This is a genomic window from Streptosporangium amethystogenes (assembly GCF_000721075.1).
GTDB classification, from domain to species: Bacteria; Actinomycetota; Actinomycetes; order Streptosporangiales; family Streptosporangiaceae; genus Streptosporangium; species Streptosporangium amethystogenes.
On sequence record NZ_JOEQ01000024.1, the window covers coordinates 1 to 55,244 of the forward strand.

The following is a 55,244-nucleotide window of genomic DNA, read 5'->3' on the forward strand; positions in this document are numbered from 1 at the left end:
ACCAGGAACGACAAGAGCCGTGTAACGAGAGATTGTTACGCACGGTTCTGTGGGAGCCCCGGGCTGAGACGCCCGGGGCGACCCGACCGGTGGCACCCCTGGATCGCCGTGTGGCGCTCCGTACGGGAAGGCGGCGACACCAAGACCCGGAAGTCACGGAGATCTCTCGCGCTGCCTCGTCGCTGCGTCGAAGCCCTCCGGGAGCACCGGACGCAGCAGGCCAAGGAGCGGGAGACGGCGGGCGCGAGGTGGACGGAGAACGATCTCGTCTTCGCCTCCCTGGTCGGCACTCCCCTGGACTCCCACAACGTACGACGGGCGTTCCGGAAGATCGCGAAAGACGCCGGGCTGCCCGCGAAGGACTGGACGCCTCGGGAGATGCGGCACGGCTTCGTCTCGCTGCTGTCCGACTCCGGCGTACCCCTGGAGGACATCGCGCGGCTCGTCGGCCACAGCGGGACGGCGGTCACGCAGGCGGTCTACCGAAAGCAGATCCGCCCGGTCCTGCCCGGCGACGCGGAGACGATGGACCGGATCTTCACGTGAAGAAAGCGATAGTCACTCAGAATGCAGAAAGGGTGTCTCCCTTTCGGGTGACACCCTTGCCGACCAGCTGAAACCTGGTCGGGACGACAGGATTTGAACCTGCGACCCCTTGACCCCCAGTCAAGTGCGCTACCAAGCTGCGCTACGTCCCGGTTGTGCTGCGCACCTCTCGGGTGCACGTCATAACCTTAGCGCAGATCGGGTGGGCTTCGCACACGGCGACGTCCGTCAGGACAGGCGATCGCGCGAAGGGTGAGGGTGCGTGGGGCGCAAGGCGTTGATCGATCAGGAGGAGCTGCGGCGGCTGGCCGGGCGGGGGCTGTCGAACGCGGAACTGGCGGCGCGGTTCGGGGTGAGCGAGTCCGGGATCTTGCAGGCGAAACGGGCCGCCGGGCTCTCGAAGCCGATGCTCGATCACTCGCGGGCCATCCCCTGGAAGCTGGACCGCGCGCACAGTCAGTCGGGCCCCGCGACGAACCTGCGGAACCTGTCGTCCGTGGCGCAGGGGCGGGCGATCCCCGCCGAGAAGCTCAACACCGCGCTGCGCTGGGCCGGGCGACTGGTCGCCGCCGGGCTGGACATCTCGTACGAGTCCGGCCGGGGATTCACCGAGGTTCCCGCCTCCACCGATGACTGGCTGGCCGCCAGGGTGCTGGCCGAGGCCCGCAGAGCTCTCGATCTCTCCGAGGAGCAGGCCTGACGGGAGTCAGGGCATGCCTGGGCCCTCATCCCCGGCCTGCAAGCCGGGCACCGGCCCGCGCTCCGGGAGCACAGGATCGACCTGGCATCGAGCACCCGTTCGTACTCCGGGAGGCAGGCCCATGGGCCGGGTACCGATTCATGCCCCGGGAGCACAGGCTTGGCCTGAGGGCCGCACCGGTCCCACACCGAGGGGTGCGGATCCGGCCCCCACAGGCCGGTGAATCGGAGGTCCCGGGATTCCTGCCATGGGAATTCATACGCGGCCGCCGAAGCCGGAAACCGCATTCGAAAACGCGGTAAAAGAATATCCAATACCCGACAGGACCTGCTAAAACATCAAAATTAGAAGAAGTGGCGGGGAGGCAATAAATGTCGGCAGTCGGTTTCGAGGCCTGACCCCAGGGCAGCGCACGGGGACAAGCGCCTACACAACCGGAGGCAGACATGTCCACCGTGATCTGGGTGGCCGTCGTCGTGGTCGCGGTGGTGGCGATCGTCGCAGTCGGCTATCTCGTGCTGCAGCAGCAACGCCGGCATCGACTTCGTGACCGCTTCGGCCCCGAATACGAACGTACCCTGCAGGAGCGTGACAGCAGGCGCGACGCCGAGCAGGAGCTCAGAGCCCGCGAGCAGCGCTTCAGCTCCCTCGACATCCGCGCCCTGGACGCTCAGACACGCGAGATCTACGCACGGAAGTGGATGGAGGTCCAGGAACGTTTCGTGGACGCTCCCGGTTTCGCGGTGACCGAGGCCGACCATCTGGTGACCTCCGTGATGGCCGAGCGGGGCTACCCGACCGAGGACTTCGAGCAGCGGCTCTCCGACCTGTCCGTCGCGCACGGCCGCACTCTCGACCACTATCGGCAGGCCCACGAGATCAGTAGCAGGGCCGCCCACAAGGAGGCCTCCACCGAGGAACTCCGGCAGGCCATGGTGCACTACCGCGCCCTGTTCGAGGAACTGCTCGCGGCTCCCGGCAGTGAGGTCAACGGTGAGCGGAGTCCCCAGCACGCCGATCTCGCCGACCGCGACCCCCATCACCATGACCCCAGGCAGACGAATGCCGCCGCCCCCGAGACCACGGACGGCAACGAGCGAGCCTACCGACGCGATCCCCAAGGACGGTGACCCGACGTGAACAGTCGATTCAACCCGGACAACGACCGGCTGGTCCACAAGACCGACAAGGACGACCTGAACGCACCGCGGCACACCGAGGGCGTGGCACCCGAGTTTCAGGAGCCACACCACGGTGACGCCTCGCGCATCACCCCGGACGCCGACATGCGCGATCCCCTGACCGACGACCAGGACGACGTCATCACCGGCGAACCGGTCGGCGACCGGCGCGGCGTGCCGGCCGACCTCGACGACGGCGAGCCTCCCCGTGACCCGGCCGCCACCCCGGGCACACCGGTGACCGGCACCGGCGCACACGACACCGTGCCCGCCACCGGCTCCCCGGTCACCCCCGGTCTCCCCGGAAGCGCCGCGGGCCAGCAGGGCGACGTGCTCGACGAGGACGCGGCCCTCGTCGACGCCGAGCGGACCGACCGGGCGCCCGCCACGGCCGAGACCCTCTTCGGCCATGACTCCGACGATGTGCTGCGGCGCTGGCAGGAGGTCCAGGCCGGGTTCGTGGACGACCCGCGTGACGCGGTTCAGCGGGCCGACTCCCTGCTCGACGAGGTCACGAGCTCCTTCAGGAACGCTCTGGAGGCCCGGGCCACCGAGCTCCAGGGACGCTGGAAGAACACCGAGAGGAACGACACCGAGGATCTGCGGACCGCCCTGCGCGACTACCGCACGACCCTGGAACAGCTCCTGAACATCTCCGCTGGGACGAGGTGACCATGCTCGCCATCGCCGCCGCCGTCGTGTTCGGTCTCGGACTCCTGCTCGACCTGGTCAACACCAGGATCGGCGGGATCAGCGGGACGACCTTCCTGCTCCTCGGACTCCTGCTCCTCGCTCTGCACCAGGCCGGGATCGGCTCGGCCGGCCCTCGGACCACCACCGGGGGCGGAGGCTGGCGCCGCAGGCGCTGACCTCCGGGGTACGACCGCCGGACGGGAAGGGGCCCGTCCATATGGACGGGCCCCTTCCCGTTCGAACCTTGAAGAACGGTTCGGGGCGTCAGCCATCAGGAAGTACATCAAGCATCAGAAAGCGCCCGGACGGCGTCCGGGCGCAGACGGAAAAGCCGTTCCTCCCGGTCCGGAACGGCCGGGAGGAACGGCTAGACGTTGAACGACATGGTGATGAACGTGCCCGCGGCCCCGGTCTCGAACTTGATGTCGGAGCTGACCATCCGGGCCACCCACAGGCCCATGCCGCTGGTCGCGTGCGGCCCGGGGGGCGTCTCCCCAGGGGACGGTCCGGGGTCCCACTGACCCTCGTCGTGGATCTCCACGACGAGGGTCCGGCCGACGGTCCACATCCGCAGCATGGCCTTGGCACTGGTGTGGCCGTGGGTGACCGCGTTGGTGGCCACCTCGTTCAGCGCCACCAGGAAGTCGGCGAGTCCGTCCTGTGACATGCCGCTCCGCACGGCCTGGGCGGCGGCGAAGTCGCGCACGTCGGGAAGGTCGGGAAGGCAGAAGGCAAGTTCGGCCACGGTGGTCCCCGCGGGAGAAACCCGGGAACGGGCGCCACTCGCCGTGAAGCGAGCCGGACGAACACCGTCCTCGTTCACCCGAGATCCGCCTCCCCTGTCCCGGTCCGCTGTCGTCCTCAGCATCCGGGATTCGTTCAAACGCACCTTACGCCACGTCTGTTGTCGCCGACTGGGGTGCCCGGTAACAGACTGTGTATTCAGCATTCGGCGACAAGTTCCGCACGGAGCTGGTCGAGCACCTTTCGCAGGATACGGGAGACATGCATCTGGGAGATCCCGAATTCCGCGGCGATCTCGGCCTGGGTCATGTTTCCGAAGAAGCGCAGCAGCAGGATGTTCTTCTCCCGCGCCGGCAGCTTGTCGATCAACGGCTTGACCGCCTCGCGGTCCACGAGGGTGCCCAGCGCGTCGTCCTCCTCGGGGATGACGTCACCGAGCGCCGCCGCGTCGTCGTCGGCGCCGAGGGGAGCGTCCAGCGAAAGCGCGCTGTAGGCGGCGGAGGCATCGAGGGTGAGCAGGACGTCCTCTTCGGAGATGTGCATCTTCACAGCCAGCTCGGCGACCGTGGGGGCACGGCCGAACTCCTGGCTGAGGTCGGCTACCAGGCGGTTCAGCTCGGCCCTGCGCTCCTGGTAGACGCGGGGGACGCGAATGGCCCAGGTGCGGTCGCGGAAGTGGCGCTTGACCTCACCGGTCATGGTGACCACGGCGTAGCCGCGGAAGGGGTGCCCGAGGGTCGGGTCGAAGCCGTTGATGGCCTTCATCAGCCCCACGTACGCGGCCTGCAGGAGATCCTCCATCGGCTCGCCACGGTAACGGTAGCGGCGGGCGATCTCCATGGCGAGGTGGCGGTGCATCTCGACGATGCGCTCGCGCAGGCGCTCGGCTCGGTGGTCGGAGACCTCGGGCAGGGACATCTCGGCGAGGAGATCCTCAGCGGTCATGTCGGTGATGTCGAGTGCCTGAACAGACATTGCTGCTCCCTGGTATTACTGTCGGGCGAGCCGACCACGGAGCAACGTCCGGGCAGACGGCATCGCCTCGACTGATTTTCGAGGCGAGGCCCTCTGCTGGACCTCTGGTTCCACTATTCCCCTGAATCCTGGAGTATTACTCGCCCGCAGGTAACAGTAAGGTTGCTAATCGAATGGTGCGAGGAGGCTCTGAGTGACGGTGTCGGAGAACGGCGAGAGATCTGCAGCCCTGACTCTCACGTCGGCGCTCGTCAGTGGGATCAACGTGATCCGGGTGACGGGCCTGCTGGACGCGACGACAAGGGACCAGTTCGCCGACTACCTGGCGGCGCAGACGGGCGAGCACGGCCTGGACATGGCACTGGATCTGGGCGGCGTGACCTTCATGGACTCGCGGGCGTTGGGACTGATCGTCCACCACTGGCAGCTCAGCACCACCGCCGGGGCCAAGTTCGCGCTCATCGGAGTGGAGTACGCCAAGACCAAAGTGATGTGGATCACCGGCCTGGCCCAGCGGCTGCCCCTCTACGACACGATCGACGACGCGATCGCCGCCTTCGGCTAAGGCGTTCTCTGTGGATCCTTCCGCCTCACGGGGCCTCCGGCGGGCCGGGCGCCCCGTCTGGTCACCCTGACGGCGTCACCTCGTCGACCAGCCCCCACGACAGGGCGGTCGCAGCATCGATGGGCTCGCCGGTCATGGCCAGGTAGAGGGTGCGCCAGCGGCCGACACGCCGGGGAATGCTGACCGTGCCGCCCGCGCCGGGAATCAGCCCCATGCCGATCTCCGGCAGGCGGAAGGTGGCCCCGGGGTCGGCGATCACGGTTCCGGCGAAGGCGGGCAGCTCGATCCCGGCGCCGACGCAGCTACCGTGCAGGCGCACCTCGACCCGGTCCGCGAGCTCGTGAACGAGCCTTCCCGCGCCGCCGCGGGTGCGCACCAGATGCGCGGTGGTGAGATCAGGAGTGGTGCCGAACTCGTCGAGATCGCCCCCGGAGCAGAAGGACGGCCCGGCACCGTCGATCACCACCCGGGTGACGGTGTCGTCGAGCACCGCGAGGCGCATGGCCTCGACCAGGGCGTCACGGACCTCCCGTCCGTAGGCGTTGCGCCGCTCCGGCCTGTTCAACGTGATCAGCAGGCGGTCGTCGACCCGGTCGATCAGCACCGGCGGTGCCACCGTCGCCGGCACCGCCCGGCGACGGCGGCCATCAAGCCAGTGGCGGAACTCGGGGCCGCCGAGCAGGGTCGAGTAGGCGAGGGATTCGACGTCCAGCGCTGCGATGACCTCCAGCGCCTCCGTAATCCTGAGGAGGGCGCCGAAGACGACGGAGGCCTGCGGATTGCGCCGCGCCGCGCTGTGCACGGCCGTGAGCCGCTCCTCGAGGTCGGGAACGGCGACGCACTCACGTCCGGCCGGCCCGGTCGGCCCGGCAAGGGTCAGATCCAGCGCGTGCGTCAGATCCACCGCCTGTGCGGGCAACGGCTTCCCGGCGATCCCGATCAGCAGCCGGTCGCAGGCACGTGCCCGCGTCACCGCCCGGTCCAGCGTCGCCGCGTCGGCGCCGCCGTCCAGTTCCACCCCCACGATCGGCTCGCACACCCCTTTGGACATGTCGAGCAGGGGGCCGTCGGCGGCACCGTCCGCCAGTTCGGCGACAGAGACACGCAGCAGGTCAGCCACCCACTCCCCCACTCCGTCGACGGATCACCGGCTTCCCTTTTCCCTGTCCCGTGGGCAGCCCCTACAGCCCACCGCCTCAGCCGGTTTTCTCGCCCTGATTGCGCTGGTGCTCGTCGACCAGCAGCCTGGCCAGGTCCGCGACCTTCACCTGGTGGTGCTGGGAGATGCGGCGCAGCTCGTCGAAGGCGGCCTCGGCCGAGCAGCCGCTGGACTTCATGATGATGCCCTTGGCCTGGTCGATGATCGCCCGGCCCGCCAGGGCCTCCTGCATCTGGGCGGCGTCGGTACGGACCTCGTCGTAGTCCCACAGGTTGGCGAGCGCCACCCCTGCCTGCTCGGCGAGCATGTCGGCCAGCGGTGGGATGTTCCTGGCGGCGAAGACACCGGGGCGCACACCGTACAGGCCGAGAACCAGGACGGCGTGCTCGATGGTGATCGGCATCACCAGAACCGAGCGGACGCCGCAGCGGACCGCCATACCGACGTACGCCGGCCAGCGGGACTCGCGCAGGATGTCCTGGACGACCACGTGCTGTCCGGTGGCGCGGGCCTCGGTCGAAGGACCCTCACCTAATTCCTCCTCGCCGTCGAGGAGCACGATGAGCTCGCTGTGAGAGGCTGAGACGACCATGCGTTCCTGGCGCCAGAGTTCGGCGGACCCGCCCGCGCAACCGGGCACACCGCCTGCGAGGGTGGCTGTGAGCCCACGTAGCACGCTCTCGCTCGACGTTTCCTCGCTGACCCTGCCGAGGGCCGCCAGGTCCCGGGCCAGAACGGGAGTGACCATGTCCATCTCGCGACTCCCCTCCCTGTGTCACTAACTTAACCACTATCCGACCACGGATCGATCCGACCTACCGGGGTGGCGTACCGTCTACGACGGGACCAGCCCACTCCGGCCCCTGACGAGGACGAGCATTGACCGACGCCATTGGCCTTCAGAGCCTGGAACAGGCGCTGAGCGCGCTGAGCACCAGGGTCTCCTCCCTACGCGAGGCGAAGTCCGCATACCCCGCCGACCCCCGGTCCACACTTGACGCGGCGCTGGCGGAGCTCGACACCGCCCGCGAGCTGCTGGAAACCTCCATGCGCGAGCTGCGCAAGGCGCCCAGGCGATCAGGCCAGCGGGAGAGCGGATCACAGCGGGAACTCAAGCTGCTGCGGCAGGTGTTCCGCACCTTCCCCGTCCCGGTGGTGGTGCTGGACGCCTCGGGTGTGGTCCGGCGGATCAGCGCCGAGACCTCCCGGATGCTCGGCAGCCCTGCGGGATATCTGATCGGCCGCTCGTTCCCACTGTTCGTCGACGTCTCCCGTCGGGCGGCGTTCCGCTCGCACCTGACGGCGGTCCAGCAGGGCGGTCAGACCGCGACGTTCCAGACACGGTTGGCCCACCAGGGCCGCGCGCACACGGTGCAGCTGGCCGTCACCCGGCTGACGATGCCGGGCGAGCCGCAGGAGATGGTCGCGGTCATGATCCTGCCGCTGGAGGCGCAGGTGGCGGGTCCGCCCCCCGGTCCCGCCGACCGGTCGGACGCCACCCTGGTCATGGCCGCGGCACGCCGGCAGGAACTGCAGGCCAGGATGACCCGCCTGTTGCTCGACGAGGAGAGCCTGCGCCAGCCGGTGACCGTCACCAGGGCCGCGCGGCTGCTGGCCTCGGAGTCGGCCGACTGGGTGATCGCCGACGTGATCCGCGACGGCGTCCCCGCCCGTGCCTGCGTGCTCGGCCCGAGCGACAAGCCGGTGACCCAGCTGGTCCGCCTCGCCGAACAGATGAACCCGCTGACCGCACCGGCCATCGCGCACGTGCTGACCGGCGGCTCGGGCGTGGTGCACGAGATGCTGGAGGACGAGGGGCTGCTCGGCGACGTCCCCGGCGGGCCGCCCCTGCTGCGGGTGATGGGTGCCGCCTCGGTGCTGATCGTGCCGATCGGCGGCGAGGACGGCGTACTGGGCTCCCTGACCCTGGTGCGCCTGCGCGACCGGGAGCCGTTCTCCCTGGCCGATCTGGGGGTGATGGAGGAGATCGGCGTCCATCTGGGGCTCGCTCTGCGCGCCCGGCGCAGCTTCCAGACCCGCTCGCGGGCCGCCGACGCGCTGCGTACCAGCGTGGTGCCCCGGAGCCTGCCGGACATCCCCGGATTCGAGGCCGCCGCCATCTACAATGCGGGCTCCAGCCCGGTCGGCGCCGAGTTCTACGACGTCTTCCCCACCCATGACGGATGGGGTTTCGCCCTCGGGGGCGCCGTCGGCAAAGGCGAGGAGGCCGCGTCGGTCAGCGCCATGGTCCGCAACGGACTGCGCGTGCTCAGCGTCTGGGAATCCGACCCCGGCGAGGTGATGCGCAAGCTGAACCAGGCCCTGATCGCCCAGCACAACGGCATGTTCGTGATGGCCGTGACCGGCTTCATCCGGGCGCGCAAGATCAGGCTGGCCAGCGCGGGACACCACCCCGCCGCGCTGCTGCAGCCCGACGGCGGGGTGCGGTTCACCGCCGGCGGCGGCGTGCCGCTGGGCATCGCCGCCGAGGCCGAGATGTTCACCGAGGAACTCACGCCGGCCTCCGGCCAGACCCTGGTCTTCTACTCCGACGGCCTGGTCGCCTCGCAGAACGAGCTCGGTGAGTCCTATGGCGAGACCAGGCTGGCCGACGTACTGGCACGCTGCGTGACGCGCTCTCCCGCCGAGATCGTCAAGACGGTGGAGGAGGACCGGCACGCGTTCTCCGGTGGGAGAGTTTGGGATGAGATCGTGATACTCGCCCTGCGTGTCGTATGACGTGGTCGGCTCGGTGCGGCCTGCCGGTCTCACCGGGCGACGAGGGACCGCCCCCGGCGGCGCCCGTACCCGGCCAGGTGGGACGAAGAACGAAAGCCCGACGGGCTTTCATGACCTCCGTCCACCAGACCGCGCTCCACGGCTCCGGCCGGCGCTCTCCGCGCCCGGATGACCTGGCCGTACGACACCGGGACCGCCGGTCAGGCGGTGGTCGCCGTCGCGGGCGCCAGGGCCGGGGAGTCACGGCGGAGCAGGAGGTGTAGAAACCCGCGGGTTTGGCTCCGGCTGAGATCGGGGTATGGTTAGGGCAATGCAGACGTGTGCCTAAGACGCAGGCACCCCTGAAGGAATAACAGGCTTTCCATGCCTATCTCCTCCCAGAGGTGTGCCGTGAACATTGCATTCGTCTCCTCCGAGACTCTCTCCTCCACCCAGGACGAGTCCGATCTCGCCTCCCAGCGCGCTCACCTGATGGCCGTCGCCCGCGAACTCGGCCGGGACCACAAGGTCACCATCTACACTCGGAGAAACTCCGATCTCGACAAGCCCAAAGTACGCGTGTCGCAGGGTGTCACGCTTGAGCATCTGACCGCCGGGCCCGCGCGGGACCTTCCGGAAGACGGCGTGCTGCCCTACATTTCCGACCTCGGCGACCAGCTGATGCACCGTTGGGGGCAGGACCGCCCCGACGTCATCCACGCGCACTCCTGGACCGGCGGGCTGGCCGCCATCGCCGGTGCGAACGGTCTGAACGTGCCGTTCACCCAGACGTTCAGCAGCGAGCACCCCCGCGACGCCAAGCGGGTGCGGCTGCAGCGGGCCATCGGGCGCCGAGCCAGTGCGGTGATCGCCGGGTGCGGCGACGAGGAGAGCTCGCTGATCCGGCTGGGCGTGCCGCGCCGCAGCATCTCGGTCATCCCGCGCGGTGTCGACGTCGAGCGGTTCCGCCGTCAGGGTCCGGCCTCCGCCCGCGGTACCCGCCCCCGCCTGCTGCACGTCGGGCCGCTCACCGCGGAAAAGGGCGTGCACACCGCGATCCGCGCCCTGGAGGGCATCCCCGACGCCGAGCTGATCATCGCCGGTGGCCCGGCGACCGCGGACCTGGAGCACGACGCCGACGCGCGCCGCATGATGCTGCTGGCCAAGGAGATCGGCGTCGACGACCGGATCACCGTTCTCGGGCACATCCCGCACTCCGCGGTCGCCAAGCTGATGCGCAGCGCCGACGTGGTCGTCTCCCTGCCCCAGGAGGCTCCGGCCGGCGTCGTCGTGCTGGAGGCCATGGCCTGCGGCGTGCCCGTCATCGCCTCCGCGGTGGGCGCCCACCTCGACTCCGTGGTGGACGGGGTGACCGGCCTGCTGGTGCCCGCCGACCGTCCCGCGCAGACCTCCCGTCTGACCCGCGAGCTCCTCGCCGACCCGACCCGCCGCACCGCGCTCGGCTTCGCCGGCGCCGACCGCGCCCGGTCCCGCTACTCGTGGGAGCGGATCAGCCAGGAACTCGTCCATGTCTACGAGGTCGCCCTCTCCGGTTCCCCCCGCTGACCGCGCCCGCCGCGACGGCCGGGCGCCACCGGCCACCCGTCATATGTGAAGGACCGGGACTCCCGCGGGAGTCCCGGTCCTTCACATATGACGGGTCCGTGCCGGAAGGCGGCCCTACGGCTGGAACGCGCGGCGGTGCAGCACGACCCCGAGGCCGCTCGCAGCCAGCAGGACGGCCCCGGCCAGGACCAGGATCACCGCGCCGTCCACGGCCCCGTCCGTCCAGTCCCAGACGGCCTCGGGAACGGCGAGTGTCAGCCCGGCCACGCCGCTGACGATCAGCACCCAGGTGCGCCGGCGCCCGTACAGCGACAGGCAGGCCAGCGCGATCACCGCGGTCAGCCAGTACCCCCAGGCCTCCCCGTCCCACAGGACGGGCCACTGGCCGCCGAAGAGCGCGATGGCCGCGCCCATGCCCAGCCCCAGATCGTGCGGGACGAGCTGACCGGCGAGGGCGAGCGCCAGGATGAGCACCCCCAGCGCGACATAGGCGAGGCCCCAACCGGCGCCCTCCCCTCCGACGGAGAGATCCAGCAGGCCGGTCACCGTGACCAGGGCGAACCCGCCACAGGCCAGCAGGCCGATCGCGGTGGGCAGCAGCGCGTAGGCCCCCGCCGCGATCGCCAGTCCGGCCGCGCCGCCGATGAGCCCCTCGTAGTGGTCGGCGGCGACCCCGGCGCAGAGGGCGGCGGTACCCGAGCCCAGCGCGGCGAGCGTGGCGGCGACCCTGCCCTGTACGGCGGCCGTCCTGCCGGTCGCGGACCGCGCGGCCCTGCCGAGCCCCACGGCCACCGCCAGCAGCAGGACGGTGACCACGGCGAGAACCGTGATCCTTGTCGGCTGGGTCATCCGCTCCCAGCCCAGGGCGACGAATGCGGCGGCACCGGCCAGGACGAGTCCCCCGCCGACGTACGCGAGGATCTCGCTCCATCTGACCCGATTCCCGGCGTCCCGGTCGCGCAGTGCCTCGTTCACGGCGAGGGTGACCGGCTCCACCTGCTCCGCCTGGAGTTCACCGGACTCCACCAGCCTGGCCAGTGCCCGCCGTATGGCGTCAATGTCACTCATGTCCGAAATCGTGGCACAACTTGCTCGGAGTAGCACCCTCCGGATTCGTGGGACGGATGCGAAAACGGAATACCACTGTTACTGGAGTGCGATCGTTGCTTTGATGGGCCCATGTCAATTCGTGGCACGTTCCTGGGCATCCTGGCCACCGCGCTGGCGCTCTCCGCACTGCCGGTACAGAGCGCGTCCGCCGAGCGCGGTTGGGGCGCCCCCGTCCTGGTGGAGAACTTCGACGGCACCCGGGTAGACGGCCGCAGGTGGGTCGTCTACCACTCCCCCAACGCCGAGACCAACCCGCGCACCGGGCGGGCCACGAGCGTGGCCGACGGCATCCTGCGGCTCAAGGGCGGCATCGTGTCAGGCCGGGACCTGTCCGGTGGCATCGCGACCCGCTCGGCGCAGCGGTACGGGCGCTGGGAGGTGCGGCTGCGGGCCGAGCGCGGCGCCGGCTACACCCCGGTGGCCCTGCTCTGGCCGTCCGACCAGGGGGACGGGGAGTACGCGGAGATCGACTTCGCCGAGATCATCGACCCGGCCCGCAGGGCGGGCGGGATCTTCGTGCACCGTGGCGACGGGCCCCAGGCCCAGCGGCAGATGAGGGCCGACTTCACCCGGTGGCACACGGTCGCGGTCGACTGGCTGCCCGGACGGCTGACGTTCTGGCTGGACGGTGAGAAGGTGTGGGACTACCGGGGGCCGAACGTGCCGACGGGTCGCTCCATGCACCTGGCGCTGCAGAACGACGTGACGTGCAACGAGTGGTCGCCGTGCCGCAACCGCTCCACTCCGCCGACGGTCAGCATGTACGTGGACTGGGTGAAGATCTACCGGGCCGCCGTCTAGAGCAGGCGGATCGCCTTGAGGGCGAGGTGGACCAGCAGGCGGTTCTCGCCGTCGGCGAGGTCGCGGCCGGTGAGCCTCTCGGCCTTGGCCAGCCGGTAGTAGAGCGTCTGGCGGTGCACGCCGAGCGCGGCGGCGGTCTGCTGGACGTGACCCGCGCGGTCGAGATAGCTCTCCACGGTCCTGACCAGTTCCGGGTCCCGGGCCAGCCCGGCGACCTCCTCCGCCAGTTCCCGCAGCCCGGCCTGGGACATGCGGGCGAGCAGCCGGTAGACCCCCAGCCCCGACCAGGCGGCGACGGGCCCCAGCGCGGGCACCCGGCCGGCGACGCCGAGCGCGTGCACGGCCTCCCGCCAGCTCCGCCAGGCCTGGGCGAGATCGTCCCGGGGGGCGCCGACACCCACCACCGTGCCGTACATGCCCTGGATCCGGCCCGCCAGCTCCCCCGCCTGGCCGGCCGGGACCAGCAGCGCGACCAGCGATTCGTCCCCGGCGGGGAACGCCGGATCGGCGAGCACGCCGCGCGGGAGCGTCCAGAGGGCGGCGACCCGGTCCGGCGAACTGCGGGCGGCGATCGCCGCCACCGGACCGCGCAGGTCCAGCCTGGACAGCCCCCAGGAACGCTCCTCGGTGTCGGAGGAGAACAGCCTCCGCAGGCTCGCCCCCATGTCCTGGCGGCTGCGGGCCTCCTGCGCGAGGGCCGCGGCGGCCCGGGAGACCAGGTCGCCGACCGAGGCCAGAACGTCGTCGCCGAGTGTGCCGTCGTCGAGCAGCCACAGGTAGCCGTAGGTCACCTCACGGTGCCGCAGCGGCACGCACACCCGGGCGAGCACCCCCAGGTCGGCGTCGGCGGGGATGCGTACCGGTCCGTGGGCGCCGGCGATGCCGTACCCCTCGAAATAGGCCCGCACCTGGTCGGTCGCGCGGCGCCGCAGAATGGACTCCTGGCGCACCATGTCGATGTCACCGCTCTGCGCGGCATAGGCCAGGAGCTGGAACGAGCGGTCCTCCAGGGTGGCGGAGGCACCGAGCCTGGCGGCGATCTCGTCGACTGTCTCCTGTAACACCTCACCATTGTTGTACATGTGTATGAACACTCTTCCCGCCGGTCGTGGCAGATGCACATGATGGTCGGCCTGAGCAGGGTTTTAGGGTGAAGACATGCTCGGTTCTCTCCTTCTCGGCGCGTCCCGGTTACCGCTGGTACGGCGCGCGGTCTCCGGCGTACCACTGACACGCAAGGTCGTCGACCGCTTCGTCGCGGGCGAGACGCCCCAGGACGCGGTGGAGGCGATCCGTCACCTCGCCGCCGCGGGCCTGGCCGTCAGCGTCGACCATCTGGGTGAGGAGACGAAGGACGCCGCTGCCGCCGCCCAGACGGCCAGGGCGTACGCCACCCTGCTCAGCCCCCTGGGCGAGCTGGGGCTCGGCGACCGCGCCGAGGTTTCGGTGAAGCTCTCGGCGGTCGGTCAGGCGCTGGGTGCCGACGGTGACAAGATCGCTTTGGAGAACGCGCGGCAGGTCTGCGAGGCCGCCCGCGCCTGCGGGGCGAACGTGACCCTCGACATGGAGGACCACACCACCGTCGACTCCACGCTGGAGACGCTGCGGGCCCTGCGCGAGGACTTCCCCTCCGTCGGCGTCGCGGTGCAGTCCTACCTGTTCCGCAGCGAGGCCGACTGCCGCGACCTGGCATATCAGGGCTCCCGGGTCCGCCTGGTCAAGGGCGCCTACGCCGAACCCGCCTCGGTGGCCCACCAGCACAAGAACGAGGTCGACCGGGCCTACGTGCGCTGCCTGCGCATTCTCATGTCGGGTGCCGGCTACCCGATGGTGGCGACGCACGACGACCGGCTGATCTCCATCACCGAGACGCTCGCCGACCGGTTCGGCCGCTCCCTTGGTGACTACGAGTACCAGATGCTCTACGGCATCAGGACGGACCGGCAGCAGGCGCTGGCGGGCGCCGGCCATGTCATGCGCGTCTACGTCCCCTACGGCGACGACTGGTACGGCTACTTCATGCGCCGGCTGGCCGAACGCCCGGCGAACATCGCCTTCTTTCTTCGTGCCCTTGGAGGCAAGTGATGGATGCCATCTCCGCAGTTCCCGCCCCGATCAACGAGCCGGTGCTCGGCTACGCGCCGGGCAGTGCCGAGCGCGCCGCGCTGGAGGACCGTGTCAAGGAGCTGGCCGGGGCCCAGCTGGATCTGACGATGACGATCGGCGGCGAGCAGCGGATGGGCGGCGGCGCCCCGATCGACGTGGTCCAGCCGCACAACCATGCCTCCGTGCTCGGCCGTACGGCCGACGCCACCGCCGGCGACGTGCGCGCGGCGATCGACGCCGCGCTGCAGGCGGCGCCCGCGTGGCGCGCCATGCCGTTCGACGAGCGGGCCGCGATCTTCCTGCGGGCCGCCGACCTGCTGGCCGGCCCCTACCGGCAGACACTGAACGGCGCGACGGTCCTGGGCCAGTCCAAGTCCGCGCAGCAGGCGGAGATCGACGCGGCCTGCGAGCTGATCGACTTCCTGCGCTTCAACGTGGACTTCGCCCGCAGGCTCCTCAGCGACCAGCCGATCTCCTCGTCCGGCGTGTGGAACCGGATGGAGTACCGGCCGCTGGAGGGCTTCGTCCTGGCGATCACCCCGTTCAACTTCACGGCCATCGCCGGGAACCTGCCGTCGGCTCCGGCCCTGATGGGCAACGTGGTCGTCTGGAAGCCCTCCCCCACCCAGCAGTTCGCCGCGCACTTCACCATGCGCCTGCTGGAGGAGGCCGGGCTTCCGCCGGGCGTCATCAACATGGTGACCGGCAACGGCGCCGCCGTCTCCGAGGTCGCGACGACCCACCCCGACCTGGCGGGCATCCACTTCACCGGCTCCACAGCGACCTTCCAGCACCTGTGGTCCACGGTCGGCGCCAACATCACCTCCTACCGGTCCTACCCGCGTCTGGTCGGCGAGACCGGCGGCAAGGACTTCGTGCTGGCCCACCCCTCCGCCGATCCCGGTGTGCTCACCACCGCGCTGGTCCGCGGCGCCTTCGAGTACCAGGGGCAGAAGTGCTCGGCCGCCTCCCGGGCCTACGTGCCGCGCTCGGTCTGGTCGGTGATCCGCGACGAACTGGTGGGCACCGCCGAGTCGCTGACCGTCGGCGACGTGGCCGCCGACCTGTCGACCTTCATGGGCGCGGTCATCGACGACCGGGCGTTCGCCAAGCACAGGGCCGCGATCGACCGGGCCCGCTCGCTTGACTCGATCAACGTGCTGACCGGCTCGTACGACGACTCGACCGGCTACTTCGTGCGGCCGACCATCCTGGAGTCGGCCGATCCCACCGACGAGATCTTCGTCAGGGAGTACTTCGGCCCGATCCTCGGCGTGCACGTCTACGACGACGCGGACTTCGACGCGGTGCTCGACCAGATGGAGGGCGTCTCCCCGTACGCGCTGACCGGCTCGATCATCGCCCAGGACCGCTACGCGATCACCTCGGCGTCGGAGCGGCTGCGCTTCGCGGCGGGCAACCTCTACATCAACGACAAGCCGACCGGCGCGGTCGTCGGCCAGCAGCCCTTCGGCGGGGCCCGCGCCTCGGGCACCAACGACAAGGCCGGGTCGATCCTCAACCTGACCCGCTGGGTCAACGCTCGGACGATCAAGGAGACGTTCGTCCCGCCGACCGACCACCGTTACCCGCACATGGGCTGACATCCGGCGGGCTGGACGCGCCATCCCGGACGGTTGTCCGTACGCCCTGGCGGCGAGTCACTCCGGCCAGGCCCGCACGGCGCATCGGCCCGCCCGCTCGCTCGCGCCGCGGATCCACGCCGAGCTCGGCCACCTTCTCGACGACGACGTCGCTCAGCGGGTGCGCCGGGAACGCGTCGATCAGGGTGAGCGATTCGACCCGCCGGCCGGCCCGTTCCAGCTGGGCCGCCATCGCGTGCGCGACGACACCCCCGAACGACCAGCCCAACAGGCGACAGGGCCCTTCCGGCCACACCTCGATGATCTGGCTTACGTACTCGGCGGCCATCTCCTCGACCGAGGCCGGCAACGATTCCCCGCCCTGCAGGCCGCGGGCCTGCAGGGCGTACACCGGGACCCCGGGGTCGATGTGCGGCAGGAGCGACGCGTACGGCCAGCTGAGACCGCTCCCGGGATGCACAAGAAGAGCGGCGCCCGGCGGCCCGCCGGCCGCGCACGACACCGCCGGATGTGCCGACACGTCCGGAAGCGTGTCCCGCAGCACCACCGCCGGGGCGGCGTCGGCCAGCATGAACTCCTGCCGCCGTAGCGGATAGGCCGGATCCACCGGCACGAACACGCCGCCGGCCTTGGTCACGGCCAGCACCGGTTCCACCGAGCGTGGCAGCACCAGCGCCACCCGCGACTCCGGCCGCACCCCCCGCTCGCTCAGCCACCGCGCGAGCCGGTCCGACCACTCGTCAAGCTCCCGGTACGACACCGAGCGGCCGTCGGAGACGATCGCCGCCGCTTCAGGGGTCCGAACCACCGAGGCGGCGAACAGCTCCCCCAGCGACGCGCCCGCCAGGAGATCTCCGGTGGGCATGTCGTCGATCGAGATCCTTGTCATGGCAGCTGCCCTTCGTCTCGTCGGCACGGCCCGGTGTGCCGGTCATCGGTAGGCGGGCATCCCGGTGATCGCCTCGCCGAGGACCAGGGTGTGGATCTCGTGCGTGCCCTCGTAGGTGGAGACCGACTCCAGGTTGGTCATGTGCCGGATCACCGGGTACTCCAACGTGATCCCGTTCGCGCCGAGACAGCCGCGCGCCTCGTGCGCGACGTCGAGGGCCTGCCGGACGTTGTCCAGCTTGCCGAAGCTCACCTGGGCCGGCACCAGCCTCCCCGCGTCCTTGAGCCGCCCCAGGTGAATCGCCAGCAGGATCGACCGGTTGACGCTGACCGCCATCTCGGCCAGCTTCCGCTGCACCAGCTGGAAACCGGCCACCGGCTTGCCGAACTGCGTGCGGGAGACGCTGTACTCCACGGCCGCCTCGTAGCACGCCCGTGCCGCGCCGGCCGCGCCGAACAGGATCTCGAACCTCGCCTCGTTCAGGCAGGACAGCGGGCCCTTCAGCCCCACGACGCCGGGCAGCACCGCGTCCTCGGGCAACCGCACGTCCTCCAGCACCAGTTCGGAGGTCACCGAGGCCCGCATGGACAGCTTCCCGTGCACGTCCCGGGTGCTGAACCCCGGCGTGTCGGTGGGGACCACGAAGCCCCCACGGTCCCGTCCGCCCGGACGGTCTGGAACAGCACGTCGGCCCCGTCCAGCCACAGGCGGACCTCCAGTACCTCCCCGGGCACGACGATGCCGCGGAACCGGCCGCCGATGGCGGTGAGCAGATCCGGATCGCCGCCGCAGGCGGCCGCCACGACGGCCCTGCCGGTGAAGCCGTACGTGCACATCCCGTGCAGGATCGGCCGGTCGAACCCGCCGCGGGCCGCGAACGCGGGATCCGAGTGCAGGGGATTGCGGTCACCGGTCAGGCGGTACAGCAGCGCCTGTTCCGGGCGGGTCCGGTAGCGCACGATCTCGTCCGGAGAGCGCGTTGGCGGCTTCCAGTCGTCGGCGGACCCCCGGGGGCCACCGAAGCCTCCCGCGCCCCGGATGAAGGCGGCCGACCGGGTGGAGAACATCGGCGCACCGGAGGTGGGGTCGACCGCGCGGACGCCGGTCCACACGATCGCCCCGCTGCCCTTGTCATGGATCGCCAGCACTTCGGCGGTCAGTCTCGTCCGGCCGGTGACCGCCAGCGGGGCCGCCAGCTCCAGGTGCTGCTCGGCGTGGAGTAGCCGGCTCCTGTCGTACGAACCGATGTCCGGCCTGGAGACCCGCTGGCTGAGCAGCGCACCGAAGGTCGGCAGCACCCGCTGGCGCAGCTTCTCGCTGTTCTCCGTGGTCACCGAGAGCTCGGCGCCCGGATCCTGCCCGGCGCCGATCGAGACGGCGTAGAGCAGCGCCTCGTCGGATCCCCATGAGACGTCCACCGGCTCGCTGGTCCGGCCGACCGAGTCGAGGTCTAGGGCCATGTCAGGCTCCGTCCAGCTGGGGCAGCCGGGGGTTTTGCACGGACTGGGCCAGCAGCTTGCGGACCGCTCCGTCGATCTCCTCGGCGTGCCACAGCCGGGGCAGTTCCGCGGTGGGGCCGACGTTCCAGCCCTCGTACACGCTGAGCAGTCCTTTGCTGAAGCCGAAGACCTGCCCGGTGACACCGGCGGACCGTTCGCTGCCGAGCACGAGGCGGCCGCCGGACAGGATGTCGAGCAGCGCGGCGTCCTCGGCGATGCGAAGCGGGTCGTGCAGCGGGACGACGACCACTGCGGTGCCGATGGTGATGTTGCGTGTCCGTTCGGCGATCGCCGTGCCCAGCATCAGCGGATTACCGAGGATCCCGTAGCGCGAGAAATGGTGCTCCGCCAGCCAGCACGAGTCGAATCCCAGCTCGTCTGCGATCTGGATCTCCTCGATGGTGTCTCGCAGCACCTGCGCGTCGTCTCCGTCACCCTCGGCCGGAAACAGATTCATCACACCGAATTTCATGCTTCAACCCCCTCGTTACATTCCGACCAGTAGGTATGTTACGGATAGCGAACTGAGATCGTCAAGGTCCGGATGTCCAGGCTCCCGGCACTTCCCCGGCGGACGGCACCGGCGTTCGCGGGCCGTTCCACGGCCTCCACCGAACGGCGTCAACGCCGAGGTCAGCAGCACCATGGGGCGTCCTCAGAGGCGCGGTCGTCCGAGCGCGCCCCCCGGGTCCTCCGCCCCCGACGGACATCCCCGGCCCGGTGGGTAACCGGGCACGCGACGGTGCCCATTTTCTCACACCGACCGGTCGGGACGTTATTGGCTGGAAGAAGCCCTGCTCGCCGGTGAGGTCAGCCCCTCCAGAACCAGCTCGGAGAGCTGGTCGGCCACTTCGGAGACGGCCAGCAGACCGTCAGGGCGGTACCAGTTGTACGCCGAGGTCAGCATGCCGAGGACTCCGAAGCTGGCGATACGCGGCTGCAGGGCCGGATTGAAGACCCCTTCTTCGATACCCTGGCGGATCACCGACTCGTATATCGCATCGAGCTCGTCGCGCTTTTTCTTAATCGCGGCGAAGCGTTCCTCGGTAAGGAAGCGACGCTCCTGAGTAAACACGGTGACATGGGCCCGGAACTGGTCGATGGCCACCAATGACTCAAGGATGAGCTGCCGCAACCGGTCAGTCGGGGTCTCGAACGACTCTAGAATGCGACGGCAGTTCCGGAGCCGGTCATCGATGTATTCCTCCTGTATCTGCTGAAGGATCTCCTCCTTACCGGAGAAGTGATGGTACAGGGCTCCCTTGGTCAGGTTGGCCTCCTTCACGATGTCCTCGACGGACGTCGCGTGGTAACCGCCGACCTCGAACAACTTCAGTGCACTCGCCAGCAGCGCCCGCCGCGTCTCCGCGGGAGAATAGGTGCCTCGGGGGCCACCTCGTGATGCGGTACGTGCCATGGTTCTCGTCCCCCTTACCTAGAACGGTTTTCCAGTGGTTATCTGCCACACAGGGTAGGGCGTCCTCCGTCACGGTGCGCGAGGTCAGGAGAGGAGCGTCGAATCGGTTTTCTGCGAGGATTCCCGTAGCGCCCGCTTGAGCACCTTTCCCGAGGGATTGCACGGAAGCTTGTCCACGAAAGCCACGGATTTCGGCGTTTTGAAGGACGCGAGACGTTCACGGCAGTAGCCGATCAGATCGTCCTCCGCCAGCGTCGCGCCGGCCTTCAGCACGACATACGCCTTCGGCACCTCCTGCCAGCGCGGATCCGGCACACCGATCACCGCCGTCTCGGACACGAGAGGATGAGTGTAGATCACCCGCTCGATCTCCTGGCTCGCGACGTTCTCCCCTCCGGAGCGGATCATGTCCTTGAGCCGATCCGTGATGTGCAGGAAACCATCCTCGTCCACCATTCCGACATCACCCGTGTGGAACCAGCCCCCCCGCCATGCCTGAGCGGTCAGTTCCTCGTCACCCCAGTAGCCGGGCGTCACCTTCGGGCCGCGGAGCACCACCTCACCCTGAACACCCGGACCGGCGTCGTTCTCGTTCTCATCGACCACCCGATACTCCACGAAGGGCACGGCCGTGCCGACGGAACCACGCTTCGACACGACGTGTGCGGCGTCCATGTAGGCGATGGCGCTGCACGCCTCCGTCATGCCGTAGGCCTGGAACAGGCGGGTCGCCCGCAACATCTCCCGGACCTCGCGGTACAGCTCTCCGGCGGCCGCGCCGAAGATGATCCACTTGAGCGAGGAGAGGTCCCGCGAGCCGTCCGAGGCCGACCGCAGGCTGTGCAGAATCGCCTGCACGAAGATACCACCGGTGACCTGGTGCTCCTCGATGAGCCTGAGTGCCAGTGGCGCGTCGAACTTTCGCATTATCACCAGCGCCCCGCCGTTGAGGAACGCACCGACGCCGGGTGAGTCCCAGGCCGCGACGTGGTACAGCGGGGACGAGACGAGAAGCCGGTCCGCCGAGGAGAGGCCGAACTCGCTCGTCTGGGCGAGGACGTTCAGCGCGGCCATGCCGTGCGTGATGATCACGCCCTTTGGCCGGCTGGTGGTCCCCGAGGTGTACATGATCCGTTGCGGGTCGTCGAAGACGACCTCCGCCGGCGGGACCTCCCGGCCCGAGTAGTCGGTCAGCACCTGGGAGAGCCGCGACCATCCGGGAGAGCCGCAGCCGTCACCGTCGAGCCGCACCAGTGCCCGCAGGCGCAGGTCCTCGCAGATCTCGTGCATGACCTCCACGAACTCGCTCTCGCAGATCACCGCGACCGCCCCCGAGTCGGGGACCAGGAACTCGAGTTCCACCCGCTGGAGCCGGTAGTTCAGCGGTACCGCGATGGCCCCGAGCCGGTAGACGGCCAGCACCGCGCAGACGTACTCCGGCGAGATTGGGCAGCATGTGCCTGAGCAGGATCCGCAGGGTCGGCACCCCGGCGCAGCGCAGGCCGAGTACGAACGGACGCTCCCGTAGCGACAGCGTCTCGGCGCGGATCACCCGGGCGTACTGCGCCCAGCCGATCAGAGCCAGTACGAGGATCAGCACGGCGAGAGAACGTCCGTGGCTGGCGATGATCGCGATGGCCAGCAGGATGAACGGCAGGGCGAGCTGCGCCTCGACGAACCGGGAGATCACCGCGTCGGCCGCTCCCCGGTAGAACCCGCTCACCAGTCCGGCCAGCGTGCCGGGGATGGCCCCGGCCAGCATGCCGACGATCGCGATGACGAAGGTGAGCTGGCCGCCATGGACGATCCGGGACAGGACGTCACGCCCGAGGTGATCGGTGCCCAGCGGATGCGACCAGTTGCCGCCGTCCATCCAGACCGGTGGCTGGAGCACGTCTCCGAGCGTCTGCAGTGCCGGGTCCGGCAGCGGCAGCAGCGGTGCGGCGAGGCAGATGAGACCGATCACCGCCAACGGCAGCCCGCCGGAGAGTCGCCAAAGACCTCCGGTCGGGGACGTGAGCGTCCGGCCTGGTCGGGCGCGCTCAGCCGCATCGGCTGAGCGCGCCCGGTACCACGCCGGATCTCATCCGGCGAGTTCGACAGGGACGCTCAGGGGGTCGGGGTCGGGGTCGGGGTGTCCGTCATCGTGGGAGTCGGCTCGGCCGTGGGCACGGCCGGGGTCTCCGTCGGCACCGTCGGGGCGTCCGTGGGCGTCGGGAGTGGCGGAGCGGTGGGAGTCTCGACGGGCGGGGTGGGGCAGGGGGCAGGGTTGGGGGTACGCCACCTGCCGTCCGGCCGCCACTGCCGGGGGAGCCACCAGCTGTCACCGCGCCAGAACTTCTTACTGGGCCGCGACAGGTCGAAGACGTAGGCGGCGGTCGCCGTCTCGCCCTGGGTCGTGGCGGTCACCGACACCCAGTCGCCCTGCCTGACCACGTTGCCCCGCCGGCCCGCGAGGGTCCGGGTGGAGTCATTGATCGCGTACGCCCTCTCGAAGCCGTCCTGGCTTCTCACCGTGATCGAGTCCTCCGCCAGGGCGATCGCCTCCCCGGTCTGGGCGAACACCGTGAAGCCGCAGCCGTCCTGCGCGGGCAGGACGAACTCGCCGTGCAGCGCGCCGGGGAATGCGATCAGGGGCACCTGCGGCGCCGTGGTGGCGGTGGGCGTGGGAGTGGGAGTCGGCGTCTCCGCCCCTGTCGGTGAGCCCGTCGGGGACGCGGTCGATGACCCCGTCGGGGACGCCGTCGGGAGCACCGTCGGGGACACCGTCGGGGACACCGTCGGGGACACCGTCGGGGACACCGTCGGGGATTCCGTCGGGACGGGCGGTGGCGCTGCCGCCGACGCCGCGGACACGCCGACGCCGCCCGAGGCCGCCAGCACGGCGGCGGTGGCGAAGACCAGCGGACCCGAAATGCGCCGCCGTGGTCCGCCCGCTCCACTCGACAGGGCTTCGTTGGGCCTTTCAGGGTTTGTTGGCGTCACCTTGTCCTCCATCTGGCTTGATCCGGAACCGGCGGCGGCGTCCGAGGGGTGCTTCCGCCTGCCGCCGAGACCGAGGACCACTGCCCGGTCGTGATCCTCCGTCGATGGGCGCGGAGAAGACTGCCCGCTTCCATCCCACCCATGCCGACAAAACAGCCGCTCAACGCCCGAATCCGGATATCCCACCAGGTCGCTGCGGCATTTCGCGGATCAAACAAATCGGCCGGGACCGCGCCTCGCGGGAAGGCGTCGTCGAGCTCCTGGCCGGGGAATCCTCACATACCACCCCAAAATGGGACTCTCCCCCGGCGCCCGCGAGCACGGAGGCGCGCCAACTTTCTCCATATAGAGTATATTTCGGTTATTAGCTAACAAGGGAACAAGATGTGAATCGGGTCTACGAGGCGCTCGCACATCCGACTCGCCGCCAGATTCTCGCGCTGCTACGGCAGTGCGACCGGTCGGCGGGCGAGATCGCCGACCATTTCGACATTTCCAAGCCCACCCTGTCCGGCCACCTCCGCCTGCTCCGCGAGGCCGGTCTGGTCTACGGCGAGCGCAGGGGAACTTCGATCATCTACCACCTGCACGTATCCCTGCTGGAGGAGTCCCTGGGCGCACTGCTCGATCTGTTCAGGATCGGAGACGCCAGGCCACCCGATCCCGTCCAGCCCTCATCGCCCCCCCGCCACGACCACGAATGAGAGGGACATCGATGACCGAGAACATCACCGACGACAGGACCGTGAACCCGCGTCCCGGGCTGATCGGCGGCGCCGTGGCGCTGCTCGTCTCGGCGGGCGTCTCGATCTGGGGTTGGACACAGATTCCCGCCGACGCCCTGCTGCCGGTGCACTGGGGTCCTTCCGGTGAGGCCGACCGGTTCGCGGGCAAGGTCGAGGCTCTGGGCCTGCTCCCGCTGATCATGCTGGCGCTCTGCGTGATGTTCGTCGTGCTGCCGCGTCTACTCCCCCGCCGGCGGCACCTGGCGAGTTCGGCCCACACCTACACCGCGGCCTGGATCGGCTCGCTCGCCCTGCTCACCGGCATCCACACGGTCAGCATCGTCAACGCCACCGGGGGCGACCTCCCCGTCGTCCGGTTCGTCATCGCCGGAACGGGGGCGCTCTTCCTGGTGCTGGGCAACTACCTGCCCAAGACCCGCAGCAACTGGGCCGTGGGGGTGCGCACTCCCTGGACGATGCAGAGCGAGCGCTCCTGGCAGCGTACCCACCGGCTGGCAGGACGGCTTTTCGCCGCCCTCGGCGTGGTCCTGCTCGTCGTCGCGTTCCTGCTCCCGATTCCCGCGCTGTTCCCGGTCGTGCTCGCCGGGGCGGTCATCGCGAGCCTGGTCCCGCCGGTCTACTCGTGGTGGGTCTGGCGTGCCGAGCGGAGCGGATCGGCGGACACCGGAAGGTAGGGACGGCAGGGGCCGATCAGGCGTAGGCGGCGACCATGCCGACGACGACACCGACGAGCGAGACGGCGGTGAGCATGGAGCCGAAGACGACCGCGCCACGCCTGCCGCGCCGCACCTTGGAGACGTAGAGGAGCACGTACGGCAGGAAGGCGAGCACCCCGACACCGAGGAACGGCATGGTCAGCGCGGCCAGGATGCCCGAGGTGCCGGTCGCGACGGCACGGTCGCCCTCGGGGGTGAGCTGTGCCCGCCTGACGTCACCGGCCGTGGAGTCGGGCGAGGCGTCGACCGGGATCGTGTCACCACCGCCGTCGGGCGCGAAGCTGCCCTTGCAGTCGTAGCGGCCCCGGCCCAGTTCCTCGCACGAGACGACCGTGAGGGTGCCGGGGGTGCCGACGGAGCCGGTCGCGAGCTTGAGGCCGGAGACCGCGAACACGAAGGGCGACACTCCCAGTCCCACCCAGAGGAGGAGCAGGATCGCCATGCCGACCCGCCCCGGTGTGCGGCCGGGACCGGGGGTCGGCACCGGCTGGAAGGCGTTCACCACGTCGTCGAATGCGTTGCTCATGCGAACAGGTTGGGGCATGCCACTTGCGAATTACCTGCTCATGACTTGTAGAGGATGCTCATGGTTCGCGTACCTTGTCCCGGTAAGCGATGGCCTTGGCGTGGCGCACGGCATCCGGTACGCGGGTATCAGCCATGGCCCCGTACCGGTTCTCACGACTCGCGCCGGGACGCCCTCTCCTCCGCCTCCTCGGCGTCGAGCTTGGCCGCCTCCTCGGGAGTGGGCGCGGTGCCCCCGAGGTGGTGGGGCTGCCACCAGACACCCTTCGGGATCTCCGGGTAGCCCCGCTGCGCCTGGTCGAGCATCTCGCTCATGCGCCCGCGCAGGTCGGCGGTGACGGCGTCGTAGTCGTCGCCGCGCTTGGGGTGCATGGGCTCACCGACCCGGATCGTGATCGGCACGTGCCGCTGCAGCAGCTTCTTGGGGTGGCCCTTGGTCCACAGCCGCTGGGTGCCCCACAGCGAGACCGGAATCATCGGCACCTTGGCGCCGACGGCCATCCGGACCGCGCCGTTCTTGATCTCCTTGATCGTGAAGGACCGGCTGATCGTGGCCTCGGCGAACACGCCGACGACCTCTCCGCCCCTGAGCGCCTTCAGCGCCGCGCCGAACGCGGCGGCACCCGCGGCGCGGTCGACCGGGATGTGGTGCATGCCGCGCATCAGCGGGCCGGAGATCCTGTGGTCGAAGACCTCCTTCTTCGCCATGAAACGCACCAGGCGCCTCGAAGGACGCGCGGCCAGGCCCGCGAAGATGAAGTCGAGATAGCTGATGTGGTTGCTGACCAGCACGGCTCCGCCGGTCCGCGGGATGCGCTCGGCCCCCTCGATGCGAATCTTGGTGTCCAGCGCGCGGAACAGGGTCAACGCCGCCCCGATGACCGGGGGGTACACGATCTCAGCCATGGCTGAACCGTACCTCAGCCGCTCCTCCCTCCCACACCCGCGAGGAGAGGGAGGCGGCTCAGTGTCCCCGGAACGCCTCCTCCAGCCACCACGAACCCCGCGCACGGCTGACGTGGGCGTGGATCAGCAGGGGCCGCTCCCTGGCCCCGTCCAGCCAGCGGGCCACCTCGGCGAGATCGGACCTGTCCCTCACCGTGACGGCCTCGCAGCCGAAGCCGCGGGCGATGGCGGCGATGTCCACGGGCGGGAAGGTCACCGTGTCCAGGGGGTGGCCGTCCGGCCCGAAGTGGTGCACCTCGGCGCCATAGCCGTCGTCGTCGTACACGACAATCACCATCGGAAGACCGAGCCGCACGACGGTCTCCAGTTCGGTTACGCCCATCAGCGCGCCGCCGTCGCCCAGCGCGGCCACCGGGAGCCGGTCCGGCTGGGCCAGGGCGGCACCGATCGCGGTGGCCAGGCCGAGACCGATCGACTGGAACGCCTGCGTGAAGCAGAAGCCCCGCTCGTCGGGAACGTCAAGGAACATCGACGGATATCCCATGAAATTTCCGGAGTCGATGGAGAGGACGCGTTCCGCGGGGAGCAGGTCGTCCAGTTCGATGGTCAGCGTCCTGGGGTCGATGCGGCCGTCGCCGCTCTCGTCGGTGTAGGGCACGTCCCGCCAGCGGTTCTCCCCGGCGATCCGGGTGGCCAGCGCCGCCGAGCGGTAGCCGGTTCTCGTGTCGTCGCCGAGCAGCCGGGTGACCTCCCCCGCGGTGCGGGCGACGTCACCTGTCACGCCGAGGTGGACCGGGCGGTGGGCGCCGAGCGCGGCGGCCTCCAGGTCGACCTGGACGACCGTGGTGTCGCGGCCGATCAGCGTGCCGTGGCGCGTCGTCCACATGTTGAGCGCGCACCCCCAGCCCACCAGCACGTCGGCGTCACGGATGAGCTCGGCGGTGAGCGGCGAGGCGAAACCACCGCTGACGTCCAGGTCCCACCGGCTGCCCCGGAAGAGCCCCCTGGCCACGGCGGAGGTGGCCAGCAGCGCTCCGGCCCGCTCGGCGAGCTCCTCAAGTTCGCGCCGCGCCTCGCGGGCACCACGTCCGGCCACGAAGACGGGGCGGCGTGCCGCCGCGAGGATCTCCGCCAGCCGGGCGACCTCCCCGGCCTCAGGTACGGCCGTCGGAGCGTTCCCGCCCGAGGCACCCGCAACCGAGGACCCCGGCACGTCCGGGACGTTTCGGCCCTGGACCTCCAGTGGGAGGTTGAGCAGGACCGTGCGGCGGCCTTCGCCGGCGACGCGGAACGCCTCGGCGGTGTCGGCGGCGGCGGTCTCCGCCGAGGAGATCCGCAGCGGAACGGCACCCACCGCCTCCGCCAGCGCGGCCTGGTCGACGAAGAAGTTGGAGCGGGGCTTCGTCACCTCTCCCGCCAGCACGATGAGCGGGGTACGGCTCTTGGCGGCCTCGGCGATGCCGGTCATCGCGTTGGTGAGCCCCGGCCCCTGGTGGACGCTGAGCACGCCGACCCTGCCGCTGAGACGCGCGTAGGCGTCGGCCATGGTCGCCGCGCCGCCCTCGTGACGCGCGGCGACATAACGCGCGCCGTACGCGACCAGGGCGTTGGTCACGTGGAAGTTGCCGCTGCCCACCACCCCGAAGGCGGTGTCCACGCCGAGCGAGGCCAGGGTCCGGCCCACCACCTCCGCGACGTTCACCTCTCGACCAGTGCCAGCACCCGCAGCGGGCTGCCGGAGCCTCCCACGATGGGCAGCGGCGACGCGACGACCACCGCGCCGGTCACCGGTAGCCGATCGAGGTTGCGCAGCTGGGTCAGCCCGTACTTCCCCGCGCCCAGCAGGAAGGAGTGGCACGGGAAGGCCGGGTCGAAGCCGTGCGCGGCGCCGGCGTCCGTGCCCACGGTCTCCACGCCCAGCCCGGCGATCGAGGTCTCCTCGGCCAGCCAGCGGGCGCACTCGACCGAGACTCCGGGCGTGTGCGGGCCCGTCTCGTTCGCGTTCAGGAAGCGCTCCTGGTCGTGGGAGCGGGCGTCCCAGCCCGTGCGGTAGAGCAGCCATCCGCCTTCGGGCAACGGCCCGTTGGCCTCCTCCCACGCCTTGACGTGCGCGATCTCCAGCAGGAAGTCCGCGTCCCCGGCCGCCTCCGCGGCGAAGTCGAGGACCACGGCCGGGGCGATCAGCCGGTCGACCGGAACCTGCGAGACGTCCTCGCCGTCCTTTCCGGTGACCCAGTGCACCGGGGCGTCGAAATGGGTGCCGGTGTGCTCTCCCGTCACGATGTCGTTCCAGTACCAGGCGGGGCCGCGGTCGTCGTAGCGGCTGATCTCCTTGAGTGTGAACGGGACGGTGTTGCCGAACGGCTCCGGCAGTCGCAGGATCGGCGTCTCCGAGGACAGCGGAGCCGTCAGGTCGACCACCTCGATTCCGCCGTTCCGGATGCTCTCCACCAGGTTCCGCAACACCGACATGACGCCTCCAACACGGGTTGAGATCTGGGCAGATCTTCCTACAGCGCCACCGTCCGCCGCCACCTCTCCCGGCGCGTGGCCTCGCCGTGGCGAGGTCACGCGGCTTACCGGGACTCCGTGCGGGTCCCGGTAAGCCACGCGGCCGGGCTCCTCGTGAGGGACGCCCGTACCGGCATGTGCGAAGCGGGACTAGCGCGTGGCCAGCAGGCCCTCCAGGAGGCCGAGGACCGCCTGGATCGGCGGGGGTGTGGTCCCGAACTCCACGTCGGTCCCGCTGACGGAGTCCATCACGGTGACCGAGTTGGGCGGCAGGCCCCAGCGCTCGCCGCCGTCGTGGCCGACACCGACCTCGATGCCGGCGAAGGTGACGTACTCCCAGTTCTTGAGGTCCCTCCTGAGTGCCTCGTGGCCCTGTCCGGTCGCCCACTTGGCGACGGCCGCGAGGATGTCACCGAGGGTGTTCTCGCGCTCCTTCAGATCGCCGGACTGGAGTTCCTCGATCAGACGGTCCAGTTCGGCACGCTGGGCGAGAAGTGCCTTGATATCGCTCATGAGGGGCCTTTCGAAGGAGGTGAGGGTACCCGGATGACAGCGCTGAACTCGTCGGAACATCGTTCAAGCCGTAATCGGGCCGCCGCTCGGGCACCCCCGCCGCGATCCGCGCCCTGCCGAAGGCTCCACCGATCGCCGGAGAGGGCATTGCTGTCATGCGTCACATAATGGTGCCGCACCCGCCCGCCCGCCGTCGATCCATAAATATGGGCTTTTAACAGCCCAGAATCATTGAGGCGGAGTCATGCCCGGAGAAACATCGGAAAACGGCGTCGCGCACGCGGACGGTGAGGCCGAGGCACTCCTCGCGACCCAGCGTCCGGGCCTCGAAGCCGAGACCGTGCCGTACGGCGAAGCGGTGCGCGTCCTGCGGCGGCCGCCGTACGGGAAAGTCCGCCGTTAGGGCTTCGACGTCTCCGTGTCTTTTTCCGGAGGCGCATCGGGGTCGACAGGCGGTGGCCTCCGGTGCGGTAGGTCGTGCCGTACCGGAGGCCACCCCTATCGGGGAGCCACCACACCTGGTAGGGGCTGATGATCAGCGTCTGCCCCTACCGGGTGTGGGTCATCTGGCCCAGGTCCACTTCTGGTTGTTGCCGCCCGAGCAGGAGTAGAGCTGCACTTTGGTGCCGTTGCCGGTGCCCGCGCCGACGGCGTCCAGGCACAGTCCGGACTGGACACCGACGATGGATCCGTCGGAGTTCAGGCGCCACTTCTGGTTTGGTGCTGGAGTTGGGCACGTCCAGGCATCGGCCGGAGGCGACGCCCCTGATCGGTCCGCTACCACCACCGGGCGTGGGTGTGGAGGTCGGGGAGCTCTGGTCGAGGCCGAAGAAGCGGATCGCGTGGATGGCCATTCCGGTGTGCGGCAGGTCATGGCCGGCTCCGGAGACGGTGTACGCCTCGACCTGGCTGGACCCGTAGGCCCGCTTGGTCCACCCGGACTGCGGGGTGGTGGTGGAGGTGGGGGTCTGGCTCAGCCCCCACACGTTGGTCCACTGGTCGACCTCCTCCTGCAGCATCGTGTAGTTCAGCACGGAGTCGTTGGTGCCGTGCCAGGCCTGCACGCGCGGCCGGGACCCGGTGTAGCCGGGGTAGGCGTTGCGGGCCAGGTCACCCCACTGCTGCGGAGTCTTGTCGCCGCACCCGGCGGGCCCGAGGCAGCCGTAAGGCACACCCGAGAACGGCGCGCCGGCCTTGAACACGTCCGGGTAGGTGGCGAGCAGGTTGTTGGTCTCCATCGCCCCGGAGGAGAAGCCGGTGGCGAACACCCGCTGCGGGTCGCCGTTGTAGCTCTGCAGCACGTGGTTCACCATGGAGACGATCGACACCGGGTCACTGCCACCGGCGTGACGCAAGGCCTCGTTCGACCACACGTCGAAGCAGTTCGACAGGCCGTTGGCGCTCTTGTTCGCCTGCGGGTAGATGACGATGAAGCCGTACTGGTCGGCCAGCCTGGCGAACTCGGTGCCCTGGTAGAAGGCGGTGGCCTGACCGTTGCAGCCGTGCATCGCCACCAGGATGCCCGGACGGGGCGCCACGTTGTTGGGGACGTACAGGTACATCTGGATGTTGCCGGGGTTGGACCCGAAGTTGGTCACCTGGGTCAGGGACGCGGCCATCGCCTGTGGCACGGGAGCCGCGAGCATGGACAGTGCGGTCACCACGGCGGTGCCCACAGCCGCGATCAGGGCCGCAACGATGCCGGTGCGTTTTGTCGTATGCCGTTTCAATGTTCTGCTCTTTCTACAGGGGACGCGCCTGGCCACGGCTGTGTCGGCGGATTCCGTTTCCCGCCGAGAAGCCATCAAGCGGGTTTCAGAACGTCATCGGGGTCGGCAGGTGGTGGCCTCCGGCGCGGCTTGGGGGATACACCGGCTCCGGGTCGCACGGGTCCGGCTCTCGCCGAGGCGGCCGGCTGGGGCCGCCGCCCCGGCGGGGGATCGTGGTCAGACGCGGGTCCAGCGCTGGTTCGCGGCACCGCTGCAGGACCAGACCTGCAGTTTCACGCCGTTGGCGGTGGAGTAGTTCGGCACGTCCAGGCACTTGTTCGCACCGACCGCGGTGATGCTCCCGTCGCTGTTGAAGCGCCACTTCTGGTTGCTCTGACCGTTGCAGTCCCAGATCTGCACCTGCGTGCCGTCGGCGGTCCCCGCGCCGAACACGTCCAGGCACTTGCCGCCGTACACGCGCAACTCACCCGTGCTGGTCAGTGTCCACTGCTGGTTGGTCTGACCGTTGCAGTCCCAGATCTGCACCTGCGTGCCGTTGGTCTGCGAGACGCCGGTGACGTCCAGGCACCGGCCCGAGCCCGCCCCACGAATCGCACTGATGGGCAAGGACGTCGGGGTGGGGGTGGGGGTGCCGGATTGGCCGACGCTGCCGGGAACGGACTGGAGTGCGGTGTACCAGGCGGCGGCCATCTTGTCGTAGCCGCCGGCGGTGGGGTGGATGCCGTCGATGAGGTCGGCGGTGGTCAGTTTGCTGTGCATGTCGACCAGGTGGACGCGCTTGCCACCGTTGACCTTGCTCTGCACGATGCCGGGGATGGCGGCGTTGAAGGTGCGGGCGGCGGCTTCCTGGCCGGTGTTGGACAGCGGAATGACGGTGGCGACGAACACCTCCGCGTTGGGGGTGGTCGTGGTGATGTGGTCGATGAGTGTCGAGAGCCGCTGGGGTGCGGTGGAGAGGTTGTAGTTCTGCAGGACGTCGTTGGTGCCGATGTGCAGTAGCACCGTGCGCGGGTTGTGGGTGCGCAGCCAGTTGGTGATGTTGGCGTCGATCTGGTCGATGCGCCACCCGGGGTGTCCCTCGTGGTCGTGGTCGCCCAGGTTGCCCGGCCCGTTGTACTGCGACCCGACCAGGTCGACCGTGTAGCGGGCGGCGGCCAGGCGCTGCCACAGTCCGATGCGGTATCCGCCCGGCACCTGGGTGCCCTCTGTGATCGAGTCACCCAGCGGCATGACCCGCACCCCGCCGTTGGACTCCGCGCCGGCGACCCCCGCCCCCAGCATCGTGCCCAGCACCACCGCGGCCACGGCCAGGGGCATCGCGGCTAACCGTCGTCTCCACCTACGCATGCTCAATCCCCTCGGGCGGCTGCGAGCAGGTCCAGCCGGCAGCTCGTGTTATCGCTAGCATTTTCAGAACCAGCTTTCTCATGAACGAACGCTGTGAGGTAGTGCGCCTTCGCGGCCGGACATGGGGGTCCGACGCACGGCCGGATGGCCGACTGTTCTCTGCGGGTCACATCGGCGCAGACCATGCGCCGGCCGCTCCGGCTCTCCTGGTGCGCGAAAAGCCGTCCATCAAAGATCGGTGGCCGCGAGGGGCGGATCGCAGGGATGGGGTGCCCATCCGGATCTCGCCACCCCCGGTCATCGGTGCACCTCATGAGTCAGGGCGACGATTTGTTAACGTTAACAATAAGCGTGCGGACTGTTCCCCTCTCCGTTGGGTGACTGGAGACGGTGGTGGGGCGAAGCAAATATGAGACGACAGAGCGCTGTCAAGGAGCTGGGTCAAAGTTTTTCGACGGGCGCGATGGCCGAGCACGGCTCACCTGGCATTACCAGGGTGGCCGCACCGGCCCGGCGAGTACGTGGTGATGGAAGTTTCATCGACATGTCCTCGGGTGAGGTGACAGGACCACCGTGGTGATTCATCGCGCCGATGCCACCGCAAACTTTCAGGGATTGATACAGACGTTGAAGCACGTGTAAAGCATCTTCATAGAGCAGCGTGGCCGAAATTTTCTGTGAGTCCTTGACACATTTCGGATATGTTTCCACACTGAGTCCCCAAGGCGGCCTTCCCTGCCGGCTGGTGGTGCTCTGCAGGGGGCGCCGTTCGCGACGCCCTCGCGGTGTGCGCTCCCCCTCTGGGGCGCGGCGTCGATTCCGCGGGATGTCTTCGCGTGTCCCCCTTTTTCCGCGACTCAGTTATGGAGGCTCAGGCATGGGCTCTACCGCCTTATCTCCGCCTGGAACCCGTCGGTCCTTCCGTGGTTTGCGCCGGGCCTTGGTCGCCGGCGTTGTGGGCGTGCTCGGCACGGTCACGGCGCTGACGGTGCCGGCCCCCGCCGGTGCGGCGGCGAGCACGCTCGGCGCGGCGGCTCAGCAGAGCGGCCGGTACTTCGGCACCGCGATCAGCGCCGGCAAGCTCGGCGACTCGGCGTACACCACGATCGCCAACCGCGAGTTCGACATGGTGACGGCCGAGAACGAGATGAAGATCGACGCCACCGAACCGAACCGGGGGCAGTTCAACTTCACCAACGGTGACCGCGTCTACAACTGGGCCGTGCAGAACGGTAAGCGGGTACGCGGTCACACCCTGGCCTGGCACTCCCAGCAGCCGGGCTGGATGCAGTCCCTGTCCGGCGGCACGCTCCGCCAGGCGATGATCGACCACATCAACGGCGTGATGGCCCACTACAAGGGCAAGATCTACGCCTGGGATGTGGTCAACGAGGCCTTCGACGACAACAACGGGGGCCGGCGTAACTCCAACCTGCAGCAGACCGGCAACGACTGGATCGAGGTCGCCTTCCGCACCGCGCGCGCCGCCGATCCGGCCGCCAAGCTCTGCTACAACGACTACAACATCGACAACTGGACCTGGGCCAAGACCCAGGGGGTCTACAACATGGTCCGCGACTTCAAGCAGCGCGGTGTGCCGATCGACTGTGTCGGCCTGCAGTCGCACTTCAACAACAACAGCGCCTACAACAGCAACTACCGCACCACCATTCAGAGCTTCGCCGCCCTCGGCGTCGACGTGCAGATCACCGAGCTGGACATTCAGGGCGCCCCCGCCTCGACCTACGCCAACGTGGTCAATGACTGCCTGGCCGTCCCCCGCTGCACCGGCATCACCGTGTGGGGCGTCCGCGACAGCGACTCCTGGCTCTCGACCAACCCGCTGCTGTTCGACGGCGGCGGTAACAAGAAAGCCGCCTACACCTCGGTCCTCAACGCCCTCAACGCCGCGAACCCGAACCCCACCCCCACCCCGACCGTGACTCCGACGTCTGGCGGCGGTAGCGGACCGATCAGGGGCGTCGCCTCCGGCCGATGCGTGGATGTGCCCAACGCCAGCACCACCGACGGCACTCAGCTACAGATCTGGGACTGTAACGGTCAGACCAACCAGCAGTGGACCCGCACCTCCGCCGGCGAGTTCAGGGTGTACGGCAACAAGTGCCTGGACGCCGCCGGTACCTCCAACGGGGTCAAGGTGCAGATCTACTCCTGCTGGGGCGGCGACAACCAGAAGTGGCGCCTGAACAGATCCAGCGGGATGAGAAATCCCGGCTCCAAAAGGGGTAGGGGTAGGTCTCCGCAGGTCGGAGACCTACCCCTGCTACTTGTAGCGGAATTATGCGACCAGCACGCCTACCAGGGCCAACGCCCATAACGATCAGCCAGAGGGCACAACCAGGGCACTCGACACATCCGCAGTGCCCTCGGCGAAGAAGGCATCCATAGCCTTCCGAGCCCGGTCCGCAGCGTCCGGCATCAGGTGCGTGTACGTCCGGAGCGTGAACCCCGGATCGGTGTGCCCGAGGTATTCGGCCACCGTCCGGATGTCGACGCCGGCGCCGAGCCAGGCCGACGCCGCGGTGTGCCGAAGCGCGTGGCACCCGTGTTCCCGGTACGTCTTGCGCCTCTCCCCCGCGCCGGGCGGCGGGACGATTCCCGCGACCTCCAAGCCCAAACGCCACGTGTAGTTGAAGGTGTTGCGGTGCAGCGCTCCCCCGCGCGGGCCGGTGAAGAGCAGGGCGGCCGTCGTCGGCTCGCCGTCCGGCGTCCGCCAAGGCAACGTCACCTCGACCGGCGGGTGTGCGGCGATGTGCGCGCTGAGCCGAAGCGCGACCGACTCGGGCAGCGGGACCGTCCGCGTCTTGCCGCGCTTCGGCGGAGCGAACACGAGCTGACCGCCGATGATCCGCACCTGACGGAGCACCCGGACCGCCCGGCCGAGGAAGTCGACGTCACCCAAGGCGATGCCGAACAGCTCGCCCTGCCGGTGTGCGCACCCGGCGCCGAGGTAGGCCATGGCCCGGTACGGGGCCGGGAGCGCCTCGCCCATGGCCTCGACCTGACCGAGCGTCCAAGGGACGACCTTCTTCGGCGCGCGCGCCGGCGGCCGCACTGACTTCGTGGCGCACGGGTTCCGGCCGATGATCTGGTCGTCGATCGCGGCATTGAAGATGGCCGACACCGTGCCAACGACGAGCTTGATCGTGGACGGCTGAAGTCCGGCGCCCTCCATCTCCTTGACCCATGCCTGCACGAGGGATGGCCGCTTGGCGAGCATGCCCATGGTGTGTGCGCTGATGCTCTTGCCGAACACCCACTTAGACATGCGGCTATCGATCTGCGCCAGGGTGCCCGGGTCGGAGGTCAGGCCGTCGCGCCACTGCTTCGCGTACGAGGCGAGGGTGACCTGGCCGGCCTTCGGGTCGAGGTAGTCGCCGCGGTCGAGGCTGGCCTTGATCTGTGCGTCCTTGCTCTGCGCATCGGGCAGCTTCTCGAAGTTGAGCTTCTGCGGCACGCCCGCGTCGTCGCGCCATCGGACCTGCCATCGCTTGCCCTGGCCGTGCTCGGCGGTCGGTACCTTGGCCGGCCTGCACTTGCATTTGGCTTCGCCCGGCTTGGGCCGGGACTTGTGCCAACGATCCGCGACGGCCATTACTCCCCCTCTGGGTACGCTTCGCGATCAAGCTTGCGCATTACCTCAAGGGACGATGCCTCTCCTGTCGGGTCGCCCGCGTTGATACGTCTGGCGATCTCCAGGTCTGCGGCCCGCTTCCTTGCCAGCTCTTCCTCGGTGCGCTCACCTGGCATGTAGTAGCGCCGTCTCCCCTTGGGACGCGCGTGCATCTGGAAGTCCGCCAAGTCGTCTTCATCGAACGACTTCTTTAGAGGCTCCCGTCCGTCCGCCCAGTTCCACACCTTCCCTGCTGGAAAGCTGCCGGCGGCTGTCACTTCGACCTCGGTCGAGTCGGCCACGGGAGGCAGGAGCAGGGCGTTCGGGTTCACGCCCAGGACAACCGCCAGAGCCACGAGGTCATCAGCGTCCACTCGGCGCGTGCCGGTTCCCCCGCCTCCTGCTGCATTCTCGATCTTGTTGAGCGCATCGACGCTCAGGGGTCGCCCTGTCTCGGTGACCAAACGAGAGAGGTCGCGAAGGCTGAGCCCACGAACCCCCCGAATGCGCTTCAAGTTGATCGCCACGGCGCGCCCAGAAGGGCCGATCTCGATTCGTGCTGTCGACATAATCGCGACGCTACCACCACAACTTGCGGACGCCCAACACCTCCCATTACTGTCGATCTAATCTCGACGCTTCGTCGAGAGAATCACGACACTGGAGTAAGTATGGCTATCACCTATAGCGAGGCTGCTCGGCGGAACCTCGCCAAGCCGTCCGAAGTCGCGGAGTTCTTAGGCGTGCCCGAGAAGACCCTGACCGAATGGCGCTATCTCCGGAAGGGTCCGCCCTACGGGAAGGTAGGGCGCTACATCCGTTACAGCTGGCGGGATGTCGAGTCCTGGTTCGCCGAGCAGGTTCGCGGCGGTGCCGCCTGATGTCCACCAAGCAAAAAGGTCCCGGCGGGAGCAGCCACTCCCACCAGGACCCGAACGACCAGAAGGCCGCCAACGACAAGGCACAGCCTAGCGCCCGCCGATTCGCCCGTCATGCCGAACAGGCGGCTCTCTTCCTGACTGCGACGGCCTACCCGCTCGGGAGCGGCCTGCAGACCATCACGGTCATGATCGACACCGAATGCCAGTGCGGCGACTGGCACCGGCACACGATCAAGCCGCCCGTGCCGCGGCTGCTCCGCCGGCGTGCCCGATGCGGCACCCGGTATGAACTCGCCCTGCACGCGCCCAGAGCGACCCGTCGCGGAAAGCGGGCCGCGTGATGCCTGAGCTGATCATGCTCGCCGCCGCCTTGGCTCTCGTGGGCCAGGGCATGCCGGTGTTCCCCTGTGTCCCGAACGGGAAGCGCCCCCTCGGCAGGCTTGTCCCGAACGGCTACCTCGACGCAACCACCGACATTGAGTTGGTCACGCGGTGGTGGACGTCCTACCCGAGGGCGAACGTCGCGGTCCCTACCGGCTCGACCACGTTCGACGTGCTTGACGTCGACATCAAGCCCGCGGGTAGCGGGTATCCGGCGTTCAACCGGATGAAAGCCGCCGGTCTCCTGCCCGTACCGTTCGCGGTCATCAGCACACCGGCCGGCGGGCTGCACTGCCGGTACGTCGGCACCGAGCAGGCGTGCGGGTCACTGTCCCGCCACTTCATCGACTGGAAGAGCAGCGGCGGCTACACCCTGGTTCCGCCCTCGGTAGTCGACGGGCGGCCGTACACGCTCGTATCGGAGCGTCCCCAGGAACGGCACCAACTCAACTTTGGGGCGGTCCGGCAGTTCCTCGACCCGCCCAAGCCCATCACCTCGGCGCCCCGCCGCTCGACCAGCGGAACCGGCATCCCGCACCTCGCCGCATGGCTGGCCGACAAGACCAAGCCAGGCCGCAACCAGAGCTTGTTCTGGGCCGCGTGCCGAGCCGCGGAGAACGGCGCCACCGAGGCCGAGCTTCACGCCCTGTACGCCGCCATGCAGTTCGGCGACGGATTCGACGAGCGACAGGCAGCCCGCACCGTGGGCGACGCCTACCGCACCACCCGAAGGAAGAGCGCATGACGGATGATTCTCTTCCGACAGTGTCAGATTCGAGCAAGCCTGTGAGCAGGGATTCCGACACTTCTTACACTCCTGACACGGGTCTCTTGGGTGGGCTGCGAACAGGAAAGTGGCTCGACGAGCAGGTCTTCGAGCCCATCCATGAAGTGGTGCCTGGTCTGATCCCTGCAGGGTTCAGCCTGTTCATCGGCAAGCCCAAAATCGGTAAGTCGTGGGCGATGGGCGGGATCCTGCTCGCCGCGGCGAGCGGCGGTCTCGCCCTCGGCGTGATCCCCGTGGGTGACCCGCAGACCGTCATGTACTTCGCCCTCGAAGACGGCGACCGGCGCATGCAGGACCGATGCCGCGCGCTCCTCGGCGAAGGGGTACCGATCCCTGAGCGGTTCAACTACCTGACGACCGTTCCGCCCGGACAGATCGTGATCACCATCGAGGCATACCTTGCCTCCTACCCGGAGACCACGCTCCTCGTGCTGGACACCCTGGGAAAGGTCATGCCGAACGCCAGCCCCGGCGAGAGCAGCTATCAGCGCGACTACCGCATCGGCGGACAGCTCAAGCGGATAGCCGACATGTACCCAAAGCTCGCCCTGGTCGTCATCCACCATGACCGGAAAGCCGAGTCCAGCGACTTCATCGACGCCGTATCCGGTACGCAGGGACTCGCCGGGTCGGCTGACACGATCATCCTGCTGTCCCGCAAGCGGCAGTCCACCGACGGTCTGATCAACGTCACCGGCCGCGACGTCGCCGAGGGCGAATATGCGGTGACCATGACCGATGGCCGGTTCTGGAAGCTCGACGGCGAGACCCTCAGTGAGGCCGCGAAGAACGTCCGTAAGCGGGAAGAGTCCGCCGGACTGTCGGAGACCTCGAACAGCATCCTCGACTACGTCGGCCAGCATCCCGAGGGCGTACAGGCGAAGGACGTCGTCGAACGGTTCGGTAAGGACGCGTACACCTACCTCGATCGTCAGCTCAAGGCGGGTCGGCTCGTCAAGCCGAAGCGCGGTCTCTACCTGGTACCACCTGTGTCAGAAGTGTCAGAAGTGTCGAAATCCCAGGTCAGCGGGCATGACGAAACTGACACTGAGGAAATGGCGGAAGACGTCCCGCAGGCTGCCGAGGTGGTGGCGCCGGTTCATGAGGATCAGCTGACTGTCCCTGACATCCCGCCCATCGAGGACCCGCCCGAGCCTGCTCCCGGGCGTCCGCGGACCACCAAGCCCAAATGCGGATGGTGCAAAAAGGCATTCACGCCCGCCCGGAAAGGCACCGCGTACTGCTCCCGTAACTGCCGGCAGAACGCCAACCGGGCCGCCAAGAAGAAGGAGGGACGGTAATGCCCGAAGAGACTCGCGCCCACCTCGCCGAGGCGATCGTCTTGGCCTGGGTGACGAACAACTACCACGCAGCCGTAGGCATCCACTACATGCGCGACGTCGCCAGCGGACAGACGCTCCTCGCGAACCTGTACGGACGCGCCCTCGTCAACTCGTGGATGACCAGCGAGTAGCCGGTGACGACGAAGCGCCACGGAGACGGCCCGCTTGCTCTGGGGGCCGTCTCCGCTTTCGACGCATGGGTCATCCGGCACGCCCACCAAGACAAAGCCGTCGGACTCCCCATCCCGCGTGAAGTCGTCGACATCGTCCGCCGAGTCTTCACCCCTACTTCCGCTGACGGAAGTAAATCCGGCGCCCCTGAAATCCTTGTAATGAGCACGTCGCAAATGGCGGAACGCATGGGCTGCTCGGCCCGCTGGGTCCGCCACCTCTGCGAAACAGGCCAAATGGCCGGCGCCCACAAAGAAGGCCGGTCATGGGTGGTGATCAGAATCAAGGAGACCCATGGGCACGACGAAGACGAGAACCGCGGCTGAGACCCTCGACGCCCTCAAGGCGCGCATCCTGGCCGGAGACGAAACCGTCACAGCTGAGGAACTCGCCCAGACCACCCATGCCGCCGAGCACGAGAAGCTGCTCCAGCAGGCCGCCGAGATCCTCGCCGCCGAGCAGGCAGAAGCCGACCGCCTCGACCGTGTTCGCGCCATCGCCGAGCAGCTCCTCACCGCGTACGACGACCCCGGAGAGAACGACGACATCGAGGCGCTACGGGCCGCGGTCGCCTCGATCGTCCGCCGAGCAGACCGCCGCAAAGAGGCTTTCCGCGAAGCGTACGGAGCGCTCGCCCGTGAAGGTGTCCGCATCGGCGACGAACCCACAGCCGGCATCAGCAGACGCGAAGCAGCCATGGGAGTGTCTGACCGCGTCGTCGTCGGCGAACAGACCATCACCTACGTAGCGCCAGGCCGGACCATCGCCGACGCGATCTCTTCCGCCCTCGGCGACCTCGGCAAGAGCGACGGCATCCTTGCCCCTGGCCTCCTCGTGCGGGGCAAGCGCGAACCCCGGCAGGAGACCGCCGAGCAGGCACAGCGCCGGGAAGAGATGCGACAGGCCATGCTCGCCAAGATGCGCCAGCAGGAGCAGACCAAGTGAGCCGAGACCCGATCCGAGAGCGCTTCCCCGCCCTATTCGGAGTCAGCAGCCCGGAAAAGACCAACGACAGGCCGCAAACCCTCGGCACACCGACCGTCCCCGGCGAACCTCCCATCGACCCCATCCGGGAATGGTGGCAAGCCACCCGATAAGCCCGACGTCGCCGCGAAGGACCCTCCTCCTCAGGCGCGGCAACGTCGACCAGGCCCCGGCTCGAACGTGTCGGGACGGGCCGGGGCCATCACACACCAGGAGAACCATGGCTAGGCGGATACAAGCCAACCCCCGAGACAGAGTCGAGACCACACCAGGCAGGAGAACCAACCCTCTCCCCGTCGACTGGCCAGCACGACGCGACGCCATACACCGGCGAGACAAGACCTGTCGATGGGTCACAGACGGCAAGGTCTGCGGATCAGTCGAACGCCTCGAAGTCGACCACATCGGCGACCCTCGCGACCACGACCTGATGAACCTTCGTCTGCTGTGTCATTCACACCACGCATTCAGGACAGGCCAGCAGGCAGCAGCAGGACGACAAGCCAAGCGCATCCCGAAGAAGCGACCCGACGAGCCTCACCCCGGTCTGATCGCATGAATCAGTGTCCGATTCATCCCGATGTGGGTGGGGGGGTCCCTCGATGTCCGATAAAAGCGGCACCGGTACGTGATAGCGCTCGGCCCTCACCGTGCATGACGAAGTTCCTAAGGAGACCTAGTGCGCAGTGTCAGACAGCTGAAGACCAGGCCGCCGCAGCCTGCACCGCCGGGGCTGGCTGAGCGCGGCTTGGATGCGTGGAACAAGCTGACGGTTGAGTACAACTTCCGCACGGACGAGCTGCATGTGGTGCGGGAGTTCTGCCGGACTCTCGACGTGTTGGAGCGGCTGGCCGTGGAGCTGGAGGACGCGCCCACGATGGTGCTCTCTCCGTCTCAGGGGTTGGTGCCGAACCGGTTGTTCGCCGAGGTTCGTCAGCAGCGGCTCGCGTTGCGCGGGTTAGCGTCGTCGCTGGCTTTGCCTGGTCTGGCCGATGGTCGCAGTGGTGACGGGATGACGGTGTCGGAGAACGCGCGGAAGGCGTCGCGGGCGAGGTGGGACCGTGGCGCGTAGGTGGGTCGAGGTCGACGACGACCAGGAGCTACTGACTGAGGCGTGCGAGATGGTGACGCTCTCGCAGTACGCCTCGATGCTCTCCCCGGATCTGGAAGAGATGGCGTGCACGTCGTATGCGCGTCTGGTCGAGCTGGCCGAGGAGTTGGAGATGCCGGCGCCGCCGCCTCTGGCGGAGATGGGGCGGAGCGGGGCGTTCACGGTGCTTGATGCCTGGGTGGAAGACAGCGGCCTGTACCACGTCGATGCTCGATGGTGCCATCTGCGGGACGGCGGCCATTGGGCCCATCAGTGCAGTTGAGGAAGTAGGAGTTCATGGCGGAATTCGTAGCTGGCGAAGTTGTCGTTCCAGTCATCCCATCAGCGGATGACTTCATTTCGCGGTTGAAGAAGCAGGTTCTTGGCCCGGCGTACAAGCTGGGGCTCGACGTCGGCAAGGAGGTTCACCGCGGCCTGACCGAGCAGGCTCAGCGCGCCGTGCAGTTCGCTGTCGGGGCTGACACGAAGACCGCCTCCACTGCGTTGGAGCAGGTGCGTAAGGAGGCTCAGCAGCTCGCACGGGAGCGCGCCCACGTCGGGGTAGACGCGGACACGGGAGCGGCTCAGACGGGACTGCGGGAGCTGCTGGCGTCTTTGTCGCGGGTCAACGGTCAGCGGGCCGCTGTCTCGGTGAATGCGGATATCGGCGCCGCGGTGTCGCAGCTGACAGCGGTGGACGCCGAGCTGTCTCGGGTCGATGGCCGCACGGCGCATGCCCGCGTGGATGTCGACGTCGCCGGCGCCCTGGCGAGTCTGGGACTGGTCACCGCTGCCCTGGCTGCTTTGCCTGCGGTCGCTGCGGTGTCGTTTGGCGTGGCGGGTGTGGCGGGTGCCGCGGTCGCCGCTGGTGTGGGTATCGCCGGTCTGGCCGCGGTCGCGGTGCCGTCGCTGTCTCGGATCGCCGAGGCGAGCAAGGCGAACGAGGCCGCGATGAAGGCCGCCCGCTCGGCGGTGTCGGGAGCGGCGGGTGCGGCTCAGCAGGCCGCGATTCAGTCGCTGAACCTGGCCAGCGCCGAGGAGAGGGTTACCGACTCCAAGCGGGCCGCTTTGGTCGCCGAGCAGGAGCTGACGCGCGCCCGGGTCGATGCGAAGCGCGCGGCCGAGGATCTGGCGCTCGCGTCCCGGAATGCGGCCTTGTCCGAGGAGGATGCCCTGCTCGGTGTCGAGGAGGCTCGTCAGCGCCTGGCCGAGGTGTCCGCGGACCCGAAGACGTCGGAGTTGGAGTACAAGCGGGCTGAGCTGGCGGTGCGGCAGGCCGAGCAGCGAGCGAAGGAAGCGACCCTTCGGAACAAGCGGCAGCAGGCTGAGCAGAAGGCCGCCGATAAGGCAGGCATCGAGGGCAGCGCCCAGGTCGTCGCCGCCAAGAACAAGATTGCTCAGGCGAACAAGCGGGTTGAGGACGCCGAGCGCCAACTCAGGGTCATGCAGCTGCAGCAGGCCGCCGCAGCCAAGCAGCAGGCCGCCTCGACCGGCGGTGTGGTCGCCCAGATGGTGAAGCTGTCGCCGGCAGCGCAGACCGCGGCCAAGCAGATCGAGGCGTTCAAGTCGGCTTACCTGGCGTGGCAGCAGCGGTTGGAGCCTGCCGTACTGCCCGCGGTGACCGGCGGGCTGAAGGTTCTGCAGGGCTTGTTCAAGCCACTGGAACCGCTGATCACTGGCTCGTCGAAGGCTCTGGTGGGGCTGGAGAAGTCCGCGAGCAAGGCGCTCGGCGGGAAGTTCTGGACGTCGTTTTTCGACGATCTGTCGAAGGCCGCCCCTACGGCGATCACTGGTCTCGGTAAGAGCTTCGGCAACATCACGACCGGTGTAGCCGGGATGATCAAGGCGTTCTTGCCGTTCGTCCCGACGATCGTCGGCGGCATCGAGAAGATCACCGCGAAGTTCTCCATCTGGGGGCAGAACCTCGGACAGTCGCAGGGCTTCAAGTCCTTCGTTGCGTTCGTGAGAGCGAACTGGCCGACCGTCCAAACGCTGTTCTCCAACGTGGCCACGGCGGTCAAGAACCTCATTGTCGGTCTGGCTCCGCTGGGGTCCGGCGCCCTGTCGGGGCTGTCTTCCCTGGCGGGTGTGATCGCCAAGATGTCGCCCGAGGTGCTCGCCGGCATCGCGGTCGCGATCGGTGCAGTCGCGCTCGGCGTGAAGGCGTGGGGCATCTCGCAGAAGATCTTGAATGTCGCGCTGAGCGACAACCCCATCGGGTTGATCATCACGGCGCTTGCCCTGCTCGCTGCCGGGCTGACGTACGCCTACCAGAACAGCGAGACGTTCCGGCAGATCGTCGACACGGCATTCAAGAAGATCAGCGAAGTCGTGTCGTGGGCATGGAACACGGTCATCAAGCCCGCCCTGAATGCTCTGTGGACGTTCACGAAAACGGTGCTTGCCCCGGCTATCTCGTGGCTGTGGGAGAACATCATCAAGCCCGCGTTCACCAGAGCAGGCGAAGCGATCAAGACCGCGTGGACCGTCGTCATTCAGCCGGCGCTCAAGGCGTTGTGGGAGTTCATCACGACGGTCCTGGCGCCCAAGATCTCATGGCTGTACGAGAACGTGATCAAGCCCGCGTTCTCGAAGATCGGCCAAGCGATCGACGACGCGTGGAACAAGGTGATCCTTCCGGTTTTCAACTTCCTGAAGGACGCCGTCACCAAAGACATCCCGAACGCGTTCGACAAGGGCGTGGGGATGATTCAGACCGCGTGGGACAAGGTCAAGGACTACGCGAAGAAGCCGGTTAACTTCATCATCGGCACGGTCTATAACGGCGGCATCGTCAAGCTGTGGAACACAGTGGCCGATGCTCTTGGTCTTGACGTGAAGCTGAAGGAGATTCCGCAGCTCGCCACGGGCGGCATCTACCCGGGGTACACGCCAGGTCGTGACATCGGCTTGGCCGCGGTGTCCGGCGGTGAGGCCATCATGCGCCCGGAGTGGACGCGCGCTGTTGGGTCTGGGTTCGTCGACCAGGCGAACAAGGCCGCCCGCTCTGGTGGAGTGTCCGGCGCCGCCCGGTTCATGGGTGGATTTGCCGGCGGAGGCATCATCGGTGACCTGCTCGCCTCCGGCGTCAAGGCAGGCAGTGAGGCGTTCCTGAATCCGCTGCTCGACAAGGCCGCCGCAGCCATGGGCAACAGCCAGTGGGCGAAACTCCTCGTCGGGGTGCCGAAGAAGATGGTGGCCGACGTCGTGGCGTTCCTCACGAAGAAGGACGCCGAAACCGGCGGGCTGTCCGGCGGGAAGGCCGTCGCGTACGCCCGTCAGCAGATCGGTAAGCCGTACGAGTGGGGAGCTACCGGCCCGAACTCGTTCGACTGCTCCGGTCTGGTGATGCGCGCCCTACAGGCCGCAGGTGTGCAGGGTGTACCTCGGGTGACGCAGGATCAGATCAACTGGGTCACGCCGGTAGCCAAGCCCCAGGCCGGAATGCTCGGCTTCCCGCACAACGGCCATGTGTGGCTGTACTCCTCACCGAACACGATCATCGAAGCACCGCAGACCGGCCTGAACGTTCGGGAGGTCGCCGCGCGTGCGGCTCAGGTGATCGGTCGGCCGCCGACGTACGACGATGGCGGCTATCTGCCGACCGGCCACAGCCTTGTCTACAACGGCACCGGCCGCCCGGAGAGGGTCCTCACCGATCAGCAGTGGAACGCCATGACGCAGGGTGGCGCGAGCCGCGGTGGTGATGGGCCGCTGGTGTCTATCGGCGAGTTCCACGCGACGCAGAGCCAGACGCCAGCGCAGATCGCCCGGGAGCTCGCTTGGATGTCGAGGTCCCGCGGCGGTAGGTGAACATGACGGTGGCCGCGTCCCCTCCAGGCCGCGGCCACCGTTTCCTTCGGGGCCTCCTGGTAACGCAGGAGTGTGAGCATGCCCGGAAGGAAGATCAGAGACGGAAGCGGTCGCGGAAGATCTCGCCCCGCAGGTCCCGGTAGTAGTAGTCAAGCTTTTCGAGCCAGGTGGCCCACCGCGCCATCTCTTCGACGCTGCCGCACTCCTTCAGGGCTTCCTGGCGAAGCTTGTCCAGCTTCTTAGGGTCCGCGCCGCGCTTCACCGCCTGGGCATGCAGCTTGTCCATCTCTTCGGGGGTCATAGCGGCGCCTTCTGCATGGCCAGGGGGAGCCGCTCGCAGTGGTCGAGCTGGCGGCACAGATCCCCGGGACCGTCAGCGTGCAGGGTTCGCGAGCACATGCTGTTGGGGTACGAGCCGGCCGCGTACCACCACCCGTTCAGGTGCCATACCGCCCACCTGGGGAAGGCGTGGCCGATGGTTGAGGCGAGCGCCGTAGCTTCGTCAGCAGTCAACGCGGCGCGGTTTATGGTGCCATGCTCGTGCATGGGTCGGACCCTCCCGTCCGATCAAGACCCCGGTACGGCGTTACAGCGCCTGCCGGGGTCGTCACTTTCGGTGAACCTACGGTTTGACCATACGATGCCCTTGTCTACCTCGTCTAGGACGTTGCCCATATGAGCGAGGTAGGCGACGTCTCTAGCGTCTAACTCATGGAGATCGACCGTTTCGACCCGACGCCCATCTACCAGCAGGTGGCGCGAGTCGTCCGTGACCGGATCAAGGCCGGTGAGTTGAAGCCGCGCGATCCCATCCCGAGCGAGTCGAGCATGGTCGCCGACCACGGCATAGCCCGCGATACCGCGCGGGCCGCGGTTGCCCTGCTCCGCGAGGAGGGATGGGTCATGACGCTGCCGCAGCGAGGATCATTCGTCGCCGACCGCGAAAACTGGCCGGCTGACGAGACGTAGCAGGTCGGGAAGTGTCCGACCCGTACGCGCGGGGAACCGAATCCGAGGGTGAATCACCCTCGATTTCTGATGACTGTCCGACCAGTACGCGCGGGAAACTCCGGCAGATCTGCCGGAGTTGCACTACTCACCGCACCCGCCGGCGACTCTCCGCCTCCTTTGACTGTCGCAGATCTGCGACAGTTATTTCACTAGGGGTGATCTGCGCTTTCGTAGAGTCACCGATCGGCCGGCCGACCTACGCGGCGACCTCGACCAGCCGCCCGAGGTACGCCTGAAGGCGACGCGCCCTATCAGTTCCCACTGACATCCTGGTCTTGATCGTTCGGACGCTCGGAACCTCGCCCTCGGCGACGTCGCCGAGGAAGTTGCTCAAGGCCAGCGGGTACAGCGGGTCATCGGACTCAGGTACGGTCTCGGGCTGTACCTCGACCTCGGGAACGATCTCCTCGGTCAGGTGAGTAACGACGCGCCCATTAACATCGCTACTCGCCGCCACCTGCGGAGGTACAGGAGGAAGGTGTACCTCGACCTGCTCGGCGACCCTCAGAAGTTCCTCGACATCGCGCCATGCTTGCTCGACCTCGGAGACCTCGACCCCAGGTGTCCAACTTTGGACAGGTGTAGATTCTGCACCCCTGCGGATCATGCCCATCAGAAGCTCGTACGACAGCACCAGGGCGAGCGCTGGCCAGGCCGCGACGATCGACCCCACCACGCCATGCGCCCACCCATGAGCGACGTTCGCGGCGAGGGTCGCGAGGATGCCGAGGCCGAGAGTCCAGCGGGCGAGGGCAGGGACAGGAAGTCCCCGGCGTGCCGCATCGAGCAGCACCATGGATGAGGCGAAGATCGCGCCGTCGACCGTCAGCGGCGCCAGGATCGCGGTGAGACCGGTCTCCCCGTGGGCGGTGACGAGAGCGTAGGCGTGCTGGTAGCTGACCACCGCGGCGATTCCGGCGACCAGGACGACCGCGACGGTCGTAGCGAAGCGGATCACAGGGAACCGCCCATCTCCCGGTAGGACGCGACCAGGCACGCGGTGACGTCGGCCAGCTCCTGCACGCGGATCGCGCTGATGAAGTCGCCCGTGTCCGCGGCCATCTGTGTGGTTCGGTACTCGAAGGTGCGCTCGGTGCCGTCGATGTGGTGGACGACGCGCACGAACGGGTCGAGCAGGACGCCGGCGTCCTCGCCCTGAACCCAGATGATCGACAGGCCGGTGAAGGTGAACTCAGCGGCGTGCACCGTGCGAGTCTCGCCGGGCTGGTGGTCGATGCGGCACCATGCGGGGCATCGCGCCGGCGGGGTGGTGGACGGTAGGTTCGTACTCACGATCTCGTCTCCTGCTTCGATCAGGGGTTGGGGTCCAGGCCCCGGGCCGGTGTGCAACCACCGACCCGGGGCCGTCTTGCTATGAGGAAGCGCCGCGGGCGAGCGCCACCCGAGCGAGGATCGCGAGCGCGATCCGCTCGGCGTCCTCGACCGGCAGCGCGTCGCCGTCGACGTAGAAGTGGATCGTGTGGGACTCGCCCTCGGTGTACGACAGCTGAACCGCGCCCGGCTCGTCGGAGGGGGCCGACCAGCAGATCACGTCAGAGTGGTCGGTACACCACGGCTGGTGGACGCTCACGCGGTCACCTCGCACATCAGGCAGCCCCGGTTGTCGCACTGCTCGGATGCCTGCCGCCGAGCCAGGACGCCACGGAACGCCCTCGACATCTCGGCGATGTCGAACTGCGTCAACTCCTTGCGCGCCATCTGCAACATGACCCGCTCGGCATCGGCATAGCCGACCTCGTCAACCGTTTCGAGACCGAGGCTCATACCGAGCGACATGGCCAAAAGGAGAACCCTGTCGCTGATCTGCTCCGGTTCCTCGGCAACGGGCACCCAGGTGCCGCCCGAGGTGCGGGACACGATGACCGCATCCGCCTCGATGCGCTGACGCTCCTGCACGCCGAGCAGGTCGCCCAGCAGGCCGGCCGCCTCCTCGCGGGTGCCGTCCCTACCGGTGTAGGTCTTGACCTGCTCGCCCTCGGCGGTACGGATGGTGCCACGCACCCCGAACTCGGTTGCGACGGTGTGGGACGTGCAGGCGAAGAGCTGGCCGTGCTCGCCCATGCCCGCGGGAACCATCGGCGCGTCGACTGCTCCGCAGCGGATACAGGCGAGGCCGTCGAGTTGGTCGCCGCTCAGGGGTGCGGTGTCCTCGGCGACGTCGGCCATCTGGATGGGGGCGAGCTTCAAGCAGTGCCCGCAGGTGATCGGCTCGTTCGTCTCGGCGTACGGGTTGCCGTCGACGGCGCGGGCACGGGCCGGGCAGAGGGGGTAACCCGGGGTGATGCTCGCGTGGATGGTGCCAGTGGAGCGGGTCCGCAGGTTCGCGGGAAGAGCAGAGGGGACGAGCGAGGGCTTGGTACTGTGCATGGTGGATCTACTTCCTGTTTGCGCAGGTGGTGATCAAGGGCCCGTTCCGGTGGTGACACACCGGGGCGGGCCCGTTTTCGTTGGCGTCTATCTCCACCTCGAAGGGTGGTTAACCACCAACATAGAGTGTTAACCTCGGGTGGTCAACCACCTTTGGAGGGAACGTGCCGAGCCAGCACAAACACAAGCTCGTGGGAATCCGGGGAGCACCCGAGGAGCTCGTTGAGAAGGTGCGCAAGAAAGCCCCGGACGGGAACCTGTCGAAAGTGACCATTGAGCTATGGCACCAATACGTCAGCGAGGACGACGCGAAGCCACCAAAAAAGGACTCATGATCAGGGCACACAGAGGGCACATCACGCCAGGATCGCCCACGATCTAACGGGATCTGGCGAGACAAGAAATCCCAGTTCAGAGGGGATTTAGGGTAGGTATCCGCAGGTCGGAGACCTACCCCTGCTACTTGTAGCGGAAGTAGACGAACAGGCGGCCGTGGTTCTTGGCGTCCTTGTCGATGCGGTGGTAGAGGGCCTTGATCTCCTTCTGCTCCAGAAAGCGCAGGACCTTCTTCTTGAGCTGGCCCGAGCCCTTGCCGGGGATGATCTCGACCTCGGTGGCCTTCTTCCTAATGGCCTCGTCGATGATGCCCCGCAGTGCCTTGTCGATCTCTCCGCCCCGGTTGTAGATGGGGTGTAGATCAAGCTTGAGCTTCAACCGGGCCTCCCACGTGTCATCTTGGGTCAGTCTACGCACGGTGGGCCATCGCACCCCTCCGCCGGCCACAAGTGCCTCGGGTCTGGAGAGCGGCTCCGCGATAACCAGAACACCCGGCGCAGTCTGCAATGAAATTTGACCAATTCCAATGATGATTGTGTCAATTTCACGATCTAGGCAAATAAATGGTCTCTAGTTAGGCTGCCATTCATGATCGGCCGCCTTTACCGGGTGGCCGATCGCGTGTCACCCGACGGGGAGGGTCACGGCCTTCCCCGGCATGCCCTGCCCCGGGCGCACCGACGGCCCCCCTCCCTGCCACGTGAGCTGCTCATGTGTGCCGACAGGGAGGTCTCGTTGACCAGAAAGCCCTACTTACCGAGGATCAGACGCGCGGCGGTGCTCGCCGCCGGCCTCGGGCTCGTCGCGGCGATGGCGCCGCCCGCGAGCGCGGATCCCACCCCCACCCCCGCACCGTCCGCCAAGTGGACGGCGACCCCCTTGACCGGGGGTGAGCCGGTCCAGGGCGCGAAGTCCCCCACCGGCAAACTCGCCCGCAGTGACGAAGGGCTGCTGAAGTCGACCTCGGGCGCCACGGTCAACGTGATGGTCAAGCTCGACTACGACTCCTTCGCCGCCTATCAGGGCGGCCTCGAAGGGCTTCCCGCGACGAGCCCGGCCAAGACCGGTAAGGCTCTTGACATAAAGAGCGGCGACGCGAAGAAATACCAGAAACACATCGAGGACGTCGAGAACGCCTTCCTCGCCGAACTGGCCAGAAGCGTTCCGGGCGCCACGGCGGGCCAGAAGCTGCGAACCGTCTACGGCGGCATCGCGCTGCGCATCCCCGCCAACAAGGCGGCCGCGGTGCTGAAGCTGCCCGGGGTGGCCGCCGTCCAGGAGGACAAGCCCGAGCAGCTGCTGACCGACTCCAGCCCCGAGTTCATCGGGGCACCCGCGATCTACAACAAGCTGGGTGGCAGCTCCTCCTCCGGCAAGGGCGTCGTCGTCGGCATCCTCGACTCCGGTGTCTGGCCCGAGCACCCCCAGTTCGCCGACCCCGGCACGCTGCCCGCCGTACCGGCGACCAAGGACGGCACGCCGCGTGTCTGCAACTTCGGCGACAACCCGCTGACCCCGGCGGCCGACCCGTTCGTCTGCAACCGGAAACTCATCGGCGGCGCCCCGTTCCTCGACACCTACAACGCGGTCTACCCCGGCGAGTACTTCCCGACCAGCGCCCGCGACTCCAACGGCCACGGCACCCACACCGCGACCACCTCGGCGGGCGGTCCGGTCGCCGACGCCAACCCGCTCGGCATCAGCCGCGGCCCGATCCACGGCATCGCCCCGGCGGCGCACGTGTCGGTCTACAAGGTCTGCGGCGTCGAGGGCTGCTTCCCCTCCGACTCCGCCCAGGCGGTCGGCCGAGCCATCCTCGACGGCGTCCGCGTGATCAACTTCTCGATCTCGGGCGGTACCTCCCCCTACAGCGACCCGGTGGAGCTGGCCTTCCTCGACGCCTACGCGGCCGGCGTGCTCGTCTCGGCCTCGGCGGGCAACGCGGGTCCCGGCGCGGCGACGGTCAACCACGTCGCCCCGTGGGTGACCACGGTCGCGGCCTCCACCCAGCCCAGGACCTTCCAGTCGACGATCACGCTGTCCGGTTCCGGCGGCGCGACGGCCACGCTGAAGGGCGCCTCCATCACGGGAGGTGTGCCCTCCGCGCTGCCGGTGGTGCAGGCCTCGGCGCCGCCGTACTCCAACGCGCTGTGCACCACGCCCGCGCCCCCGGGCCTGTTCACCGGGAAGGTCGTCCTCTGTGAGCGCGGTCCCAACCGGGTCCTGAAGAGCTTCAACGTCAAGCAGGGCGGCGCGGCCGGCATGATCCTGTACAACTCCAGCCCGCTCGACGTGATGACCGACAACCACTGGCTCCCCACGGTCCACATCGACAAGCCCGATACGGACGCGCTGCTGGCGTTCCTGTCGGCCAACCCCGGCGCGACCGCCTCGTTCACCCAGGGCACCAAGGCCACCTGGCAGAGCGACAGGATCACCACGTTCTCCTCGCGCGGCCCCGGCGGCGACTTCCTCAAGCCTGACGTCACCGCCCCCGGCCTGCACATCGTGGCCGGACAGACGCCGGTGCTGGAGGGACCGGCCGGTGGCCCGCCGAACAACCTGTACCAGGTCATCGCGGGCACGTCGATGTCATCGCCGCACGTCGCGGGCTCCGCGGCCCTGGTGTTCGCGCTGCACCCGGACTGGACCCCCGGTCAGGTGAAGTCCGCGCTGGAGACGACGGCCAAGACCTCGGTCACCAAGCAGGACGGCGTCACCCCGGCCGACCCGTTCGACACCGGCGGCGGGCGCATCGACCTGACCAAGGCCGGTGACCCCGGCCTGACCCTGGACGAGACGGGCGCGAACTTCCTGGCCGCGGCCGGCGACCCGCTGAACCGCATCGACCTGAACCTGCCGTCGGTGAACGCCCCCATCATGCCGGGTCTCATCACCGCCAAGCGGACGGTCACCAACGTCACGGACAAGACGCTCACCTTCGCCGCCACGGGTACGACCGTGGCCGGCGCCAACATCTCGGTGCTACCGCCGCTGGTCACCGTGAAGGCGGGCAAGACCGCCAACTTCAGCGTGGTGATCACCGCGCCCGACCTGCCCGAGGGGCAGTACTTCGGCCAGGTGAACCTCAAGCAGGTGGGCGGCTCGCGCAACCTGCACCTGCCGGTCGCGTTCGTCCGCAAGCAGGGCGCCGTCCCGGTGGAGCAGACCTGTGCCCCGGCCAGCATTCCGCGTAACACCGGCGAGTCCACCTGCACCGTCACGGTGCGGAACGACACGCTCCAGGACGCCGAGGTCACCGCGGTCAGCACGCTGGACAGCAAGCTGCGCCTGAACTCGGTGACCGGCGCCACCAAGGTCAGCTCCCAGATCGCGACGGCCAAGACCACCCTCGCGGCCAGGCAGCCGGACCGGCCGGGCATCGCCCCGGGCATCGGGCCGGCCCCGTACCTGCCGCTTGACGCCTTCGGCATCACACCGGTGCCGATCGGCGACGAGCAGGCGATCAACTTCACGGTCCCCGCGTTCCAGTACGCGGGCAGGACGTACACCAGGATCGGCATCGTCTCCAACGGCTACACGATCGCCGGAGGAAGCTCGGGGTCGACGGACATCTCGTTCGAACCGCAGACCCTGCCCGACCCCTCGACCCCGAACAACGTGCTCGCCCCCTACTGGACCGACCTGGACGGCACCGGCGCGCCGGGCATCTACGCCGGAACGCTGACCGACGGCGTCAACGACTGGCTCGTCATCGAGTGGCGGGTCAACCCCTACGGCACGACCGACACCAAGGTGTTCCAGCAGTGGATCGGGCTGAACGGGACCGAGGACATCACCTACACCTACGACCCGGGCAACCTGCCCGGCGACGCCCCGGCGGGCTACGGCCTGACCGTGGGGGCCGAGAACGGTGACGGCACCGCGGGCGGCCAGATCACCGGCCCGCCGACCGAGGACCTCCGGGTGACCAGCACGCCCGGCGCCCCGGGGGGCAGCCTGACCTACACGATGAAGATCAAGGGTGTCAGTGCCGGGACCGGGAAGGTGACGACGGGAACGTCGACACCGCAGGTCAAGGGCGTGACCATCGAGGTGGACAAGATAGACGTCCAGTAGCGGGAGGGGACATCGGACCGATGGGCCCGGCGCGTCGCGCCGGGCCCATCGGGTCTTCACGGGAACTTCGGGGAACGGGCGCTCAGCGGTGAAGGTAGTCGACCAGGTGGGCCTTCTCCGTCTCCAGCGCCTCGATGGAGCTCTTGACCACGTCACCGATGCTCACGATCCCGGCCAGCCGGCCCGCGTCCACGACCGGCACGTGCCGGATGCGGTGCGTGGTCATGGTCTGGCGGAGGTCGTCGACGTCGGTGTCCGGGGGGCAGGTGCGGACCTCGGTCGTCATGATGGACGACACCGTGTCCTCCAGCACGCGCGCGCCCCGGTCGTGCAGCCGTCGTACCACGTCGCGCTCGGAGACGATGCCCTCGATGGAGGAGCCGTTCTCGGACACCACCACGGCACCGATGTTCTTCTCGGCCAGGATGGCCAGGAGTTCCGTGACCGTCGCACTGGGGCGTACGGTCGCCACCTCTGTTCCCTTGCCTTGCAGAATCGTACCGATCAGCATTGACACCACCTCGGTTCAGCCTGGCGCGGGTATCCCTTTTCTCTGCCCAATCAGGCCTCACGCTAAGCCACCGAGACGGCAAAACGGGTGACCTTCATGTAACGGGCAGCAGCCGGACCGCGTCGAGGGCCAGGGTGAGCTCGACGATGTCGAGCGGACGCGCCAGGGAACGGCCGGTGAGCTGCTCGATGCGGCGGATGCGGTTGAAGACCGTGTTGCGGTGGCAGTACAGCTGCCCCGCGGCGCGCATGGCCGAACCCTCGCAGCGCAGCCACGCCTGCAGAGTGCCGAGGAGCACGTCCCTGTCCGCCTGGTCGAGGGCGAGGATGGGCCGCAGCACAGCTCCGCTGAGGTGGCCCGCGAGCTCGGGCTGGCTGACCACCAGGGCGGCGGGCAGCCTGTCCTCCAGCCTGGCGATCTCCGGGCCGTCGCCCACGCACGTCCGCAGCGCGAGCTCGGCGAGCCGCCTGGCGCGGCCCAGCTCGGCCAGTCCCTCGACGATCGGGCTGATCCCGGCGCAACCGGTGACGTGCGGGCGCAGTTCCTCGGCCAGCTGCTCCATGTCCGCGTCGTGCAGCAGCACCACCGACACCTCGTAGTCGGGACGCATCCGCCACAGCAGTCGCATCGTGCCCAGGGCGGTCGGCCGTGGGGCGTCGTCCCCGTGGTCGGGGCGGCCCGGCAGCCGGGTGATGACGACGGCGTACCGGCCCAGCTCGGGCAGGTCCAGCGCGGCGGCGGCACTGCGGACCAGGGCGGCGTCCGCCCGGTCCTCAAGGAGCGCGTCGAGCAGGGCCTGGACCCGCTCGGCTGTGCGGCCGAACATCTCGGCCTCCCGTCTTCGGTAGGCCTCGGCGGCGGCGATCGCCTGCCTGTCGATGGCGTGCCACACCTTCGTGGCGCTGCGGATCAGGACCGGCAGGCTGTCGGCCTCCTCCTCGGTGACCACGTCGATGAGGCCGCCCCACATCACCTCCGCGGAGAGCCGGTAGCTGCGCAGCAGGGAGTCCATCGGCAGGCCCTGCTCCGCCCTGCGCCGGGCGGTCCTCTCCGCCTGCGGCAGGTCACGCCGCTCCGGGCGGGGTAGCAGGATGGCGCCGATGCCGTCCCGCATCGCCTCGTAGACGCTCTGCCAGTGGTCGTCGGTGGGCACCATCCTGCGGTACGCCTCATCGGTGTCACGGATCTTCGCGACGAGTTCGTCGGTGAGCTCGGGAAGTCTCAGCAGCAGCCGGCGGGCGGCCAGGCGCATGATCCTGCGTACTTCGTCATCCGTAACCGGCCGGGTCCCCATCTGGGAATCGTGTCAGCAAGTCCGGCAGTGGAACAAGGTTCTGTTCTGTTTCGTGATCCGGGGTTGTACTCGCGCACAACCGCGCCCCGCCCAGTATGGGCGCCCGCCCCGACTTCACCCGGCCCTCTGGACGCCGGTGAACCACCTCGGTTGGGTGCGTTCATCGGCTGTACAGGAGGAACACATGGACGTGCACGCCCCTCGCCCGCCCGGGGACTCCGGGCTGGTCGTCAGGGATCTGGCGGTGAGTTACGGCCCGGTCCTGGCCCTGCGGGGTGTCTCGCTGGA

Annotated in this window: 60 protein-coding genes, 1 tRNA gene and 1 pseudogene (1 of these 62 running past the window's edge); 28 read left to right on the plus strand and 34 right to left on the minus strand. The window is 68.5% G+C overall.

Features of this window, described 5'->3' with window-relative positions; genetic code table 11:
- A partial coding sequence (locus IG98_RS0128640) for a site-specific integrase (RefSeq protein ID WP_211264141.1) occupies window positions 1-546 on the plus strand: 546 nt, incomplete at its 5' end.
- Window positions 547-621: 75 nt separating this feature from the next.
- Here the strand turns inward: IG98_RS0128640 and IG98_RS0128645 are convergent.
- Window positions 622-698: transfer RNA gene (locus IG98_RS0128645), tRNA-Pro, on the minus strand.
- Between the two features lie 110 nt (window positions 699-808).
- On the opposite strand from IG98_RS0128645, the gene IG98_RS0128650 reads away from it, so the two are divergent.
- The 4 genes from IG98_RS0128650 to IG98_RS0128665 all read left to right on the plus strand — a co-directional run bounded on the left by IG98_RS0128650 (window position 809) and on the right by IG98_RS0128665 (window position 3,296).
- Window positions 809-1,246, plus strand: coding sequence for a hypothetical protein (locus IG98_RS0128650; protein ID WP_030918886.1), 438 nt, complete (start codon window positions 809-811; stop codon window positions 1,244-1,246).
- A 446-nt stretch (window positions 1,247-1,692) separates the two neighbouring features.
- Complete coding sequence (locus IG98_RS0128655) at window positions 1,693-2,376, plus strand: hypothetical protein (protein WP_030918888.1); 684 nt, start codon at window positions 1,693-1,695, stop codon at window positions 2,374-2,376.
- Window positions 2,377-2,382: 6 nt separating this feature from the next.
- A complete protein-coding gene (locus IG98_RS47450; RefSeq protein WP_051753082.1) occupies window positions 2,383-3,099 on the plus strand; it encodes a hypothetical protein in 717 nt (238 codons plus the stop codon).
- A 2-nt stretch (window positions 3,100-3,101) separates the two neighbouring features.
- Window positions 3,102-3,296 (plus strand): hypothetical protein, encoded by a 195-nt coding sequence (locus IG98_RS0128665; protein WP_030918893.1) that lies wholly within the window; start codon window positions 3,102-3,104, stop codon window positions 3,294-3,296.
- 191 nt (window positions 3,297-3,487) lie between these two features.
- On the opposite strand, the gene IG98_RS0128670 is transcribed toward IG98_RS0128665, so the two are convergent.
- Both IG98_RS0128670 and IG98_RS0128675 read right to left on the minus strand, forming a co-directional pair.
- Window positions 3,488-3,865, minus strand: a complete 378-nt coding sequence (locus IG98_RS0128670; protein ID WP_245651757.1) for an ATP-binding protein — start codon at window positions 3,863-3,865, stop codon at window positions 3,488-3,490.
- A 197-nt stretch (window positions 3,866-4,062) separates the two neighbouring features.
- Window positions 4,063-4,839: a SigB/SigF/SigG family RNA polymerase sigma factor gene (locus IG98_RS0128675; RefSeq protein ID WP_030918900.1), complete on the minus strand. Its 777-nt coding sequence runs from the start codon at window positions 4,837-4,839 to the stop codon at window positions 4,063-4,065.
- 193 nt (window positions 4,840-5,032) lie between these two features.
- On the opposite strand from IG98_RS0128675, the gene IG98_RS0128680 reads away from it, so the two are divergent.
- Window positions 5,033-5,404: an STAS domain-containing protein gene (locus IG98_RS0128680; protein ID WP_030918904.1), complete on the plus strand. Its 372-nt coding sequence runs from the start codon at window positions 5,033-5,035 to the stop codon at window positions 5,402-5,404.
- A 61-nt stretch (window positions 5,405-5,465) separates the two neighbouring features.
- On the opposite strand, the gene IG98_RS0128685 is transcribed toward IG98_RS0128680, so the two are convergent.
- Together IG98_RS0128685 and IG98_RS0128690 are read right to left on the minus strand one after the other, a co-directional pair.
- Complete coding sequence (locus tag IG98_RS0128685; protein WP_030918907.1) at window positions 5,466-6,524, minus strand: enoyl-CoA hydratase/isomerase family protein; 1,059 nt, start codon at window positions 6,522-6,524, stop codon at window positions 5,466-5,468.
- 76 nt (window positions 6,525-6,600) lie between these two features.
- Window positions 6,601-7,317 carry an ANTAR domain-containing response regulator gene (locus IG98_RS0128690; RefSeq protein WP_030918910.1) on the minus strand — a complete coding sequence of 239 codons (717 nt, stop codon included), beginning with the start codon at window positions 7,315-7,317 and terminating at the stop codon, window positions 6,601-6,603.
- Between the two features lie 125 nt (window positions 7,318-7,442).
- Here IG98_RS0128690 and IG98_RS0128695 point away from each other — a divergent pair, with 125 nt between their 5' ends.
- Window positions 7,443-9,302: a SpoIIE family protein phosphatase gene (locus tag IG98_RS0128695; protein ID WP_030918914.1), complete on the plus strand. Its 1,860-nt coding sequence runs from the start codon at window positions 7,443-7,445 to the stop codon at window positions 9,300-9,302.
- A gap of 390 nt (window positions 9,303-9,692) precedes the next feature.
- Window positions 9,693-10,847, plus strand: coding sequence for a glycosyltransferase (locus IG98_RS0128700; protein ID WP_063766308.1), 1,155 nt, complete (start codon window positions 9,693-9,695; stop codon window positions 10,845-10,847).
- Window positions 10,848-10,961: 114 nt separating this feature from the next.
- Here IG98_RS0128700 and IG98_RS0128705 read toward each other — a convergent pair whose 3' ends face one another.
- A complete protein-coding gene (locus IG98_RS0128705; RefSeq protein ID WP_051753084.1) occupies window positions 10,962-11,915 on the minus strand; it encodes a hypothetical protein in 954 nt (317 codons plus the stop codon).
- Window positions 11,916-12,026: 111 nt separating this feature from the next.
- Here IG98_RS0128705 and IG98_RS0128710 point away from each other — a divergent pair, with 111 nt between their 5' ends.
- Window positions 12,027-12,758, plus strand: coding sequence for a glycoside hydrolase family 16 protein (locus IG98_RS0128710; protein WP_051753086.1), 732 nt, complete (start codon window positions 12,027-12,029; stop codon window positions 12,756-12,758).
- Here IG98_RS0128710 and IG98_RS0128715 read toward each other — a convergent pair.
- A complete protein-coding gene (locus IG98_RS0128715) occupies window positions 12,755-13,822 on the minus strand; it encodes a PucR family transcriptional regulator (RefSeq protein ID WP_245651758.1) in 1,068 nt (355 codons plus the stop codon). The genes IG98_RS0128710 and IG98_RS0128715 overlap by 4 nt on opposite strands.
- Window positions 13,823-13,916: 94 nt before the next feature.
- On the opposite strand from IG98_RS0128715, the gene IG98_RS0128720 reads away from it, so the two are divergent.
- Both IG98_RS0128720 and pruA read left to right on the plus strand, forming a co-directional pair.
- The gene (locus IG98_RS0128720) at window positions 13,917-14,843 is read left to right on the plus strand and encodes a proline dehydrogenase family protein (protein WP_030918928.1); all 927 of its coding nucleotides are present in this window, start codon (window positions 13,917-13,919) and stop codon (window positions 14,841-14,843) included.
- On the plus strand, window positions 14,843-16,468 hold the full coding sequence (pruA, locus tag IG98_RS0128725; RefSeq protein ID WP_030918932.1) for an L-glutamate gamma-semialdehyde dehydrogenase: 1,626 nt from the start codon (window positions 14,843-14,845) through the stop codon (window positions 16,466-16,468). Before IG98_RS0128720 ends, pruA begins: the two co-directional genes overlap by 1 nt.
- Here the strand turns inward: pruA and IG98_RS0128730 are convergent.
- From IG98_RS0128730 to IG98_RS52030, 8 genes and pseudogenes are all read right to left on the minus strand, one after another.
- Window positions 16,416-17,357 carry an alpha/beta fold hydrolase gene (locus tag IG98_RS0128730; protein WP_030918935.1) on the minus strand — a complete coding sequence of 314 codons (942 nt, stop codon included), beginning with the start codon at window positions 17,355-17,357 and terminating at the stop codon, window positions 16,416-16,418. The two genes, pruA and IG98_RS0128730, sit on opposite strands and share 53 nt — an antisense overlap.
- Before the next feature lie 42 nt (window positions 17,358-17,399).
- Window positions 17,400-17,960, minus strand: coding sequence for an acyl-CoA dehydrogenase family protein (locus tag IG98_RS45445; RefSeq protein WP_425428111.1), 561 nt, complete (start codon window positions 17,958-17,960; stop codon window positions 17,400-17,402).
- Complete coding sequence (locus tag IG98_RS0128740) at window positions 17,927-18,817, minus strand: MaoC/PaaZ C-terminal domain-containing protein (RefSeq protein ID WP_063766309.1); 891 nt, start codon at window positions 18,815-18,817, stop codon at window positions 17,927-17,929. The genes IG98_RS45445 and IG98_RS0128740 overlap by 34 nt, the downstream gene beginning before the upstream one ends.
- A 1-nt stretch (window position 18,818) precedes the next feature.
- Complete coding sequence (locus IG98_RS0128745) at window positions 18,819-19,328, minus strand: LLM class flavin-dependent oxidoreductase (RefSeq protein ID WP_030918938.1); 510 nt, start codon at window positions 19,326-19,328, stop codon at window positions 18,819-18,821.
- Between the two features lie 303 nt (window positions 19,329-19,631).
- A complete protein-coding gene (locus IG98_RS0128750) occupies window positions 19,632-20,273 on the minus strand; it encodes a TetR/AcrR family transcriptional regulator (protein WP_084195725.1) in 642 nt (213 codons plus the stop codon).
- 84 nt (window positions 20,274-20,357) lie between these two features.
- Window positions 20,358-21,695 (minus strand): AMP-binding protein, encoded by a 1,338-nt coding sequence (locus tag IG98_RS0128755; RefSeq protein WP_084195726.1) that lies wholly within the window; start codon window positions 21,693-21,695, stop codon window positions 20,358-20,360.
- A 16-nt stretch (window positions 21,696-21,711) separates the two neighbouring features.
- Window positions 21,712-22,146 (minus strand): annotated as a pseudogene (locus IG98_RS54645) (ABC transporter permease); the annotation flags it as partial.
- 236 nt (window positions 22,147-22,382) lie between these two features.
- The gene (locus tag IG98_RS52030; RefSeq protein WP_051753093.1) at window positions 22,383-22,913 is read right to left on the minus strand and encodes a hypothetical protein; all 531 of its coding nucleotides are present in this window, start codon (window positions 22,911-22,913) and stop codon (window positions 22,383-22,385) included.
- A gap of 731 nt (window positions 22,914-23,644) precedes the next feature.
- On the opposite strand from IG98_RS52030, the gene IG98_RS0128775 reads away from it, so the two are divergent.
- Together IG98_RS0128775 and IG98_RS0128780 are read left to right on the plus strand one after the other, a co-directional pair.
- The gene (locus IG98_RS0128775) at window positions 23,645-23,962 is read left to right on the plus strand and encodes an autorepressor SdpR family transcription factor (protein WP_030918955.1); all 318 of its coding nucleotides are present in this window, start codon (window positions 23,645-23,647) and stop codon (window positions 23,960-23,962) included.
- A gap of 11 nt (window positions 23,963-23,973) precedes the next feature.
- Window positions 23,974-24,678, plus strand: coding sequence for an SdpI family protein (locus tag IG98_RS0128780; protein WP_051753098.1), 705 nt, complete (start codon window positions 23,974-23,976; stop codon window positions 24,676-24,678).
- A gap of 16 nt (window positions 24,679-24,694) precedes the next feature.
- Here the strand turns inward: IG98_RS0128780 and IG98_RS0128785 are convergent, their stop codons facing one another.
- The 5 genes from IG98_RS0128785 to IG98_RS0128805 form a co-directional block, all read right to left on the minus strand.
- Window positions 24,695-25,246, minus strand: a complete 552-nt coding sequence (locus IG98_RS0128785) for a hypothetical protein (protein ID WP_030918961.1) — start codon at window positions 25,244-25,246, stop codon at window positions 24,695-24,697.
- A 152-nt stretch (window positions 25,247-25,398) separates the two neighbouring features.
- Window positions 25,399-26,151 carry a lysophospholipid acyltransferase family protein gene (locus IG98_RS0128790; protein WP_030918964.1) on the minus strand — a complete coding sequence of 251 codons (753 nt, stop codon included), beginning with the start codon at window positions 26,149-26,151 and terminating at the stop codon, window positions 25,399-25,401.
- A gap of 58 nt (window positions 26,152-26,209) precedes the next feature.
- Window positions 26,210-27,853: a thiamine pyrophosphate-binding protein gene (locus tag IG98_RS0128795; RefSeq protein WP_030918967.1), complete on the minus strand. Its 1,644-nt coding sequence runs from the start codon at window positions 27,851-27,853 to the stop codon at window positions 26,210-26,212.
- Complete coding sequence (locus IG98_RS0128800; RefSeq protein ID WP_030918970.1) at window positions 27,850-28,623, minus strand: cyclase family protein; 774 nt, start codon at window positions 28,621-28,623, stop codon at window positions 27,850-27,852. The genes IG98_RS0128795 and IG98_RS0128800 overlap by 4 nt, the downstream gene beginning before the upstream one ends.
- Window positions 28,624-28,812: 189 nt before the next feature.
- The gene (locus tag IG98_RS0128805) at window positions 28,813-29,175 is read right to left on the minus strand and encodes a hypothetical protein (protein WP_030918973.1); all 363 of its coding nucleotides are present in this window, start codon (window positions 29,173-29,175) and stop codon (window positions 28,813-28,815) included.
- 244 nt (window positions 29,176-29,419) lie between these two features.
- Between IG98_RS0128805 and IG98_RS50910 the strand changes: the two genes are divergently transcribed.
- Entirely contained in the window at window positions 29,420-29,578 is a 159-nt protein-coding gene (locus tag IG98_RS50910) for a hypothetical protein (protein WP_157594573.1), read from the plus strand.
- A gap of 145 nt (window positions 29,579-29,723) precedes the next feature.
- Here the strand turns inward: IG98_RS50910 and IG98_RS54925 are convergent, their stop codons facing one another.
- From IG98_RS54925 to IG98_RS50915, 3 genes are all read right to left on the minus strand, one after another.
- Entirely contained in the window at window positions 29,724-30,851 is a 1,128-nt protein-coding gene (locus tag IG98_RS54925) for an extracellular catalytic domain type 1 short-chain-length polyhydroxyalkanoate depolymerase (protein WP_425428113.1), read from the minus strand.
- A gap of 270 nt (window positions 30,852-31,121) precedes the next feature.
- Window positions 31,122-32,222 carry a lectin gene (locus IG98_RS53620; protein WP_245651759.1) on the minus strand — a complete coding sequence of 367 codons (1,101 nt, stop codon included), beginning with the start codon at window positions 32,220-32,222 and terminating at the stop codon, window positions 31,122-31,124.
- 471 nt (window positions 32,223-32,693) lie between these two features.
- Entirely contained in the window at window positions 32,694-32,963 is a 270-nt protein-coding gene (locus IG98_RS50915) for a hypothetical protein (RefSeq protein ID WP_157594574.1), read from the minus strand.
- Window positions 32,964-33,192: 229 nt separating this feature from the next.
- Here IG98_RS50915 and IG98_RS0128825 point away from each other — a divergent pair, with 229 nt between their 5' ends.
- The gene (locus tag IG98_RS0128825) at window positions 33,193-34,590 is read left to right on the plus strand and encodes an endo-1,4-beta-xylanase (protein ID WP_245651760.1); all 1,398 of its coding nucleotides are present in this window, start codon (window positions 33,193-33,195) and stop codon (window positions 34,588-34,590) included.
- A 3-nt stretch (window positions 34,591-34,593) separates the two neighbouring features.
- On the opposite strand, the gene IG98_RS0128830 is transcribed toward IG98_RS0128825, so the two are convergent.
- Both IG98_RS0128830 and IG98_RS52680 read right to left on the minus strand, forming a co-directional pair.
- The gene (locus IG98_RS0128830; RefSeq protein WP_037971558.1) at window positions 34,594-35,868 is read right to left on the minus strand and encodes a tyrosine-type recombinase/integrase; all 1,275 of its coding nucleotides are present in this window, start codon (window positions 35,866-35,868) and stop codon (window positions 34,594-34,596) included.
- Window positions 35,868-36,455, minus strand: a complete 588-nt coding sequence (locus IG98_RS52680) for a helix-turn-helix domain-containing protein (RefSeq protein ID WP_211264145.1) — start codon at window positions 36,453-36,455, stop codon at window positions 35,868-35,870. The genes IG98_RS0128830 and IG98_RS52680 overlap by 1 nt, the downstream gene beginning before the upstream one ends.
- A gap of 102 nt (window positions 36,456-36,557) precedes the next feature.
- On the opposite strand from IG98_RS52680, the gene IG98_RS0128840 reads away from it, so the two are divergent.
- The 10 genes from IG98_RS0128840 (at window position 36,558) to IG98_RS54390 (ending at window position 45,336) form a co-directional block, all read left to right on the plus strand.
- On the plus strand, window positions 36,558-36,767 hold the full coding sequence (locus IG98_RS0128840; protein WP_030918991.1) for a helix-turn-helix domain-containing protein: 210 nt from the start codon (window positions 36,558-36,560) through the stop codon (window positions 36,765-36,767).
- Complete coding sequence (locus IG98_RS0128845; RefSeq protein ID WP_030918994.1) at window positions 36,767-37,108, plus strand: hypothetical protein; 342 nt, start codon at window positions 36,767-36,769, stop codon at window positions 37,106-37,108. The genes IG98_RS0128840 and IG98_RS0128845 overlap by 1 nt, the downstream gene beginning before the upstream one ends.
- Window positions 37,108-37,893: a bifunctional DNA primase/polymerase gene (locus IG98_RS0128850; RefSeq protein WP_051753102.1), complete on the plus strand. Its 786-nt coding sequence runs from the start codon at window positions 37,108-37,110 to the stop codon at window positions 37,891-37,893. Before IG98_RS0128845 ends, IG98_RS0128850 begins: the two co-directional genes overlap by 1 nt.
- An 86-nt stretch (window positions 37,894-37,979) precedes the next feature.
- Window positions 37,980-39,236, plus strand: a complete 1,257-nt coding sequence (locus IG98_RS0128855; protein ID WP_051753104.1) for an AAA family ATPase — start codon at window positions 37,980-37,982, stop codon at window positions 39,234-39,236.
- A complete protein-coding gene (locus tag IG98_RS50920; protein WP_157594575.1) occupies window positions 39,236-39,409 on the plus strand; it encodes a hypothetical protein in 174 nt (57 codons plus the stop codon). Before IG98_RS0128855 ends, IG98_RS50920 begins: the two co-directional genes overlap by 1 nt.
- A gap of 3 nt (window positions 39,410-39,412) precedes the next feature.
- The gene (locus IG98_RS50925) at window positions 39,413-39,775 is read left to right on the plus strand and encodes a hypothetical protein (RefSeq protein ID WP_157594576.1); all 363 of its coding nucleotides are present in this window, start codon (window positions 39,413-39,415) and stop codon (window positions 39,773-39,775) included.
- On the plus strand, window positions 39,744-40,394 hold the full coding sequence (locus tag IG98_RS0128865) for a hypothetical protein (RefSeq protein ID WP_030919004.1): 651 nt from the start codon (window positions 39,744-39,746) through the stop codon (window positions 40,392-40,394). Before IG98_RS50925 ends, IG98_RS0128865 begins: the two co-directional genes overlap by 32 nt.
- 718 nt (window positions 40,395-41,112) lie before the next feature.
- Window positions 41,113-41,505 (plus strand): hypothetical protein, encoded by a 393-nt coding sequence (locus tag IG98_RS0128875; RefSeq protein ID WP_030919010.1) that lies wholly within the window; start codon window positions 41,113-41,115, stop codon window positions 41,503-41,505.
- Window positions 41,495-41,806 (plus strand): hypothetical protein, encoded by a 312-nt coding sequence (locus tag IG98_RS0128880; RefSeq protein WP_030919012.1) that lies wholly within the window; start codon window positions 41,495-41,497, stop codon window positions 41,804-41,806. The genes IG98_RS0128875 and IG98_RS0128880 overlap by 11 nt, the downstream gene beginning before the upstream one ends.
- A gap of 14 nt (window positions 41,807-41,820) precedes the next feature.
- The gene (locus IG98_RS54390) at window positions 41,821-45,336 is read left to right on the plus strand and encodes an NlpC/P60 family protein (protein WP_157594577.1); all 3,516 of its coding nucleotides are present in this window, start codon (window positions 41,821-41,823) and stop codon (window positions 45,334-45,336) included.
- A gap of 94 nt (window positions 45,337-45,430) precedes the next feature.
- Here IG98_RS54390 and IG98_RS0128890 read toward each other — a convergent pair whose 3' ends face one another.
- Together IG98_RS0128890 and IG98_RS0128895 are read right to left on the minus strand one after the other, a co-directional pair.
- Entirely contained in the window at window positions 45,431-45,637 is a 207-nt protein-coding gene (locus IG98_RS0128890) for a hypothetical protein (protein ID WP_030919016.1), read from the minus strand.
- A complete protein-coding gene (locus tag IG98_RS0128895; RefSeq protein WP_157594578.1) occupies window positions 45,634-45,849 on the minus strand; it encodes a hypothetical protein in 216 nt (71 codons plus the stop codon). Before IG98_RS0128895 ends, IG98_RS0128890 begins: the two co-directional genes overlap by 4 nt.
- 198 nt (window positions 45,850-46,047) lie before the next feature.
- Here IG98_RS0128895 and IG98_RS0128900 point away from each other — a divergent pair, with 198 nt between their 5' ends.
- Window positions 46,048-46,305 carry a winged helix-turn-helix domain-containing protein gene (locus IG98_RS0128900; RefSeq protein WP_030919021.1) on the plus strand — a complete coding sequence of 86 codons (258 nt, stop codon included), beginning with the start codon at window positions 46,048-46,050 and terminating at the stop codon, window positions 46,303-46,305.
- Between the two features lie 238 nt (window positions 46,306-46,543).
- Here the strand turns inward: IG98_RS0128900 and IG98_RS47465 are convergent, their stop codons facing one another.
- From IG98_RS47465 to IG98_RS0128925, 5 genes are all read right to left on the minus strand, one after another.
- Window positions 46,544-47,305 (minus strand): DUF2637 domain-containing protein, encoded by a 762-nt coding sequence (locus tag IG98_RS47465; protein ID WP_051753106.1) that lies wholly within the window; start codon window positions 47,303-47,305, stop codon window positions 46,544-46,546.
- Window positions 47,302-47,640, minus strand: coding sequence for a hypothetical protein (locus IG98_RS50930; RefSeq protein WP_157594579.1), 339 nt, complete (start codon window positions 47,638-47,640; stop codon window positions 47,302-47,304). Before IG98_RS50930 ends, IG98_RS47465 begins: the two co-directional genes overlap by 4 nt.
- A gap of 79 nt (window positions 47,641-47,719) precedes the next feature.
- A complete protein-coding gene (locus tag IG98_RS0128915) occupies window positions 47,720-47,938 on the minus strand; it encodes a hypothetical protein (protein ID WP_030919028.1) in 219 nt (72 codons plus the stop codon).
- The gene (locus IG98_RS0128920) at window positions 47,935-48,735 is read right to left on the minus strand and encodes a thioredoxin domain-containing protein (RefSeq protein WP_030919031.1); all 801 of its coding nucleotides are present in this window, start codon (window positions 48,733-48,735) and stop codon (window positions 47,935-47,937) included. The genes IG98_RS0128915 and IG98_RS0128920 overlap by 4 nt, the downstream gene beginning before the upstream one ends.
- Before the next feature lie 459 nt (window positions 48,736-49,194).
- On the minus strand, window positions 49,195-49,449 hold the full coding sequence (locus tag IG98_RS0128925; RefSeq protein WP_030919034.1) for a Smr/MutS family protein: 255 nt from the start codon (window positions 49,447-49,449) through the stop codon (window positions 49,195-49,197).
- Between the two features lie 357 nt (window positions 49,450-49,806).
- Between IG98_RS0128925 and IG98_RS54395 the strand changes: the two genes are divergently transcribed.
- Complete coding sequence (locus IG98_RS54395) at window positions 49,807-53,151, plus strand: S8 family serine peptidase (RefSeq protein ID WP_281178542.1); 3,345 nt, start codon at window positions 49,807-49,809, stop codon at window positions 53,149-53,151.
- Window positions 53,152-53,233: 82 nt separating this feature from the next.
- Here IG98_RS54395 and IG98_RS0128935 read toward each other — a convergent pair whose 3' ends face one another.
- Window positions 53,234-53,662 (minus strand): CBS domain-containing protein, encoded by a 429-nt coding sequence (locus IG98_RS0128935; protein WP_030919039.1) that lies wholly within the window; start codon window positions 53,660-53,662, stop codon window positions 53,234-53,236.
- Window positions 53,663-53,756: 94 nt separating this feature from the next.
- The gene (locus tag IG98_RS0128940) at window positions 53,757-54,956 is read right to left on the minus strand and encodes a PucR family transcriptional regulator (protein ID WP_030919042.1); all 1,200 of its coding nucleotides are present in this window, start codon (window positions 54,954-54,956) and stop codon (window positions 53,757-53,759) included.
- A gap of 184 nt (window positions 54,957-55,140) precedes the next feature.
- Here IG98_RS0128940 and IG98_RS0128945 point away from each other — a divergent pair, with 184 nt between their 5' ends.
- Window positions 55,141-55,244: the start of an ABC transporter ATP-binding protein gene (locus IG98_RS0128945; RefSeq protein ID WP_030919044.1), read on the plus strand. 709 nt of this gene lie beyond the right edge of the window; the window shows 104 of its 813 coding nt (coding positions 1-104); its start codon is at window positions 55,141-55,143; its stop codon lies off the right edge, out of view.

Excerpts from the sequence above, each read along its gene's own strand:
- IG98_RS54390 (WP_157594577.1), top strand. The coding sequence starts at position 41,821 with ATGGCGGAATTCGTAGCTGGCGAAGTTGTCGTTCCAGTCATCCCATCA.
- IG98_RS0128830 (WP_037971558.1), bottom strand. The coding sequence starts at position 35,868 with ATGGCCGTCGCGGATCGTTGGCACAAGTCCCGGCCCAAGCCGGGCGAA.
- IG98_RS0128840 (WP_030918991.1), top strand. The coding sequence starts at position 36,558 with ATGGCTATCACCTATAGCGAGGCTGCTCGGCGGAACCTCGCCAAGCCG.
- IG98_RS0128940 (WP_030919042.1), bottom strand. The coding sequence starts at position 54,956 with ATGGGGACCCGGCCGGTTACGGATGACGAAGTACGCAGGATCATGCGC.
- IG98_RS0128900 (WP_030919021.1), top strand. The coding sequence starts at position 46,048 with ATGGAGATCGACCGTTTCGACCCGACGCCCATCTACCAGCAGGTGGCG.
- pruA (WP_030918932.1), top strand. The coding sequence starts at position 14,843 with ATGGATGCCATCTCCGCAGTTCCCGCCCCGATCAACGAGCCGGTGCTC.
- IG98_RS0128655 (WP_030918888.1), top strand. The coding sequence starts at position 1,693 with ATGTCCACCGTGATCTGGGTGGCCGTCGTCGTGGTCGCGGTGGTGGCG.
- IG98_RS0128845 (WP_030918994.1), top strand. The coding sequence starts at position 36,767 with ATGTCCACCAAGCAAAAAGGTCCCGGCGGGAGCAGCCACTCCCACCAG.
- IG98_RS0128745 (WP_030918938.1), bottom strand. The coding sequence starts at position 19,328 with ATGAAATTCGGTGTGATGAATCTGTTTCCGGCCGAGGGTGACGGAGAC.
- IG98_RS0128675 (WP_030918900.1), bottom strand. The coding sequence starts at position 4,839 with ATGTCTGTTCAGGCACTCGACATCACCGACATGACCGCTGAGGATCTC.
- IG98_RS0128750 (WP_084195725.1), bottom strand. The coding sequence starts at position 20,273 with ATGGCACGTACCGCATCACGAGGTGGCCCCCGAGGCACCTATTCTCCC.
- IG98_RS0128920 (WP_030919031.1), bottom strand. The coding sequence starts at position 48,735 with ATGCACAGTACCAAGCCCTCGCTCGTCCCCTCTGCTCTTCCCGCGAAC.
- IG98_RS0128730 (WP_030918935.1), bottom strand. The coding sequence starts at position 17,357 with ATGACAAGGATCTCGATCGACGACATGCCCACCGGAGATCTCCTGGCG.
- IG98_RS0128710 (WP_051753086.1), top strand. The coding sequence starts at position 12,027 with ATGTCAATTCGTGGCACGTTCCTGGGCATCCTGGCCACCGCGCTGGCG.
- IG98_RS0128935 (WP_030919039.1), bottom strand. The coding sequence starts at position 53,662 with ATGCTGATCGGTACGATTCTGCAAGGCAAGGGAACAGAGGTGGCGACC.
- IG98_RS50920 (WP_157594575.1), top strand. The coding sequence starts at position 39,236 with ATGCCCGAAGAGACTCGCGCCCACCTCGCCGAGGCGATCGTCTTGGCC.
- IG98_RS0128740 (WP_063766309.1), bottom strand. The coding sequence starts at position 18,817 with ATGGCCCTAGACCTCGACTCGGTCGGCCGGACCAGCGAGCCGGTGGAC.
- IG98_RS0128780 (WP_051753098.1), top strand. The coding sequence starts at position 23,974 with ATGACCGAGAACATCACCGACGACAGGACCGTGAACCCGCGTCCCGGG.
- IG98_RS0128720 (WP_030918928.1), top strand. The coding sequence starts at position 13,917 with ATGCTCGGTTCTCTCCTTCTCGGCGCGTCCCGGTTACCGCTGGTACGG.
- IG98_RS0128665 (WP_030918893.1), top strand. The coding sequence starts at position 3,102 with ATGCTCGCCATCGCCGCCGCCGTCGTGTTCGGTCTCGGACTCCTGCTC.
- IG98_RS50910 (WP_157594573.1), top strand. The coding sequence starts at position 29,420 with ATGCCCGGAGAAACATCGGAAAACGGCGTCGCGCACGCGGACGGTGAG.
- IG98_RS53620 (WP_245651759.1), bottom strand. The coding sequence starts at position 32,222 with ATGCCCCTGGCCGTGGCCGCGGTGGTGCTGGGCACGATGCTGGGGGCG.
- IG98_RS0128850 (WP_051753102.1), top strand. The coding sequence starts at position 37,108 with ATGCCTGAGCTGATCATGCTCGCCGCCGCCTTGGCTCTCGTGGGCCAG.
- IG98_RS0128800 (WP_030918970.1), bottom strand. The coding sequence starts at position 28,623 with ATGTCGGTGTTGCGGAACCTGGTGGAGAGCATCCGGAACGGCGGAATC.
- IG98_RS0128705 (WP_051753084.1), bottom strand. The coding sequence starts at position 11,915 with ATGAGTGACATTGACGCCATACGGCGGGCACTGGCCAGGCTGGTGGAG.
- IG98_RS0128865 (WP_030919004.1), top strand. The coding sequence starts at position 39,744 with ATGGGCACGACGAAGACGAGAACCGCGGCTGAGACCCTCGACGCCCTC.
- IG98_RS0128805 (WP_030918973.1), bottom strand. The coding sequence starts at position 29,175 with ATGAGCGATATCAAGGCACTTCTCGCCCAGCGTGCCGAACTGGACCGT.
- IG98_RS52680 (WP_211264145.1), bottom strand. The coding sequence starts at position 36,455 with ATGTCGACAGCACGAATCGAGATCGGCCCTTCTGGGCGCGCCGTGGCG.
- IG98_RS0128785 (WP_030918961.1), bottom strand. The coding sequence starts at position 25,246 with ATGAGCAACGCATTCGACGACGTGGTGAACGCCTTCCAGCCGGTGCCG.
- IG98_RS0128690 (WP_030918910.1), bottom strand. The coding sequence starts at position 7,317 with ATGGACATGGTCACTCCCGTTCTGGCCCGGGACCTGGCGGCCCTCGGC.
- IG98_RS0128890 (WP_030919016.1), bottom strand. The coding sequence starts at position 45,637 with ATGACCCCCGAAGAGATGGACAAGCTGCATGCCCAGGCGGTGAAGCGC.
- IG98_RS0128790 (WP_030918964.1), bottom strand. The coding sequence starts at position 26,151 with ATGGCTGAGATCGTGTACCCCCCGGTCATCGGGGCGGCGTTGACCCTG.